The 53,694-nt window shown below is 50.8% G+C and carries 50 protein-coding genes, 3 tRNA genes and 1 other RNA gene; 27 read left to right on the forward strand and 27 right to left on the reverse strand.

The genetic code is table 11. From position 1 onward, the window contains the following. Positions 1–95 precede the first annotated feature (95 nt). The 3 genes from QXH45_06875 to QXH45_06885 form a co-directional block, all read right to left on the reverse strand. Positions 96–170, reverse strand: a tRNA-Arg gene (locus QXH45_06875). Between the two features lie 67 nt (positions 171–237). Continuing rightward, on the reverse strand, positions 238–846 hold the full coding sequence (psmB, locus tag QXH45_06880; protein MEM2078965.1) for an archaeal proteasome endopeptidase complex subunit beta: 609 nt from the start codon (positions 844–846) through the stop codon (positions 238–240). Between the two features lie 82 nt (positions 847–928). Further along, the gene (locus tag QXH45_06885; GenBank protein MEM2078966.1) at positions 929–1,297 is read right to left on the reverse strand and encodes a hypothetical protein; all 369 of its coding nucleotides are present in this window, start codon (positions 1,295–1,297) and stop codon (positions 929–931) included. 115 nt (positions 1,298–1,412) lie between these two features. On the opposite strand from QXH45_06885, the gene QXH45_06890 reads away from it, so the two are divergent. Further along, on the forward strand, positions 1,413–2,393 hold the full coding sequence (locus QXH45_06890) for a polysaccharide biosynthesis protein (GenBank protein ID MEM2078967.1): 981 nt from the start codon (positions 1,413–1,415) through the stop codon (positions 2,391–2,393). A gap of 110 nt (positions 2,394–2,503) precedes the next feature. Further along, complete coding sequence (locus QXH45_06895) at positions 2,504–2,689, forward strand: hypothetical protein (protein MEM2078968.1); 186 nt, start codon at positions 2,504–2,506, stop codon at positions 2,687–2,689. A gap of 175 nt (positions 2,690–2,864) precedes the next feature. Here the strand turns inward: QXH45_06895 and QXH45_06900 are convergent. Continuing rightward, positions 2,865–2,939, reverse strand: a tRNA-Arg gene (locus QXH45_06900). Positions 2,940–2,980: 41 nt separating this feature from the next. After that, positions 2,981–4,033 (reverse strand): pyridoxal-phosphate dependent enzyme, encoded by a 1,053-nt coding sequence (locus QXH45_06905; protein MEM2078969.1) that lies wholly within the window; start codon positions 4,031–4,033, stop codon positions 2,981–2,983. 182 nt (positions 4,034–4,215) lie between these two features. On the opposite strand from QXH45_06905, the gene QXH45_06910 reads away from it, so the two are divergent. Beyond that, positions 4,216–7,350 carry a hypothetical protein gene (locus tag QXH45_06910; GenBank protein ID MEM2078970.1) on the forward strand — a complete coding sequence of 1,045 codons (3,135 nt, stop codon included), beginning with the start codon at positions 4,216–4,218 and terminating at the stop codon, positions 7,348–7,350. A gap of 45 nt (positions 7,351–7,395) precedes the next feature. Here QXH45_06910 and QXH45_06915 read toward each other — a convergent pair whose 3' ends face one another. Next, a complete protein-coding gene (locus tag QXH45_06915; protein MEM2078971.1) occupies positions 7,396–8,373 on the reverse strand; it encodes a hypothetical protein in 978 nt (325 codons plus the stop codon). An 88-nt stretch (positions 8,374–8,461) separates the two neighbouring features. Here QXH45_06915 and QXH45_06920 point away from each other — a divergent pair, with 88 nt between their 5' ends. Continuing rightward, positions 8,462–9,658, forward strand: a complete 1,197-nt coding sequence (locus QXH45_06920; protein MEM2078972.1) for a hypothetical protein — start codon at positions 8,462–8,464, stop codon at positions 9,656–9,658. A 5-nt stretch (positions 9,659–9,663) separates the two neighbouring features. On the opposite strand, the gene QXH45_06925 is transcribed toward QXH45_06920, so the two are convergent. Genes QXH45_06925 through QXH45_06935 form a run of 3 tightly spaced genes read right to left on the reverse strand, consistent with a single transcriptional unit; the run spans position 9,664 to position 11,777 of the window. Further along, complete coding sequence (locus QXH45_06925) at positions 9,664–10,197, reverse strand: tRNA (cytidine(56)-2'-O)-methyltransferase (GenBank protein ID MEM2078973.1); 534 nt, start codon at positions 10,195–10,197, stop codon at positions 9,664–9,666. After that, the gene (gene hflX, locus QXH45_06930) at positions 10,194–11,261 is read right to left on the reverse strand and encodes a GTPase HflX (GenBank protein MEM2078974.1); all 1,068 of its coding nucleotides are present in this window, start codon (positions 11,259–11,261) and stop codon (positions 10,194–10,196) included. Before hflX ends, QXH45_06925 begins: the two co-directional genes overlap by 4 nt. Positions 11,262–11,264: 3 nt before the next feature. Then, a complete protein-coding gene (locus QXH45_06935) occupies positions 11,265–11,777 on the reverse strand; it encodes a multiprotein bridging factor aMBF1 (GenBank protein ID MEM2078975.1) in 513 nt (170 codons plus the stop codon). An 80-nt stretch (positions 11,778–11,857) separates the two neighbouring features. Between QXH45_06935 and QXH45_06940 the strand changes: the two genes are divergently transcribed. The 3 genes from QXH45_06940 to QXH45_06950 are packed head-to-tail and all read left to right on the forward strand — an operon-like array spanning position 11,858 to position 14,333. After that, complete coding sequence (locus QXH45_06940) at positions 11,858–13,069, forward strand: proteasome-activating nucleotidase (protein MEM2078976.1); 1,212 nt, start codon at positions 11,858–11,860, stop codon at positions 13,067–13,069. 20 nt (positions 13,070–13,089) lie between these two features. Then, complete coding sequence (locus QXH45_06945; protein MEM2078977.1) at positions 13,090–13,563, forward strand: PUA domain-containing protein; 474 nt, start codon at positions 13,090–13,092, stop codon at positions 13,561–13,563. 26 nt (positions 13,564–13,589) lie between these two features. After that, positions 13,590–14,333, forward strand: a complete 744-nt coding sequence (locus QXH45_06950) for a PAC2 family protein (protein MEM2078978.1) — start codon at positions 13,590–13,592, stop codon at positions 14,331–14,333. On the opposite strand, the gene tgtA is transcribed toward QXH45_06950, so the two are convergent. Continuing rightward, positions 14,284–15,855, reverse strand: a complete 1,572-nt coding sequence (tgtA, locus tag QXH45_06955) for a tRNA guanosine(15) transglycosylase TgtA (protein ID MEM2078979.1) — start codon at positions 15,853–15,855, stop codon at positions 14,284–14,286. The genes QXH45_06950 and tgtA overlap by 50 nt on opposite strands. Positions 15,856–15,860: 5 nt before the next feature. Further along, positions 15,861–16,310 (reverse strand): Lsm family RNA-binding protein, encoded by a 450-nt coding sequence (locus QXH45_06960; protein MEM2078980.1) that lies wholly within the window; start codon positions 16,308–16,310, stop codon positions 15,861–15,863. Positions 16,311–16,397: 87 nt separating this feature from the next. On the opposite strand from QXH45_06960, the gene QXH45_06965 reads away from it, so the two are divergent. The 3 genes from QXH45_06965 to QXH45_06975 are packed head-to-tail and all read left to right on the forward strand — an operon-like array spanning position 16,398 to position 18,201. After that, the gene (locus QXH45_06965) at positions 16,398–16,751 is read left to right on the forward strand and encodes a DNA-directed RNA polymerase subunit G (GenBank protein MEM2078981.1); all 354 of its coding nucleotides are present in this window, start codon (positions 16,398–16,400) and stop codon (positions 16,749–16,751) included. A 50-nt stretch (positions 16,752–16,801) separates the two neighbouring features. Next, positions 16,802–17,152 (forward strand): hypothetical protein, encoded by a 351-nt coding sequence (locus QXH45_06970; protein ID MEM2078982.1) that lies wholly within the window; start codon positions 16,802–16,804, stop codon positions 17,150–17,152. After that, positions 17,149–18,201, forward strand: coding sequence for an ATP-binding protein (locus tag QXH45_06975; protein ID MEM2078983.1), 1,053 nt, complete (start codon positions 17,149–17,151; stop codon positions 18,199–18,201). The genes QXH45_06970 and QXH45_06975 overlap by 4 nt, the downstream gene beginning before the upstream one ends. A 15-nt stretch (positions 18,202–18,216) precedes the next feature. Here QXH45_06975 and thsB read toward each other — a convergent pair whose 3' ends face one another. Further along, positions 18,217–19,863 (reverse strand): thermosome subunit beta, encoded by a 1,647-nt coding sequence (thsB, locus tag QXH45_06980; GenBank protein MEM2078984.1) that lies wholly within the window; start codon positions 19,861–19,863, stop codon positions 18,217–18,219. 66 nt (positions 19,864–19,929) lie between these two features. After that, a complete protein-coding gene (locus QXH45_06985; protein ID MEM2078985.1) occupies positions 19,930–20,193 on the reverse strand; it encodes a hypothetical protein in 264 nt (87 codons plus the stop codon). A 57-nt stretch (positions 20,194–20,250) separates the two neighbouring features. On the opposite strand from QXH45_06985, the gene QXH45_06990 reads away from it, so the two are divergent. Genes QXH45_06990 through QXH45_07000 form a run of 3 tightly spaced genes read left to right on the forward strand, consistent with a single transcriptional unit; the run spans position 20,251 to position 22,245 of the window. Continuing rightward, positions 20,251–20,823, forward strand: a complete 573-nt coding sequence (locus tag QXH45_06990) for a transcription factor TFIIE (GenBank protein ID MEM2078986.1) — start codon at positions 20,251–20,253, stop codon at positions 20,821–20,823. Beyond that, positions 20,813–21,799, forward strand: coding sequence for a DNA cytosine methyltransferase (locus QXH45_06995; protein ID MEM2078987.1), 987 nt, complete (start codon positions 20,813–20,815; stop codon positions 21,797–21,799). Before QXH45_06990 ends, QXH45_06995 begins: the two co-directional genes overlap by 11 nt. After that, positions 21,799–22,245 (forward strand): RecB-family nuclease, encoded by a 447-nt coding sequence (locus QXH45_07000; protein MEM2078988.1) that lies wholly within the window; start codon positions 21,799–21,801, stop codon positions 22,243–22,245. Before QXH45_06995 ends, QXH45_07000 begins: the two co-directional genes overlap by 1 nt. On the opposite strand, the gene QXH45_07005 is transcribed toward QXH45_07000, so the two are convergent. Further along, positions 22,235–23,185: an aldo/keto reductase gene (locus QXH45_07005; GenBank protein MEM2078989.1), complete on the reverse strand. Its 951-nt coding sequence runs from the start codon at positions 23,183–23,185 to the stop codon at positions 22,235–22,237. The two genes, QXH45_07000 and QXH45_07005, sit on opposite strands and share 11 nt — an antisense overlap. Before the next feature lie 73 nt (positions 23,186–23,258). Between QXH45_07005 and QXH45_07010 the strand changes: the two genes are divergently transcribed. Together QXH45_07010 and QXH45_07015 are read left to right on the forward strand one after the other, a co-directional pair. Further along, positions 23,259–24,269, forward strand: coding sequence for an FAD-dependent oxidoreductase (locus QXH45_07010; protein ID MEM2078990.1), 1,011 nt, complete (start codon positions 23,259–23,261; stop codon positions 24,267–24,269). A gap of 47 nt (positions 24,270–24,316) precedes the next feature. After that, positions 24,317–24,390: transfer RNA gene (locus QXH45_07015), tRNA-Ile, on the forward strand. A gap of 33 nt (positions 24,391–24,423) precedes the next feature. On the opposite strand, the gene ahcY is transcribed toward QXH45_07015, so the two are convergent. The 3 genes from ahcY to QXH45_07030 form a co-directional block, all read right to left on the reverse strand. Next, a complete protein-coding gene (gene ahcY / locus QXH45_07020) occupies positions 24,424–25,680 on the reverse strand; it encodes an adenosylhomocysteinase (protein MEM2078991.1) in 1,257 nt (418 codons plus the stop codon). Positions 25,681–25,758: 78 nt separating this feature from the next. Then, positions 25,759–26,445, reverse strand: a complete 687-nt coding sequence (locus QXH45_07025; protein MEM2078992.1) for a dolichol kinase — start codon at positions 26,443–26,445, stop codon at positions 25,759–25,761. Between the two features lie 88 nt (positions 26,446–26,533). Continuing rightward, positions 26,534–28,924, reverse strand: a complete 2,391-nt coding sequence (locus tag QXH45_07030; protein MEM2078993.1) for a DNA polymerase II — start codon at positions 28,922–28,924, stop codon at positions 26,534–26,536. Positions 28,925–28,988: 64 nt separating this feature from the next. On the opposite strand from QXH45_07030, the gene QXH45_07035 reads away from it, so the two are divergent. Next, positions 28,989–30,059 carry an mRNA surveillance protein pelota gene (locus QXH45_07035; protein MEM2078994.1) on the forward strand — a complete coding sequence of 357 codons (1,071 nt, stop codon included), beginning with the start codon at positions 28,989–28,991 and terminating at the stop codon, positions 30,057–30,059. Here QXH45_07035 and QXH45_07040 read toward each other — a convergent pair. After that, positions 30,056–30,769 carry a nucleotidyltransferase domain-containing protein gene (locus QXH45_07040; GenBank protein MEM2078995.1) on the reverse strand — a complete coding sequence of 238 codons (714 nt, stop codon included), beginning with the start codon at positions 30,767–30,769 and terminating at the stop codon, positions 30,056–30,058. The genes QXH45_07035 and QXH45_07040 overlap by 4 nt on opposite strands. Positions 30,770–30,850: 81 nt before the next feature. Here QXH45_07040 and QXH45_07045 point away from each other — a divergent pair, with 81 nt between their 5' ends. The 4 genes from QXH45_07045 to QXH45_07060 all read left to right on the forward strand — a co-directional run bounded on the left by QXH45_07045 (position 30,851) and on the right by QXH45_07060 (position 36,997). Then, entirely contained in the window at positions 30,851–31,921 is a 1,071-nt protein-coding gene (locus QXH45_07045) for a M50 family metallopeptidase (GenBank protein ID MEM2078996.1), read from the forward strand. A gap of 47 nt (positions 31,922–31,968) precedes the next feature. Next, positions 31,969–32,250, forward strand: an RNA gene (gene ffs, locus QXH45_07050) — signal recognition particle sRNA. 88 nt (positions 32,251–32,338) lie between these two features. Continuing rightward, positions 32,339–35,761, forward strand: coding sequence for a glucodextranase DOMON-like domain-containing protein (locus QXH45_07055; protein ID MEM2078997.1), 3,423 nt, complete (start codon positions 32,339–32,341; stop codon positions 35,759–35,761). Between the two features lie 63 nt (positions 35,762–35,824). Further along, the gene (locus tag QXH45_07060; protein MEM2078998.1) at positions 35,825–36,997 is read left to right on the forward strand and encodes an ABC transporter ATP-binding protein; all 1,173 of its coding nucleotides are present in this window, start codon (positions 35,825–35,827) and stop codon (positions 36,995–36,997) included. 8 nt (positions 36,998–37,005) lie between these two features. Here the strand turns inward: QXH45_07060 and QXH45_07065 are convergent, their stop codons facing one another. The 3 genes from QXH45_07065 to QXH45_07075 form a co-directional block, all read right to left on the reverse strand. Then, positions 37,006–37,863, reverse strand: coding sequence for an ABC transporter permease subunit (locus QXH45_07065; protein ID MEM2078999.1), 858 nt, complete (start codon positions 37,861–37,863; stop codon positions 37,006–37,008). Position 37,864: 1 nt separating this feature from the next. After that, complete coding sequence (locus tag QXH45_07070) at positions 37,865–39,307, reverse strand: sugar ABC transporter permease (protein ID MEM2079000.1); 1,443 nt, start codon at positions 39,305–39,307, stop codon at positions 37,865–37,867. A gap of 63 nt (positions 39,308–39,370) precedes the next feature. Then, positions 39,371–40,924 carry an extracellular solute-binding protein gene (locus QXH45_07075; protein ID MEM2079001.1) on the reverse strand — a complete coding sequence of 518 codons (1,554 nt, stop codon included), beginning with the start codon at positions 40,922–40,924 and terminating at the stop codon, positions 39,371–39,373. A gap of 132 nt (positions 40,925–41,056) precedes the next feature. Here QXH45_07075 and sufC point away from each other — a divergent pair, with 132 nt between their 5' ends. Genes sufC through QXH45_07090 form a run of 3 tightly spaced genes read left to right on the forward strand, consistent with a single transcriptional unit; the run spans position 41,057 to position 44,242 of the window. Then, a complete protein-coding gene (sufC, locus tag QXH45_07080) occupies positions 41,057–41,797 on the forward strand; it encodes a Fe-S cluster assembly ATPase SufC (GenBank protein MEM2079002.1) in 741 nt (246 codons plus the stop codon). A 1-nt stretch (position 41,798) separates the two neighbouring features. After that, the gene (gene sufB / locus QXH45_07085) at positions 41,799–43,199 is read left to right on the forward strand and encodes a Fe-S cluster assembly protein SufB (GenBank protein MEM2079003.1); all 1,401 of its coding nucleotides are present in this window, start codon (positions 41,799–41,801) and stop codon (positions 43,197–43,199) included. 2 nt (positions 43,200–43,201) lie between these two features. Next, on the forward strand, positions 43,202–44,242 hold the full coding sequence (locus tag QXH45_07090; GenBank protein ID MEM2079004.1) for a SufD family Fe-S cluster assembly protein: 1,041 nt from the start codon (positions 43,202–43,204) through the stop codon (positions 44,240–44,242). Between the two features lie 25 nt (positions 44,243–44,267). Here the strand turns inward: QXH45_07090 and QXH45_07095 are convergent, their stop codons facing one another. Both QXH45_07095 and QXH45_07100 read right to left on the reverse strand, forming a co-directional pair. Beyond that, complete coding sequence (locus QXH45_07095) at positions 44,268–46,904, reverse strand: cation-transporting P-type ATPase (GenBank protein MEM2079005.1); 2,637 nt, start codon at positions 46,902–46,904, stop codon at positions 44,268–44,270. Between the two features lie 113 nt (positions 46,905–47,017). After that, entirely contained in the window at positions 47,018–48,181 is a 1,164-nt protein-coding gene (locus tag QXH45_07100; protein ID MEM2079006.1) for a DUF401 family protein, read from the reverse strand. A 210-nt stretch (positions 48,182–48,391) separates the two neighbouring features. Between QXH45_07100 and QXH45_07105 the strand changes: the two genes are divergently transcribed. Both QXH45_07105 and QXH45_07110 read left to right on the forward strand, forming a co-directional pair. Beyond that, positions 48,392–49,018, forward strand: coding sequence for an HAD-IC family P-type ATPase (locus QXH45_07105; GenBank protein MEM2079007.1), 627 nt, complete (start codon positions 48,392–48,394; stop codon positions 49,016–49,018). 360 nt (positions 49,019–49,378) lie between these two features. Further along, a complete protein-coding gene (locus tag QXH45_07110; protein ID MEM2079008.1) occupies positions 49,379–49,537 on the forward strand; it encodes a hypothetical protein in 159 nt (52 codons plus the stop codon). A gap of 39 nt (positions 49,538–49,576) precedes the next feature. Here QXH45_07110 and pdxT read toward each other — a convergent pair whose 3' ends face one another. The 4 genes from pdxT to QXH45_07130 form a co-directional block, all read right to left on the reverse strand. Next, positions 49,577–50,164 (reverse strand): pyridoxal 5'-phosphate synthase glutaminase subunit PdxT, encoded by a 588-nt coding sequence (gene pdxT, locus QXH45_07115; GenBank protein MEM2079009.1) that lies wholly within the window; start codon positions 50,162–50,164, stop codon positions 49,577–49,579. A gap of 11 nt (positions 50,165–50,175) precedes the next feature. After that, positions 50,176–51,183 carry a pyridoxal 5'-phosphate synthase lyase subunit PdxS gene (gene pdxS, locus QXH45_07120; protein ID MEM2079010.1) on the reverse strand — a complete coding sequence of 336 codons (1,008 nt, stop codon included), beginning with the start codon at positions 51,181–51,183 and terminating at the stop codon, positions 50,176–50,178. Between the two features lie 65 nt (positions 51,184–51,248). Then, complete coding sequence (locus tag QXH45_07125) at positions 51,249–52,376, reverse strand: pyridoxal-5'-phosphate-dependent protein subunit beta (GenBank protein MEM2079011.1); 1,128 nt, start codon at positions 52,374–52,376, stop codon at positions 51,249–51,251. A gap of 232 nt (positions 52,377–52,608) precedes the next feature. After that, positions 52,609–52,818 carry a hypothetical protein gene (locus QXH45_07130; GenBank protein MEM2079012.1) on the reverse strand — a complete coding sequence of 70 codons (210 nt, stop codon included), beginning with the start codon at positions 52,816–52,818 and terminating at the stop codon, positions 52,609–52,611. A gap of 1 nt (position 52,819) precedes the next feature. On the opposite strand from QXH45_07130, the gene QXH45_07135 reads away from it, so the two are divergent. Further along, positions 52,820–52,975, forward strand: coding sequence for a hypothetical protein (locus tag QXH45_07135; GenBank protein MEM2079013.1), 156 nt, complete (start codon positions 52,820–52,822; stop codon positions 52,973–52,975). Between the two features lie 510 nt (positions 52,976–53,485). Beyond that, the coding region (locus QXH45_07140) for a hypothetical protein (GenBank protein MEM2079014.1) at positions 53,486–53,694 on the forward strand (209 nt) is incomplete at its 3' end.

Below are 53,694 nucleotides of genomic sequence, written 5' to 3' on the forward strand. Positions count from 1 at the left end.
GCTATCCCTCAACAAACACGCACGATATGGTGTTAACGTAGGAAGAGGTTTCATTGAAAACAGTCCGCTATCTACGGATAGCTACTTAGCAGTAACGGGCCCGCCGGGATTTGAACCCGGGTCCTCCGGCTCCGCAGGCCGGCGCCCTATCCTGGCTAGGCTACGGGCCCTTTTTCACTATTTATTTAAGGATTAGGCTTTAATAGTGGTTTAAAAACCTGCTTCAGGGCTTCGGGTTCACTGGGTTAGAGCGTTCTTGAACAGGATTGTCTTCTCCTCGGCCCCCTTCCCGGTTATTTTAAGAATGTCTACGCCGTCCCCTGAGAGGACGTCTCTCTCGACCACTGTCTTCACGGCTTCGACGACTAGTTTCTCGGCGTCGTCCAGCGTGAGGTCTGGGGTGTACTTAGGCTCTATATACCCTAGGGCGAGCTGGGCTCCTGAGCCTAGTGCTGCATACTTCTCCTCTATTAGGCTTCCAACGGGGTCGAGAATGTATAGTTGTGGACCGTTTTCATCGTATCCTCCCACGACGATCTCGGTTAGCATGGGGGCTAGCTTGTAGCTGTAGAGCACTACTGAGAGGAGCTTGGCAAGCCCTCTAACCCTTATCTCCCTTCCATGCTGGAGCTCGTAGTACTTCGCCTCCATCTCGAGCATTCTCCTCAAGATGTTTACATCTCCCATCAAGCCGGCAAACCCCACGCCCACGCGCGGGGTTATGGCGAAAACTTTCTTAACGTTGCGGCTTAGGACGAATCCGTCGTAAGTCAGCCTTTTCTCACTGGCTAAGACGACTCCATCGCGCGTCTTAACGCCTATGGCGGTGCCGGGCAACATGCTCATGAACTCCACCCTCGCTAACACAACTTAATGTTTAACGAGCAATTTATACGTACCGCTCCATCCGAGGGAGGTCTCCGACCCCTCAAACCTCCCTCCTCATCCTCGGCGTGAGGTATGAGAGGGCGAGCCCGAGCAGAATTAAGAAGATCAAGAGCGCGGACAGGATCATTAGGAGCGGTGAGCCAGTTAAGACATAACCCGCCACAACCACGGCGATCACGGAGACCGTCAGGCCAGCCTCAAGCATCCTCCAATAACCATTCCTCGAAGACTTCTCAGCGATGACGTGGACAAGGTAGGAGAGAGAGCCCAGGATAAAAGCCAACCCTATCACGCCGGCTGAGACATCATGATCGAGGAGGAATCGGGCAGTCCATGCCGCGGCTAGAATAATTAATGCAAGAGGACTTGCGAAATCCCTCCAACTAGTCATGAAGCAGTCAACCCCCAACAAGTTTTAATTTGATCAGTACTGATTAAAAGTATTCCAGCAGAAACCCTTCCCAGCAAGGTTTAGAAGAAGCTTAACTCATTAGCAACACTGGCTTAGCTTAAAGGGTGGTGTGATGAAGGGGCTGGTTATCGCTGGCTACGGGGGGCACGCGGGTTATGCATACGCCGTATCCGTGGAGCTCGTTAAACGGGGAGTAGAACTCGACATCCTTCTTCCCCGCGGATACCGCTTCTTGGAGAGAAGGTTCGAGAAACTGGGAGAGATAATATACGCTACTCTCCCCCGCAAACCCCTCGAGCCCTTCCACAGGGGCCTCCACAGATGGTTCAAGGCCTTCGCGGAATCCCTTAGCCTAGCGCGGAGAAGCTACGACTTCGCCTTCGCCACAGGATCAAACTTCTCGATACCGGCATCCCTAACGCTGAAGATCCTGAGGAGAACCAAGGTTTACACTCTGGAGGCGGTTGACCGGGTTCTCAAGAGAACCAAGGCAGTAGGCATCCTCTATAAAACAGGTGCAACAGTCTTCCTCGCCTGGGAGGAGCAGTTAGAGATGTACCCCCGTGGAGTAGTCGTCGGACCCATATACGAGCCACTCGTATACGAGCCTCGCAACGATGGATATGTTTTGATAACCACCGGTACTCTCGGTGCCGAGGAATTATTCGAGGCGGCAGTCGAGTTGGACGTGGAGAAAATGGTTGTTCAAACAGGAGATGTGGATCCCGCTCCATACGCGGCTAGGAAGCCAGGCTGGGTATTCTTCCAGTATACAGAAGACCTCTACAAGTGGATAGCCGGCGCTAGAATAGTAGTGACTCATCCAGGAATAACTGCTGCTACTGCAAGGTTTGCATACGGGAAACCAGTTGTCATCGCCTACACTAGGAGGCACTCTAAGATCTTCACTAGAAGAGAGGTTGAAGCCTTCGCGGAAAAATTAAACGCTGCCTTCCTCGACGAAGCCACACCGAGTAAACTCGCAGAAGCCCTGAGAGAAGCAGAGAACAGGAGAGTCCCCGCATACCCTAACGGTGCTGTCAAAATAGCTGAATACATTACAACCCCGCTAGGTCTAGCCCGGAGTGAGTAGTTGGCAAGCTCGTGCCGGAAACTAGTTGCAATCCTCGTGATGAAACAGCCTTCATCGAGGCATGTGGGCCCAACATATTCATGTTTAGGCACGTATTTATTAAATGGTAGTTGCGTTTAACCCGGGAGAGCGAGAGTGTGAAATCCAAGAAGAATATTCTCCACGGAGTCTTAGGCGGAACATTCCTGATAGGGTTGGCGATGCTATTCTATTTCGACGAGTTTCGGCCTTGGATACTTGCAGTAATCGGTATCTTAGCCATAGGAGAAGCAGTAATAACCTATTACTCACAGTGAACTCCTCAAAGAGGCGAGCTTATCTGATCCATCTCCAAGCGACTCGCCGAGCCAGGTTGTTTCAAACAATAGTCAGAGGTTTAAGAGTTTCGTGATCATCTCTGAAGAATGCTCACTACTCAGAGAGCTCTTAAGCATTCATGATAACGTGAGATATTAATTATGTACGCGCCAACGGGCCCGCCGGGATTTGAACCCGGGATCTCCGGCTCCGGAGGCCGGCGCCCTATCCTGGCTAGGCTACGGGCCCCTTCTATGAATAATCTTGGGTTGGGCCTTTATAGAGTGTTCTCACATCACTTTCAAGCCTGACCCAGTGAGGATTAGTGCCGTCCTCTTCCCTCTCAGCGCATCAGCCATCTTTCGAAGCGCTGCTAGGACTATTGCTGATGTGGGTTCCACGGTGAAGCCCATCTCCCAGAGCTCCCTGGTTGCTTCCGCTATCTCGGTGTTGCCCACTAGGATTACGTCTCCTTTTGCCTCCCTTATCTTCGAGGCTATTTCACTCAGCCTCGGCGGGTTCGGGACCATAACCCCGTCGGCAAGGGTCGATTCCTCCCCTTTCTCCTCATATCCCTTGACGGCCTTGAACACGGGCTGGACGCTGTAGCCTTGAACCCCGTAGATGACTGGTATTCTTTGAACCACTCCAAGCTTCACCAGGCTTCTAAACCCCTGGTAAACGCCTAGAAGCAGGGATCCCGAGCCAACGGGCAATATTATAGCGTCGGGGACGCCCGCCTCCTCGTATATTTCATACGCTATTGTCGTGAATCCTGTGGTGAAAAGGGGGCTCCAAGTATGAGCAACGTAGAAGTGATCCCGTGCGTACTCCAGAGCTTTAGAGGCTGCCTCACTCCTGTCAGAAGCCTCTACTACTATCCCGCCGAGTTTTCTCACAAGCTTCTTCTTACCTTCAGGCGCGGTCTTCGGCATTATGATGCGTGCTTCAAGGCCATATAATCTGGCAAAGAGCGCTACCGATATTCCGGTGTTACCGCTAGTGTCCTCTACGACTTTATCGAACCCCATTCTGTAAGCGTAGTAAGCAGCCAGCGCTGAGCCTCTGTCCTTGAAGCTACCGCTCGGGTTCAAGTACTCGAGCTTGAAGAATACTTCGACGCTGTTTAAAACCTCCCTTACTAGGGGAGTGCTCCCCTCCCCTCTTGTCTTATCAGGGGTGAAGGGGAGCATGGAGGAATACCTGAAGAGCCCGCGTCCGCGGGGCTCGAAACGGATTTCATACTCCAGCTCCAACGGGTGTTCGCAACGTGGGCATTTAAACAAGTATTGAGACCACAAGCTTGTCCTGAAGCCGCACCTTGGGCAACGCCACTCGGGCACACGGGTCCCTCCCCACTAACTAATACAGCTAAGGCTTGAAAAACCTCTAGTCGACGGGCAACCCCTATTATATGATCTTTTCTCTATATATGGGAATGACCTCGCGCCCTCTCTCATGGGATTAGCAATTAACTTATAACCTTGGGTTAATTAATATATAACGTGAACCGGGGTGAACATGTTTGAAGAAGGTTATATCAGTATTATTAGTTATAGCCTTAATTGCTCCTTACCTGATGTTGATTCAACCGATTCAAGCGCAAGGCGTATCACTAGTATCAGTGACTCCCGACAGACCATACCTATATCCCGGGGAAGAAGTTAACGTTACCATTCAAACATCAATCACCAACCTGAGAGTGACCGTGTTGCTCAGGCACACTTACAATGCAGAGATCGTCTACTACGCTAACACGACCGTTTTCCCTGAGCCAGGAGTATACAGCATTATACTGAAAGTCCCGCACGACCTGTTCGGCATCGGTGACACGACCTACCAGGTGTTGTGGATTCAGATAATAGCGGGAGCAGAGTCCCTGAGCCTTTACAGAGACCTATACCCCTTGATCACCGTCTATCCGGGTGTAACCACGATCCTGGACGAGAACGAATTGCCTACCAAGATAACTGTAGCGGGCTACGGGTTTGAAGAGGGTGCAACCATATACGGGTTCTACATTGGAGAATACTACTACGAGCTCTTGGAGCCTGTTCAAACCAATTCGAGCGGTATGTTCGTGTCTGAATTCTACTTGATAGACGTCACTGGTTGGAGCATTCCAATGGGAGATTACGAAGTATATGCAGACAGCGACGCAGAGTTCAACGACTACCAGCACCCGGGCGTTTTGTCGATACATCCAATTGCGTTCATTCATCCCAGCGAGGGCTCCGGTTCTCCCGAAGAGCTCGCTGACATAGAGGTGTACGGTTTCGGCTTCCCAGCCAGCACTCAGGTGGCAAGTATTCAGCTATGTAGCGTTAATGATCCTTCAACATGCTACATATTCCCAATCGACGACTATTCGACTGACCCAGACGGATTCCTGTACATATCGGATCTAAGCCAATACAACTATGCTTCGATACCGGGAGGAGTATACTGCTTGGTCGTGGAAACGGTGGACGGGGTATTCAAGTTCCCCAACGCTCTCTACTCGGTCTACCCGTACATTAGATTGATAGGTCCGGACGTTGTGCAACCCAATGAATACATATGGTTCGAGGCCTCGGGGTTCCAGCCGGGAGCAACGATTTCAGTATATCTCGACGGAGTCTTAATCACTCAAGTCGTGACCGATGAGAACGGCTTCGCTGAATTCTACCTGCCTGTCCCGGAGTTGATTGAGGAGGGGCCTCACACCATATATGTCACGGACGGAGTATTCGAAGCATACTTCCAGCTGTCCTCGCCGTTCGCTATTATCCAGCCGAGTCAAGTGTTCGGGAAGGATAGTGAAGTATACCACTTAACAATCTACGGGTATGGTTTCCTCGAGGGAACAGGAGTCTCTGAAGTATGGTTGTGCTCTACGACCTGCTACGTCTTCCCTATAGGAGACGTGTATGCAGATGACACGGGATTCATTCACATAGCTGAGCTCGGAAGCTACTTGAACACTAACATGTCCCTGGGACAGTACAGATTGTTGCTAAAGCTTGACAACAACGGCGTGCTTGCTTCCTCATCGCACGTAAACGTTGAACCATTAATGGAGGTGTTGAGCGGTCCCAGCGTTAAGATAGGCGGGGAGATAACGATAGCTCTATACGGCTTCGCGCCAGGAGAGATGGTCGACGTATATTTAGCCGGTAGGCTGATATACTCTGACGCTGTGGACGTAGATGGTAATGCAACCTTCCATGTAACAGTACCCCTCGACATTCCCGGTGGACCTCAAGAACTCAAGGTCGTGGGAAGAACATCAGGTCCATTCTATGCTCAGAACACCACCATCTACATAGAGCCCAGCGCCTACTGGATTGTGCTCGACTACGAGCAAGAGCCGAAAGATTATCCGAGAGCATACGCCTCCTATAACGGCACTCAAATAGTTATCAACTACCCCACCGGCGAGACAGTGTACCTGGGAGACTACATTAGGGTGGAAGGATATGGTTTTGCCGCAAACGAGACAGTCGGGATCTACATCGGCAACTACCTAGTTGCCACCGTAAAAGCCGATGCATCAGGTAGGATATCTGTCGTGAAGTTAATCCCATCGATCCCTGGAGGAATCCACGTCGTGAGGGTTGAAGGCGAAGTGTCGGGCCCGATAACGGCCTCCTGGATGCTCGATGATGCTGTGACATCGCTAGAAGTAGAGGGCAGAATAATAGCTGCAGCATTAAACAAGAACGAGCCCACGCTAGAGGGCTCGGGGATAATAAGGCTCTACGGCTCTGGATTAAAACCCGGCACAGTCTTCAAGGTTGTCCTAGTCAACGGCACTGATGCATTAATGTTCTACGCTCCATACATTCAGACCTCGTGGCACGTCGATAGTGATGGCTTGCTCAAGAGTCTATACGGCTTCACCTCCCTCACAATACCTTTCTCCCAGCCCGGATTCTACGTAGTAACTCTATTCTACAAGGATCCAGAAGGTAATGAGTATTCAACTGATCTACCAGTACTAGTGATAATCCCGCTGGAGATAACTCAGAGGCTTGATGACATCGAGGCCAGGCTATCGGATATAGAAGCGCAGATAGCAACTCTTCAAGCACAGATAGATGCCTTGCTTGGGCAGTTGGAAGCACTCAATCAGACAATTACTCAAAGGTTGATCGACCTGCAGGGAATGATCGACGACTTGCAGGCACAGTTGTCCTTGATTAACTCGACTCTCGCGGGCGATATCGCGTTGCTGGGGCAGAGAATATCGAGTCTCGAGTCAATGCTGGCTCAGCTCAGCCAGGAGCTCGATGCTCTCTCCTCACAGATAAGCGACGTTAACTCCACACTACTCGCTAGAATAGAAGACCTGCAGGAGAGGCTGAACAATGCTTTCTCAACGATTCAAGAATTATCCTCAAGGATTAACGAACTGGAGCAAGAGCTCGCCTCGCTGAGCAACGCCTTGAACAGCGTCTCCAGCAGTCTGAATGGACTTCAAACAACAGTAGGAGACTTGAACAGTCAGCTGAACGCATTAGAGAATAAGGTTGACGATCTGTCAAGGAAGTTGGACGAGGCATCATCGACCGCCTCCACTGGTTACTCGTTGTCGATAATTGCCCTGATATTTGGGCTAATAGGGGCGGCCATAGGAGTACTAGCATACACGTCTATAAGGGGCCTCAAAAAGCCCTAGGTTTTCAAGATAAATGTTTTTTCCCTGAGAATCACCTATCCGCTACTACCTTACTTTTCCCCACAGCCTTTCGTGCACGACGCCATAGATTACTAGTATTGAAGTGAAGACAAGGGGCAGGGCTAATCCGAGCAGGTTTGGCTGAGTCTTCCCGTCGTAAAAGCTTAAAACATAGTAACCAATCCTGGAAGAATTCAATTGTTTCTCGGAGAAAACGAGTATCTTCAAGTAGCTATTCTCGGTATCTTCACTCTCGATGTAGAAGGCCGTGTAAACCTCGTTGTTATTCGACACGAGGAGCCTTGAAGAATTAGCTCCTCCTGCTCCAGCTTCAACGTAGACGAGGGTTGGAAGCAAGACTGAATCGTTACCGGGAGTGAACCATATGCGTACAAGGCTTTTCTCCGGGATATTGGTGACAGTTATATTGTAGACGTACTTGTATAATTCCAGGCTCGAAGCGTTTCCTAGGGGTAGTTGAACGTATAGGAGATCTTGGAAAGCATACTCTTTAATAGGGTACTCATATGCTCGATAGCCTAGAGTCGACCCCTCGGCAATATATGGTACCAGCGAGAGGATTGGGACAAGCGTTATGACTAGGAGAACCAGGGTCTTCAGGACAATGTTTTCTTGACGCGACGACTTTTTCGCTCTGATCTCCAATAGGATGGCGTTGATTAAAACCAGAGCAGTTACTAGTAGCACGTACGAGTTGAACCCCCTGGTGGCAACGATGGCATATCCTGATTCAACCTTGTCCAAGTAGATGTGAGAGACCAGCCCGTTAACCACTAGGGTGTTGGAGTAGTTTGCGTACTCGCTTCCTAGGTCATATATTCCAATACCGATCGACGTCTTCCAATAACCCGTTATTGATTTTGGAGCATCTAGTGGAAGGATCCAAGTATATGATGATTGATAATCGGTTATCAAAACCCATGCGGCCGCGATCAAAACAACTATTAAGTAAATCGCGAGGAACAATCTTCCAACGTTAATAGACACGGTAATGGTGCCCATATACATCCCAATTATCTATGTCGGCGAAGGGCTAAATAGTTTCGCATAACACACTCATTCATCAACAGGGGACTCATTCAGGAGCCGTATGAAGTCCCTCAGCACTATCGTTGGAGGATACTTAGTGCTTGTGATCATGGTTTTAATGCTCTCCCAGCTCATATATGCCTACAATACTGGAGTAGAGTCTTGGAGGAGGATTCATGAGACGTGGATCGAGGAAGTATCCGCTACGGTTAATCCGCCGCTGCTAAGCCTCAGGTTGATGGGAGAGGAACTCTACCTCATTGTTAAGACTCCCCAGCCGGTGGTTGTCGAAGCGGTTTTTAAGGAGGTAAGCGGGGTTAGGACGATCACTAAAGTATCCATGCTCGTGAGAGATGAGGCGAGCTTCCCATTGAACTACACGGGAGCCTCGTTTAGAACAGGAGTCATCGTATCAGGAGGAGTACTGGTGTATTACGTGCCCTGGAGAGATCCCTGGTTGCGCGACGCTCCGGCAGAGATAATTGGTAGAACCACTATAGATGACGACTTGGTAAATTATTTGAGAAAGCAAGCAGGGGGAAACACTGCTCTAACCCTGGGTTGGCTGGGCTATAAGATCGGCCTGGGGATAGTGAACTATACTAACGTAGGGTCAAGCTTTGAAACCCTGGTCGAGAAGGGGCCCATCCAGTGCTACCAGACTATTCCAACCCCGTATACCTGCACAGTCAGCTTGTTGCAGAATTATGGATGGATGAGCTATGGAGAACTGCCGAGCAAGCCCTACTACTCGTTCGTAACATACGATGGGGTTCTGGCGGATGCGAGATCCATTGTTTTAAGCAACGATGTCTTGTGGTTAAATATGACTTTTCTCAGCCAACATCTCAGTCTGCAGGGTGGGCAGTTCTATGCTCAAGTTTTCAGGGTTGCCAGAGTAGTCCGGGATCTACAAGCCTCCTTCCAAGTCAACGTCTCCATAGCGAACACTACTGTTAAGTCTAGAATAATGGTCACGGCATACATTTATGAGCCGAGAGTCAACCTTATGCAACCCGTCCTCTTAGACCTTTCAAGCATAGGGTCCACGGGCCCCGAGCCATGGGTAGCGAGGATCGTGGTCGACGCGCTGCCCCAGGGCGTCGTGAGGCTTGACTCTGCCTTCAGCCTCACGATCGATTTAACCCGGTACGGGCTTGAAGAGGCGATAGTGGTTTACGGGGTGGAATTGGTTTGCACTCTCCTCTCCAGCACCACTGCCCTGGTCTACGTATCGGGGCTAGCTGAGACGGGATAAAGGAGTTATTTGGGAACTACTTTTTTACCCTTACGTTGCGGGATTATCCTGAGCCTTCCTCCCTCGTGCTCAAAACTGAGCTCTCTCCCCTGGTAGTACCTGTCTAGGAAGATTGCCAGCGCAGCTATCTCGGAGTGGGGCTGGTTTCCGATCGCGACATTATAGTCTGCAACCTCGTAGAAGAACCTCGGCACCTTGGAAGCACCTATCACGATCAGCAGGTCTCCCGCCGCGCGCTTAATCTCGTCCAGCGCTTCATCCACGGGTAGCCCGTACATCGTCAAGTGAACCACTATTCCATGCTTCTTCCAATCTAGTGCGTATTTGAAGGAGTTGACCCCCATCTCGAAGTGGAGCCTGCCGCCCCATATGCTCAGAGTCTTCTCCAACGCCTCCCTAATCTTCTCATCAACCACGTCCCCTAGAATGAACCCGTTCGCCCCGAACGCCCTGGCCACCAAGAGGGCGTGAGTGGTAACCCTCTTATCCCTCTGCGGCCTATGCCCGTATCTCAGTACGTATATCTTCTTCTCGCTCACTTCTTCAACACCTTCCTCAAGCTCGCCTCCACCGTTAGAATTAGCTCATTCATGTTAATGTTTTTCTCGGCGGAGACGGGTATTATACTGTCCCCCGGGTCGTTTAAAGCCTTGGATAGCTTCTCAACGACTTCTCCAACCTTCTCTCCGCTTACAAGATCGATCTTGTTCAACACGTATATGATCGGTTTTCCCTGGGAGCCTATTTTGGCGAGAATGCTTGAAGCGGTTTCTACCTCGCCGATGATCCTTTCCAGGGGCTTCGAGGTGTCTATAACATTCAATATCAAGTCCGACTCGGCAACCTCCTCCAGGGTCGCATAGAAAGCCTCTATTACCTCGGGGGGTAGATCCCTGATGAAGCCCACAGTATCGGTTACTACGGCTTCTATAGTGTTGAACCTTATCTTGTAGGACTTCGGGGTCAGGGTAGTGAAGGGCTCGGGACCCACGGGCTTACTCATTCCTGTGAGCTTGTTGAACAGGGTTGTCTTACCCGCGCACGTGTAGCCGATGATCGCTACATGAGGATATCCCAGCTCCTCCCTCCTCATCCTCCTCAACGCCCGTGTCCTCCTTATCCTCTCGATCTCCTTTCTAACCCTGTTCTCCCTCCTCTTCATCATGAAGTAGTATTTTTCAAACCCGTATTCACCGGAGCCTAGGAATCCGTGCATCTCCCCAATCTTCGCGTACCTAATTGCCTCCTTGATCAGGGGGATAGTATGCCTCAGCCTGGCGAGCTCGATCTGGAGCTTAGCCTCTAGGCTTCCGGCATGGTTTGCGAAAATCTCGAGTATCAGCATTAAGCGGTCTTCAACATCCCGCTTCAACTCTCTGGCAAGGTTTATTATTTGAGAGGGTTTCAGAGTATCCATCACTATGAGTTTGTCGAAGCCCGCACTCTTCAAATCATTTAAACTCGTCATTGGAACGTATGTCTTCCTGTAGGGCTTCTTAACTACTACTACATCCCCGACGTGTGGGTAAACCGTTTTCACAAGGCTTATTTCTTCATCCAAGTACTCCATGTACTTCCTCGGGACTGCGACTACTACTCTCAAATCCTAGGTTTCACCTTGATCATTCTTATTCAACTTAACCAAGTCTCCTATCGTGAGGAAGTCCTCGCTCTTACCGAGCGATGGAGTTGATTCATCAACAACCGGTTCAAGCAGCTTGATCCCCAGAGCCCTCTCTAGCCTACGGGCGAGATCTATACCCGGCTTCAAGCGTCCCGCTTCAATTCTTTTAATAATGTTCTCGCTCTCCCGGACCTTCTGGGCTAGAACCTGTTGGGTCCAGCCCAACCTCTCCCTGGCTTCCTTAACTCTTTTAGCGTAATCTTCTACGACCTCATACTCTTCTCTAATAGGCTTCGGCCTCGGCTGGGAAATAGGGGCCTTCTGGGGTTGAGGCTTGGCTTTCCTCTCCTCTATAAACGGTCTCGCCTTCCCCTGATTTACAAGCCTATTGAAGCATTGGGGACAGGCTATTAAAACGCTTCCCTCTAAAACTATTTTCCTACAATCCCTGTTGTTTTCCACTTCCCTACCGCATATCTCGCAATAGCAGGGCATTTTCCACACTCACCTCACTTCAATACTTACCTATGGTTTAAATGGGTTTTATAATGGGATAATAACTCCGGGTTTTAAGTATGAGTAGTGAGATTGATAATAGGGATCAGCTTGACGTAGTGATTAATGAGGAAGACTATATACGGTATCTTGAAAACAAGATCAAGACCTTGGAAAACGAGAGGAAAAACCTCTTGTTGAAGCTGAACTACTACAGGAGCGAGCTGGATAAACTGCTCGCCTCACCCCTTATCGAAGCTGTAGTGGAGAACGTCCTTGAGGACGGCAAGGTTGTCGTTAAGAGCAGTACTGGCCCCACGCTTGTTGTAACGGTTTCAGAATCGATCGATAAGTCTAGAATAATCCCCGGGGTTAGAGTGGCTTTGAACCAGAGGGGTTCAACGATCGTGGAGGTTCTACCCGAGTATGTGGACGCGCTGGTTCAGTCTATGGAGGTCATCGATAAACCTAACGTTAGATACGAGGACATCGGCGGTTTAAGCGAGCAAATAAGGGAATTGCGCGAGGTTGTTGAACTCCCCTTGAAGAATCCAGAGCTCTTCCAGGAGATCGGTATAGAGCCCCCTAAGGGGGTTCTCCTCTACGGCCCCCCTGGCTGCGGTAAGACAATGCTTGCCAAGGCAGTAGCCTCTGAAGCGGGGGCAACCTTCATCAGCATCGTCGGCAGCGAGCTTGTTCAAAAATTCATAGGAGAGGGTGCAAGGATTGTTAGAGAACTGTTTGCCTACGCGCGTAGAAAAGCCCCTGCTATAATCTTCATTGATGAAATAGACGCGATAGCTGCTAAGAGAATAGATGTTGGAACTAGCGGGGAGAGGGAGGTCCAAAGAACCCTGATGCAACTGCTTGCGGAGCTAGATGGTTTCAGACCCTTAGACAAGATAAAAGTCATAGCCGCTACTAATCGGATCGATATCTTGGATCCAGCCATTCTCAGGCCGGGCAGGCTTGACAGGTTAATAGAAGTACCCCTCCCGGACTTCAACGGTAGACTCGAGATCCTCAGGATCCACACGCGCAGGATGAAGCTTGAGAGGGATGTAGACCTTAAATCAATAGCCAAGGCGACACACGGTTTCTCGGGGGCGGAGCTTAAGGCGGTGGTGACGGAGGCGGGCTACAACGCGATTAGGGATAATAGGAGAGTAGTGGTGATGAGCGATTTCCTGAAGGCGGTTGATAAAGTTAAGAGTAAGAAACAGTTTAGGAGGGTTGACGAGTTCTCCGAGGAAAAGGATAAAGGGGAATACGTAAAGTATGTTTATCAATAACCTATCATCGAGGATCAGGATTGATCAAGAGAAAACCCTTTAGAGAAGAGCTCGAGGAAGCCAGGAGGATAGCAGAATACCAGTTTAACGTGAGAGGGGAAGACTTCATCCCCGATGACTCCGTCTTCGTTTTCAGCCCCAAGACGATGAAGCTACGGATGATATTGGTGGGTGGGGAGAAATATTTATCCCTGAGAGCCCAGGACTACAGGTTCATACTTCATCTGCGGGCTGGGCGGAGGCTGAACCAGCTTCTCCCGCACCCTTTTTTAAGAGTGTATGTTAAACCGGAGTACAGCGTATTCATACGCAAGGGTGGTAATTTGTTCAGTAAGCACGTCTTAATGGCAGACCCTGGGATCAGGCCCGAGGACGAGGTCCTGGTCTTGGATGGCGCAGAGGTTATTGCCGTTGGGAGAGCAATACTCCCTGGAGGAGAGATGGCATATTATAAACGGGGTGAAGCAATAAGAATAAGGGAATACGCAGGATGAACGTCATGAGACGTGGGAGGAACGTTATGAGAACCATCAGGATAATACCGTTGAAACCAATCGATAGAAAGCTCTTCGAGAACGCCCTATTCATCACAGGGTATCAAGGATTCGGCATGGTCGGCTACTTAACGACGCGCCACTTGGTGAGGGAGCTGAAGCTCGAGAAGATAGGCTTCATAAAGACTAGGCATATGCCCGAGGTAACTCTGTACGGTGAAGGCGGTTTACTGTACCCGTTTGAGCTCTATGCTGGAGAAGCATCCGGGCGTAAAATCCTGGTCTTGCTCAACAACGCCGTGCCGCACATTCACGAGAGAACGGATTACGCGGAGTTCACAGCTTTATTAATGAAGGCATTCAAAGTCGAAGAGGCAATACTTGTGGGCGGATTAGACCCTAGTCTTAAAGAAGACGAGAATGAAAGGTACAGGTGGATCCCCATCGGGGCCACCAAGATAAGTCTGAACGCCCCGGTTCTCAAGAACAGGCATGTAATAGGCCCCCTGGCCTTGACTATGATGTTTGTTGAAGCCTACGGTTTGAAGGGGGTGGTAATCCTCTCATACACAGATCTCTACAAGCCCGATCCGCGCGCAAGCGCGGTTGCCGTTGAGATCATTGGGGAGTTGATTAACGCTAAGATAGATACTTCCTCCCTCTTGGAGGAGGCCAAGATAATTGACGCTATAGAGATGGAGAGGGAGAAGATCGAGAAAGCTATGGAGGGCGAGCTATCCGAGAAGAAATCTCGCCTAAGCTACATATAGAGATTCTATCTCCATGCCTTGCTGTTTTCTTTATCTTTTCAAATAAATCTCTAGTCATCCACGAGGATTCCAGCACTACGACTTCACTCGCTTCCTTCTCGCCTATGAGCTTGTCGATCAAGGATGCAATAAGCTTAGGGTTTATGACATGCTTGGTGATCCTTCCTTCATGCTGGTAGAATGGGTAGGTTGAAGAGATTGAAGGATGGAATACGCCTAGGACCGGGTGGATGAAGAGCACTTCGTATTCTTTACCCTCTGCGAAACTGGGATTATAGGCGATCTTAACGTACTCTTGCTGATGAGAGAACGGTTTCGAATGCGCGGGCACTAGTATAATCCTTCTCTCCTTAACGTATCCTCCAAGCATCTCCAAGCTCTTCCTTCTTGCATACGCTATTCTAGGGTTTTCAACGGAGTCTCTATCGATTATGAATAATGCTTTCCCATCAGGTTTCGACCGGGGATTGTACTTATCGATTAGGTCTCGGTACTTTTTCACAACGTCAAACGCCAGCCTCAAGCTGGGATGCGACTTGCTCCTGTACTCGAGGAGCTCCCATAGGCGTCCCTCGCGGATGTATTGTTTAACAGTCTTCAACTCCTTCATTAAGACGTGCAGGTTGTGAGTAGCTAGTGCTTCCACCCTCTCGCGATCGCTCAGTTCGTTCAACTCCTTAGCTGTATACCTGCTGCACACGGGGCAGTTGCACGGAAGATAAGAGAGCTCCTTAACGTTTTTCGTCCCCGTCTCGGTCATGTATCTACCGTCTCTAGCGTAGAGGATGTAGCTTGCTGAGTCGAAGAAATCTGCTCCAACCGCCACTAGGAACGGAATGATCATGGGGTGCCCTACCCCGAAAACGTGGAGAGGTCTATCCGGGGGTAGGTGTAGCTTAGCTATCGCCGTCAGCTCAACAATATATTTGTACTCATACTTCTCCAAGAGCACTGTGGGAGAGCCTACGGCATACATTTGGTAGGGAAGCCTCCAAGCTAGGATCGATGACCTTACGACTAGGTCTTTGTAGGGGGATCCTTGGATGGGGAGGACCCATATCTGATCAGAATCCATAATCAACGGCAGAGCCTCAACCGCCCTCCTATGGGTTTCGCGAACCGCTTTTAACGCCTCATCCCACGTCATCTTGCTGCCAGTTGGAACGTCAAGTATTACGCCAATATCCACGCCTATTTTCTTCTCATACTCTACGATCGTTTTATTATCTACCTCTACATCCCCGTATACGAGGACTTGATATCCCCCTGAATCAGTCATTATAGGCTTATCCCAGCCGAGGGATTGATGTATGTTTTTCACTTTTCCATTATTCCTCTTGTAGAATAAGTACGCGTTTGTTATGAATCCCTCGAACCCTATCTCGCGTACTACGTTTAAACCAGGCGCCTGCCTCAACGGGTCTATAACGGGGAATAAAAAAGGAGTTTCAACAACTCCGTGCTTAGTTTTGAGCCTGCCTATCTTCCCGGCAAGATCGTATTCTCTTGGTTCAAAATGCAAATCCCTTATCCCTTGACAGCCTTCTCCTTGCCCGCAATGTACTTCTTGAATAAGCTATAGAGTGTTTCAGCCATCGGTCCAACGCCTTCAACGCCCTTCTCGCTAATCCTGTACCTTCCCTGGACTTCCACTATCCTGGCCTCGGGAATCACTCTCACCAAGTGATCCGCGATCTTCATTTCACGAAGTATAAACTCCTTGAACTCCTCGGGGTCGAATAATGGGACTTCCGAAATCAGAATCTCTGATATTCTCTCCCCTTTCACCACTACTTTCGGATACCTCGCACCGCTATTGTCAACAGCGTTTTGGAGCAACAGGTTAAGGGAGGGGTGGTCGAAACCAAGCAGAACTCCCTCGTAGTGTCTTCCATCGCTTAAAACCACTTTAACCTTCTTATCGATCATGCCTGAGAGCTCACTTATAAGCTTCCTTGAAGCATCCATCACGGACATCGTGATCACCTAAAGCTTTAATTTAGCTTAACGTTATTTATTCTTAGTTAAAAAACAGATTAAATAGGTTTTGAGAGTGCATGAGCCATGAGTATGGAGCTGAAATGCGTCGTCGAGGGCGTTGAAGACCTTAGAATGCCCAAGGTCTTCAGAGTTCACGCATCGTGCGGTGATGCTAAACTTGATGTAGAGTTTCACAACGAGGTCGTTCCGAAAGCAGTGGTCGCGAAGGATATGCTGGTTGAGATAACGCGGGAGAAGGAGAAGTGCCTACAACATTATTTCTGCGGGCAGGGCTACGTGGTCTCTACTGGGAAGATTGGAGAGCACGTGAGGACGATAATATCTCTCCACGGTTTTCTCATCGTATTGAAGACCCCGAGCCCGCCGGGGCTCAACACGATGGATCAAGTCTTCGTTGGAGTAGACTTCAAGCAATAAATGTTTTTGAACAATAAATTTTTTAAAGGAGACTAATACCAAGGGTGTTCATGAAGGGGTCTCTTAAACTCCTCCGAGTCTACACGTTCGTGAACGCTGATGAAAAGCAGGTGGAAGAGGATCTCTCGAGGATCGAGGAGCTAGTTAAGCAAAGAGCTGTGGAGAACCCGGGGATCACTTACCACGTCTTAACAAGCATATCTCACAGGGATGTTGAAACACTGTTGATCATCGAGGCTGATAGCGAGGGAGAAGGAGTTAGGGAGCGTGAACTCGTATACAGCTTGCTCAAATCCTCGTGTAAAGCCCTGGATTTCGAATTCGTCGACGAGGAGTCGCTTACGCGTAGGGTCGCGGAAGGCTTGAGAAATTTTTTCTACGCAGGAGAAAACCAGGCGTGATACCCTTTATAACTGCTAAGCCCAGGGTAAAGTACCCGCTCCAGCGGCTGGTTGAAGGCGACGAGTTCAAGGGGGATTATATAACGCTGGGGAAGGTGATCAACACAGTACCGGCAGTCGAGGCTAGACTCCCCTTGGACTCGCTGAACAGGCATATACTGATCATAGGGGCAACAGGGACGGGCAAGTCTTACACTGCATCCAGGATAGCATTGCGGACGAGTTTGAAGGGGATCCCCGTACTAGTCTTCGATTGGCACGGCGAGTACGGGGAGGTTCTCGAGGAGAGTGTTTCAATAAACCCCTTCGAGAAACCAGTGGAGCTACTTGGGTCCCGCGACATCCGGGTCGATGCGGAGGTTTTAACCGATGTGCTCGGGCTCACGCCTCCCCAGGAGTACTTACTGTGGAAAATCCTAAGCGAGAAGGGTAAGCGTGTGGACAGCGTTGAATCATTGATTAGAGCAATAGAATCCCATTACGATGAGGCAGGCTGGGTTAGAGAAGCCAGGCTCTCTCTTTACAGGAAGATCAAAATCCTGGCGGTGAACCCGTATTTGAAACTGTTCGAAGGGGGGAACGAGGGTTTCCTGGAGGAGCTAACCCCCGGCAAGCCGGTTTTGATTGACCTATCGCTAATCCGGAACACCACGGTTAGGAGAACCTATGGAACCCTTCTACTGGCGAGGCTGATCAACAGGAATTATGGCCTGAGGAGGAAGTACCTTGTTCTCCTCGAAGAAGCCCACAACTACTTGGGAAGGGAAAACCCTATCTGGTTCCTAGCGAGGATGATGGGAGAGATTAGGAAGAACAATATAGGATTCTGCGTGATCACGCAATCCCCCTCCTTAATAACGGATCACGTGCTCGTCAACACTAACACTAAGATCGTTCACTCGGTGAAGGCAAGCATTGACTTGGAACTAGTTTCTCGGAGCTTATTCGTAGAGCAGGAGATCGCTAGGATTCTCCCGTATCTGAGCGTTGGAGAAGCCCTTCTATACAACCCGGTTCTTAAAAAACCGTTGTTGATAAGAATTGAGTAGGGGATTGGGAAAAGATTAGTCTTCTTCCTTCTTTTCTTCTTCTCCAGGCTTCTTACCGGCTTCAGCGCCCTTCTCCAGCTTGCTGGCCGCTATCAAGTCGTCGATTCTCAAGATTATCGTAGAGGCTTCTGTGCCAGCCTTTATGGCGTTCGCTACCACGCTCACTGGCTCGATAACGCCCATCTTCTTCATATCGGCTATGTCTCCTCCGAAGACGTTGACTCCTATCGACTTGCCATCGTCCTTCTCGTGAGCGGCTCTAAGCTTCATTATCATGTCGACGGGGTCTAGCCCAGCGTTCTCGATGAGGGTTACTACGAGACCCTCCAACGACTTCGCGAAAGCCTCAATCGCCAACTGCTCCTTGCCGCCAACCTTCATTGCGAGCCTTCTTATGTGTTTAGCGAGCTCGATCTCTACTGCTCCACCGCCCGGGACGACGCGCCCATCCTTTATCGCATCAGCTACGGCTGACAACGCGTCTCTCATGCTTCTCTCGGCTTCATCGACCAGCCTCTCCAGCCCTCCCCTTATCACTATGCTGACGGCTCTCGGGTTCTTGCACCCCTCTACGAAAACCATCTTGTCTTCTCCAATCTTCCTCTCCTCCACGAGCTTCGCGTAGCCCAGGTCCTCGGGCTTCAAGTCGTCGATATTGCTCACGATCCTGCCGCCGGTGGCCCTCTCAAGCTTCTCGAGATCGCTCCTCTTGACTCTTCTCACCGCTAGAATGCCCTTCTTAGCGAGGAAGTGCTGGGCTACTTCGTCAATACCCTTCTGAGTTATCACTACGTTTGCTCCGACTTCAACGATCTTGTCGACGAGCTTCATCAATATCTCTTCTTCTTGTTGCAGGAAGGCTTTCAGCTGGCTTGGATCATTGATCCTTATCTCAGCATCGATCTCGGGCTTCTCAATCTCCAAAGGAGCGTCCAGCAACGCGATCTTTGCCTCGCTCACTCTCCTGGGCATGCCGGGGTGGACTACTTCCTTGTCCAAGACTACTCCGTAGACCAGCATCGAGTCTAAGAGCGCACCACCATACTTCTTGATTATCTGAACGTTGTCTAAGTCAACATAGTATTTGTCTCCTCTGAGCTCAACCACCTGCCTGACGGCTTTAACAGCCATCTCGGCGAAGTACTCTCTAGCATCGTGAACTGCTTTACTGGTTAACGAAGTCTTCGCAATCTTCTTCAAAGCCTCCTCGTCGTCAACGCTTATCGGCTCGGCAATCTGGTACAGAATGTTGAGGGCTTCCTCCATAGCCCTTCTGTAGCCGGCTATTATCAGGGTCGGGTGGATGTTCTTGGCGAGAAGCTCTTCGGCGTTCTTCAACAGCTCGCCGGAGAACACGACAGCCCTCTTCGTTCCATCTCCAACCTCGCTGTCCTGGCTTTTCGCGACTTGCACGAGCATCTTGGCAGCGGGGTGCTGTATCTCGGCCTTATCCAGTATTGTGGCTCCATCATTCGTTATTGTAACGTCTCCGAGGGCGTCAACGAGCATTTTATCCATGCCCTTGGGGCCGAAGGTGGTTTTTATCATCTCGGCGACTGCCCTAGCAGCCATTATGTTTGTTCTCAAAGCATCTCTTCCAGCTGTTCTCTGAGTTCCCTCCTTAAGTATTAATACAGGTATTCCAGTTGGTTCAACAGCCATATTATTCACCCTTGTAATCTAAGAATCCAATGATCTACGAATCTAATGGCTTCTATATAAATTTTTCTATCCTCTGGAGCTCAACCTGAACGTGGAAGAAGATTCGTCGCCTTGTTCCAACCTCCATTCAACCACTCTATAGTAGAGGTTGAGTTCTTCATCATTGAGCACGGATTGCGGATCAGCGTTTTCATCCAACACGACGATCAAGTAATCCGGTCTAGACCTAACCCCCTTGACTCCGGGGATCCTGAGGATGTGGCGTACAGCGGTTAGCGTGCAGCTTGCACACCCCTTACTCTTCACTTTGAGCATCAAGAGCTTGCTCACTTGGCACCCCTCTCGCTCAATAGTTGGATTTATGAGAGTGTATTAATAAATTAAATAATGACCGAGCGGTCTTTGTTGTGCCTGGTGATAAAACTGTCGAGAAAGAGAAGCGGCAAGGACGACACACTGATAAGTTTGACGAGGGAGATGATTGCTAAAACATACGGAGACATAGCTCTACAGTTATTCGATTACATGATGAATAACGATGGCTACGTCGCAGAGGAAACCCTCACTAAGGACACCGGTGTCAAGTCGAACGAGGGAAGGAGGATCCTTCAGAAAATGTCTGAGGAAGCCATAGTGGTGCCCGGCAAACTGAAGACGAAGGATTCCACCCTTCACATCTGGGTTTTAAACAGAGTAGCATTCAAGAGTTTTATCCTCAACAGGCTGAAGAAAGCCAGGGAGAGGCTTGAGGCAAGGCTGATTTTCGAGAGGGAAAACATCATCTATGAGTGCCCTGTCTGCGGGAGGAGATACTCGTTCGATGAAGCGTACTTAAACGACTTCAAATGCATGAACGACGGAGCCGACCTTCTCGAGTCTAATAACGAGGAGATCTTGTCCCTGCTTGAGGCCAAGATAAAACAGCTTGACGAGAAAATAGCGGAGCTGAGTGAGGAGTAGGTTGAGAAAGTATACCGTCGTAGACTTATTCTCCGGAGCTGGAGGATTCTCGCTGGGCTTCCATCTCACGAATAGGTTTGAAACCCTCTTAGCAGTCGACAACTACAACCCGGCGGGATTGACATACAAGCTCAACTTTCCTAGGGTAAGGGTACTATTAGAGGATGTTAAAGACTTGAATGCTTCATTGCTGAGGAAAATTCTCGGGGACACGAGGATCGACGTCCTGATAGGTAGTCCCCCCTGCGAGCCCTACACGGGGGCAAACCCTAGGCGGGAGCGCATCCCTTTAGACAGGCTTTACAAGGATCCAGCAGGTCAGCTGACTCTACACTACATCAGGATCCTCGGAATACTCCAGCCCCGGGTCTTCGTAATGGAGAACGTTCCAGCTATCGTGGAGGATGGTTTGAAAGACGCGTTGAGGAGGGAGTTCGAGAGAGTTGGCTACGGGGAGGTGTATTTTAACATTCTTGAAGCCGAGAAGTATGGGACGCCGAGCCATAGGAGGAGGATGTTCGTATCCAATATTAAGATCGAGCCGGAGCCGTCGCCGGCTAAGATAACGGTGGAAGAAGCCCTGAGGGACCTGCCGCCCCCCGGTAATTACCCTCCGAACCACGAAATGCCGAAGGAGCCTTCTGCGAGGAAGATCAAGAAGATGAGTCGCCTCGACTGGGGTGAGGCAATGATCCGCTATCAGGGCGCGGAGAAGGAGTTGCCGAACCTGATACGCCTCCACCCGAAGAAAATAGCTCCCACGGTCCTAGGCTCCTCCCGTTTCATACACCCCTATGAGAACAGGTTTTTAACGGTTAGAGAGCAGGCAAGGCTGATGGGGTTTCCCGACTCTTTTATCTTCACTGGAGGAAGGGATGATCAGTACAATATGATAGGTGAGGCTGTGCCAGTACCGCTCGCCAAGGCGATAGGTTTATACGTTGCGAGAAAACTGGATGAAGAAGGGGGATATTAGTGTACGTAGTGCTCTACTCGCCGACGGGCATTCACAAGGTCGTAGAGTTCTTGAAGACAATGTACCTCTACGAATCCTTTACCCCAGTGATAGTTAAACCCATCGGCGCTGCAGCCCAGATAGGTATTCCCGAGGCCCATAAAATAGCGTTCAAAACCGGGAAGCCGTTGATAGTGCTCCCCGAGCTCTCAGATGTCTCCAAGGTCCTCGGCGCTAACCCTGTTTACTACTTGAGCGAGGATGGAGAGGAGAAGGATTTCGAGGAAGTCTTCGCGGCAAACACCAGCGCGGCGGCTGTCCTGAACGCAGGGGATGTCGAGCCGAGTAGGAGAGAGCTTGAGGGTGTTAAGATGGTGTGGATTAAAAAGTTTCCCAGGGGACTTCCCTCCTCAGCCCTCTCCGGTATTATAGTTTACAATGCACTATTATCGAAAACTACCAGGTAACATAGGATATTTTAACGGCCCTGCTCTCCCTGTCTATTAGCCTCCAGTCGTCGTAGGACATCTCCCAGCCGACAGCCCCGGCTAATTCCTCAACCTGCTCGGGCGTTTTAGCACCGGGTATTGGAAGCATCACTGGACTATACTTGAGCATCCAGTTCAACACGACTTGGGAGGGCTTTTTACCGTACTTGCCTGCGACCTCCTTTATAGTGTTGATTAGCTTCTCTAGTTTAGCCATGTTGTCCGGGTGGAAAACTGCTTCAGTGCTCCTAACATCCTTAAACTCCGGCAACGTCTCCAGCGTGTATTTCCCAGTGAGAGCCCCCTTCGCCAGCGGGCTCCAAGGTATGAAAGTCAAATCGTTTGCCTCAGCATAAGGTATGAGCTCCTCCTCAGCCCAACGCTCGGCTAGGTTGAACCTGTACTGCATGCTCACGATGTCCGTGAAGGAGAAACTGGACCTTAATTCCTCGATCAACACCACGGGATAGTTGCTGACTCCAACGTACTTCACCTTACCCAGGAGGACCAGCCTCTCGAGCGTTTTAGCATACGCCGTTGTTGGGAAATTGTGCCAGCACGGAGGCCAGTGTAGCTGGAGAAGATCGATGGAGTCAACCCCCAGCCTCTTCAAGGATTTATCAACTGCCTTGAAAATATCATCGGGGTTTAGGAAGTCGCCGGGTATTTTCGTGGCTATTATGACTTCGTCTCTCTTAACTCCAACCTCCTTGAGAGCCTTGCCGAGGAATTCTTCGCTCAGCCCTCTCCCATATACCATTGCAGTGTCGAAGAAGTTTATTCCTAGTTCGACGGCCTTGGCGACAACCTGCTTTGCCTTCTCGTAGTCGGTTAACCCCCATGCTTCACTGTACTGCCACGTCCCCAGCCCTAGTCTCGAGACTTTTAGATCGGTCCAACCGAGAGTCGTGTACTCCACGTTTCACACCAATTATATAATTATTCTACATGTTTAAAATGCTTGTAACGTTACTAATGATTAGGTGAGCCTAATGAGTGCTAAGTTCAGGGTCACAGGATTGTCCGCGGTTCGAACCAGCCCTATGTTGGAGGATAAGTATGAAACCATAGTGGTTGGAGGAGGTCCGGCGGGTTTAACGGCAGCCTTGTACAGTGCGAGATACGGTCATAAAACCCTCCTCGTCACAAAGCTCCTAGGGGGGAACATTACTGAGGCCCCACTGGTGGATGATTACATAGGAATACCTGATATAACTGGGAACGACCTCGCAGATAAGTTTGTCAAGCACGTGAAAAAGTATAATGTCCCAATAGTAATCGACGAGATCACGGACGTGTCCCGTAAGCCGGAGGAGAACTTGTGGTGCGTCCGTTTAAGGGATGCCAGGAGGGAGGTTTGCGCGCATGCAATCATCCTCGCAGTAGGTTCGGAGAAGAAGAAGCTGAACGTCCCGGGAGAGAAGGAGCTTGTCGGCAAAGGCGTATCCTACTGTGCAACATGCGATGGCCCGTTGTTCAAGGGTAAGGTTGTCGCAGTAGTTGGAGGCGGTAACGCTGCTTTAACATCAGCAATATACCTGTCCAAGATCGCTTCGAAAGTATACTTGATTCACAGGAGGAGCGAGTTCAGAGCTTTCAACGTCTACGTTGAAGCAGCCCGCAACACCCCAAACATTTCAATGCTCCTCGATACAGTGGTTACAGAGGTCATTGGAAAGGAGAAAGTTGAAGCAGTAAGAGTGTTAAACAAGGTTGAGGGCAGAGAGGAGGTTATCCCCGTAGACGGGTTATTCGTCGAGATAGGGCTACAACCACCTGTTGAATTCTTCAAGAAGATTGGTCTAGAGCTGGATGAAACGGGCAGAGCGAAAGTCAACGTGGACAGGAGCACTAACCTGCCGGGCATATTCGTGGCTGGTGATGCAGCGGGAGGGCCCTTTAAGTACAGGTTTGAACAGATAATAACAGCGGCTGCTGACGGCGCAATAGCTGCTGACGCGGCGTGTAAATACATCTGCGCGCTTAAGCAAGGGAAACGGTAAAGATTAAAAAACCAATAGTCCACTTAAGAATCATGAGGACACTCAATGGGCCCGTAGCTCAGCCTGGTAGAGCGCCCGGCTCATAACCGGGTGGACCGGGGTTCGAATCCCCGCGGGCCCATGCTCCTCGCTGACCTCAAGCATCCTGGTTGAATCACGTACCCGCTTTCCAGGATTTCAAATACTCCTCCTGCTCAGGCGTCAAAACATCGATCGATATCCCCATCGCCTCCAGCTTGAGGCGAGCCACCATTCTATCGGTTTCTATCGGAGGATTCATCACTCTCGAGGGCAGTTTACCCCTGTTCTCGACGAGGTATTTAACGGCTAGGAACTGGTTTGCGAAGCTCATATCCATTACCTCGCTGGGATGTCCCTCCGCGGCTGCGAGGTTGACCAAGCGCCCTTCGGCGAGCAGGTAGAGCCTTCTCCCATCCCTCAGCCTGTACTCCTCCACGTTGCTTCTAATCGCTCTCTTCCCGACGGACATTTTCTCCAGGTCGGGTATCCATATCTCAACGTTGAAGTGGCCCGCGTTTGCAAGTATGGCTCCATCCTTCATCAGCTCGAAGTGCTCCCCCCTGATCACAGCTTTGTTCCCAGTAGCGGTTACAAATATGTCTCCCAGCGGCGCAGCCTCGATCATTTTCATGACTTCGAAACCGTCGTGAACTGCTTCGAGAGCCCGTATAGGGTCGACTTCAACCACTATTACTCTCCTAGCGCCCAGCCCCCGCGCCCTCTCGGCAATTCCTTTCCCAACCCATCCATACCCGGCGACAACCACAATCTTGCCTGCCACCAGGATGTTCGTAGCCCTCAATATGCCGTCGAACGTGCTCTGCCCCGTGCCGTACCTGTTATCGAACATGTGCTTCGTGTAAGCATTATTTACGGCTATGACCGGGTACTTGAGAACCCCCTCCTTCTCCATTGCTACGAGCCTGTTGACGCCGGTCGTAGTCTCCTCCGTGCCGCCGATGACTTCTCCGGCAACACCAGGGTATTCAGCGTGAAGTAGGGCGTGCAGGTCAGCGCCATCGTCAAGTACTATATCGGGGCGTTCTTCAGCTATCTTGCGGAGACACCAGTAGTACTCCTCCGGGGTTTGCCCCCTCCAAGCATAAACCCTTACACCGTACTCGACGAGGGAGGCGGCCACGTCATCCTGCGTCGACAGTGGATTGCTCCCTGCAAGCAGGACTTCGGCGCCAGCATCCTTGAAAGCCTTAACGAGTACTGCTGTCTCCTTGGTGACGTGGAGAACTGCTCCTATCTTGAGGTTTCTAAACGGCTTATGCTCGCGGTGCCTCCTCCTGAGGAGCATTAAAACTGGCATGTGGTTCTCAGCCCATTCGATCTTAAGGCTTCCCTCTCGAGCCAATTCCAAATCCTTTACCCGATAGTTCAAGCAACACACCCTAGTCTGAAGGATCTTCTTCATTGATTAAATATGTGAAACAGTTCGGCAGGGATTTGCAATATAAGGTTAGACTCCGAAAAACCTGAACCCTAGGATTATCAGGAAGCTCACCAAGGGAACGGTTATGTTGTCATCGATTTTGCTGTGTATTTCAAAATGCTCTACAATGCTCGCGATGAGTCCCGCAAGAGCTCCAGGCAATCCTAGTACGATTTGTCCAACCGGCACGGTGACGACCGCCATTGCTAGATTGCCGAACCACGATTTGTTCCTCCTATTATATAATGCATTCCTCACTATCCCCGTCACGCCATCGCCGAAAGACATGAAGGCTACTGGTACAACACCGTACGCCCAGTCTCGGAAAACAACCCATGATGCAATCATGACAAGTCCCCACATTATCACGAAGTTGACCTCGTTAATGTTGTCAGGGTCCTGGAACCAGTAGAAGAGCCTACCGGTTTTATGCGGTATGTACGTGGCGAGAAACAGTAGCACCAGCATCGGTATTATCGTTACAGGTGTTGAGTACCCGAGGAGGGGTATGAGTATGGATACTACGCCTCCCGCAAGTATGTGTATTATCTTCCTGTTATAATATACTGCTTTAATATGGGTTACGCCTCTCTTGATCATTGCATCGTATGTGATTTTCGTTAGAGGTATTACAACGATCAATACCCATATGAATAGGATTGTCGTGTAAATCGTCTCCCTTATTAACACATCTGTTGACAATCCCCCTGTCATAAGATAACCTCTTTAAACACGTAATTAACTAACGGTGGAAACATAATAAAATATTTATCTTATATATCCGCATGTAACGTCTTCGCGATCACTGTTTGCCCAAGTAGTCGAATAAACTCCTCTTACCGGCGGTTGACGCGACTCTTTTCAAATCGTTCTCCGTAACTCCAAAGTACTCGAGGACTCTCAGGGCTGCAGGAATCACTTGATGCTCAATATAGTAGTTGACGTCTAAAAGCCTTGGGTCTTTGACAAAGTTGAATGGCTCAGCCCTCTCCGATATCTTGCCGGGGCCCTTGACTACGACGAAACCGATCTTGTCTCCAACATCTACTCTTAAGCCCTTCCTCTCTAGTTTTCGAGCGGCAGCTACATGGGGGGATTCTACATCGTATTCTTCAATCCTCTTCGTCAAAGTCTTCCATATCACTAGCTTCTCGATGGGGATCTTACTTTGCATTAGGCTAGATATAACGGTTTTCACGTATTCGACGGCCTTGTCAACATTCTTCTCCCTCAACAGTATGCTGGTAATGTTTTCCTGGACTTCTTTAGCAAGCTCCGTCCAATCGCCTCTAACTGCTTCAAACCCTACGATGTCTACTCGGCCATCCTTTAAGAGGCCCGCGTACCTTTTCTTGGCCTCTGTGAAGAACACCCTCTCGTAGATCTTGTCGATCTTTATATCGAAGCCTAGTTCTTTCTCAACATACTCCATAAGCTCCTTGACCCTGGATGGGTTGTTTTCAACGAACAAGGAGTCAGTGTCCCCGTATACCACTTTCAAACCAATCTCCCTGGCCTTGGTTATCACTCTTGTAATCATAGACCTGCCCCAAGCAGTTACGGCTTCAGCGCACTCGCGGCAATACCATCTGGCTCCAAGCCAGCCCATATAGCCGTATGCAGCGTTCGCCAGTATTTTCACTGCTCGCTGCCTCTCGTCGAGAACCCTGTACTCCAAGCTTTCAGGGGGATATTTCTTCAACTCCTCCCTCAACCGCCTCCTAACGTCGAGGAGCATTGACAATACGTTCTTGAAGAAGCCGGGAGGCTCCCTCCTGAAGCAGTGTCCAACCTCCGGGGCAATGTTGTGGTTGTTAGGAGAGCAACTGGTGGTTTTTTCAATAGTGTCTGGACCAACGTTGTACTTGATCATGATGTTGGGATACATGCTTGTGAAATCGAGGACTACGATGTCCTCGTGTATTCCTTTCAAAGGCGATAAAACTACGGCCCCCTTATACGTTTCAGCCTCCTTCTCCTCCCTGTTCGGGGTCAACTCGTTGCTCTGAAGCGCTTCATGCATTAGGAACCATTCAAGCCTGTTTCCAACGCTGGCGGCTCCAACCTGGTCTAGGGGAAGCCTCGTAATATTCGATAACTGCATCGCGAAGGGCAGGAACTTCTCCGATAACCCCATTGTCGAGCGGACATCGTCTTCATTATACTTTAGCAGAATGCTTCTCTTCGAGGGATCGTTCCAGTACTTCGGGAACTCCATGTAGTCTATTAAAACCCTCGACTCCCTCTTCATAACCCCTAAGTAGTCGGCGACAATATCCAGGCTTTTTATCTTAATCTCAGGTATCTCCTCCGCGTAATCGTAAAGGTCGACATTCAGCCTCCCGGTGATTGATACGTGACCATACGTGCTCGTCGATGGAGGTGAGTCCTTCTTCCTCCCCACGTCAAGCCTAACTCCTAGGACGCGAGCCCTCTCAAGTAGGTATTGCCAATCAAACCTGTTGCTATTGTAGCCTACAATGATATCGGGGTCGTACGATTGTATGAATTTAGCGAACTCCATTATCGCGTGCTTGTCGCTCATTCCCTCGGCAAGGAACTGTTTGAACAAGCCCTCGCTTGTTAAAACCCCTATGATGATCACGGGGTCTCTCTCGGGTTTAGGGCTCCCCGTCTCGTTGTAGACTTCAATGTCGAATGCAAGTATCCTGAGCCTAGGGGTCGACCAGTCGTCGAGGGGCGTTATCTCCCCGACCACTTCATACTCTTCTTCGACTCTATACTGAGGATTCTTAACCCTCGCCTCTACTTCAGCCCTATGCCACCCGCAAGGCCTTAAATGATGGTCGAGTACGTATCTCAGGCTGAACCTGATGTCTGCTTCAACGACTTCCAACACCTCGGGCACCTGCTTAACCTTCTCCCTATACCTCCTCACATACTCGGGAATTACAGTAACGATCTTCAACGCGGTGACAGGTTTTCCAAAGTACTTCTTCTCAACCGGCTCCACTCTGATCAGCGGTGAAGCCGCTTCAGATAATGCAGTGATCCTCCTCGCGACGGCATCGGGCTGGGACGCCTGGCGCAGGATAGCGTAGAAGTATGGTCTAAAGCGCCTGTCCCTTAAAAGTATCCTCTTCCCATCTCTACTGATCCCCCAAATTATGATGTGGGGTTCCTGAGAAACTATTTCATAACTCACATCCAACAGGTAGAAATCGAGCAGCATGGGTTTCCCGTTAAAAATAATGTTTAAACAATCTCATAAACATGCTACGTGGGTGTGGTTGGAGTTGAAAATAGTTGAGGAGGACTTGAAGAAGGGATGGGTCAAGATACTCGTGGAGGATGAAGACGACCTGTGGATACTGTACAACCTGCTCGACACAGGGGATATCGTTTACGGTAGAACCACCCGCGAGGTGAAACCAGGTGAGGGAGGCTCCAGCAGGAGGGTGGCGATGAACCTGGGTTTAAGGGTTGAGAAGCTCGAGTTCCAGGAATTCTCCGACAGGCTGAGGATACGAGGAGTCGTGGTCGACGGGCCGGAGGAGTTTGGGGTTAAGGGGCATTACCACACAATCAATGTATCCCCCGGGGACGTATTATCGATTTTCAAAGAAAAATGGTCTGAAAACCGGCTTGAGACGATTAGGAGGAGCTCCGTGAAGAGGAAGAGAATCATGCTAGTCAACATCGACTACGATGAAGCATGTATAGCGGTGCTCACCGAGCAAGGGGTTCTTCAGCTGGGAGAGTCTTACGGGAGGTTGCCCGGGAAGATTTATGCTGGAAACTATGAGGCCATGTTGAACAACTATATTGACGATGTTTTAAGGCAAGTCCTCGACTACCTGTCTAGGGAGAAGATGGATGCCGTTATCGTCAGCGGCCCCGGCGATGTTAAAAACGTCCTCGCCAGCGCGATCAGATCCAGGAGAACCGATGTACCCGTTCACGTTGACTCCACGTCAATAGGAGGGTGTAGCGGGCTGAGCGAGCTCCTCCGCAGGGATGTTGTCAAGAAGGTTGTTTCAGAACTCTCTATAGTAAGGGCTAGGGAGGTTTTCGAGGTTTTCAAGAGGCTCGTCGTTGAACAACCGGATAGGGTTGCATACGGGGTTGACGAAGTTTACTGTGCTTCACTGATGAACGCCGTGGAGAAACTGGTCGTAGTCTCCGACTTAATTAAAAGCAGTGATGAATCGGTTAGGACTAGGGTCTTCGAAATACTGGAGAGATGTTATGCGTCTAGGAGCGATGTTTGGATGATATCTGGGAGGAGCGATATTGGGGTTGAAGTAGCCGGCTTCGGAGGCGTTATCGCCCTCTTAAGATATGCTCTACAGGACAAGACATGCTAGGGTTGGAGAACCCTCCTCACAATGCTGTTCCTCCTCGATAGTTCTTGAATGGCTTGCTCGAACGTTTCATCAGGCCGGAGAACGTGTTTCAGGAAGACGCCGGTTCTGCCAACGCTGTCCCTCCTGCTCAGGACTCTCACCCTTTCGAGCACGGTTTCAACGCTGATTCCGAGCTTCTGGGCGACGATGTTCTCGTAGCCGATTACGGGGGATTCCAAGTGGCCGGTCTCAACGGGCTCGATGAAAACTAGCTTCTTGTTAACCCCGGGGACCCGCTTATTCTCAAGCAAGCCGTCGATGTCAAGCAAACCCCCGAACTTGTAGAACTCGTATTCACGGGTCTTCAAGTTGGACAATGGGAAGCTCACCGTCCTGCGCTCCTCGTCGTCAAGGATGATGTAGGCCTTGGGCGTGTTAACCGGCGTAGCCATCACTATGTACTTCTTTCTAGCCTGTAGCCCCGAGGCCTCCAAGATGTATTCAAGCCTGTAGGAGGGTATGGTGTACGGGATGAAGACGTCTACATCGCTTCCCTCCCAGACATCCCCCCTGGCCAAGCTACCGTGGACAACGGGTTTGAACCCGCTTGCCGCGAAAACCTGCATTATCTTTAAAGCCTCCCTCCTCAACTCGTTCAGCAGGGCCCAGTGTCTCGAGTCGTAAGTTACTTCTTTAAACTCGGGCGTCCTTTCAATCTTCTCCCTAACCACGTTGAAAACCTCACATCCCCAGGGCATTCTCATTATTTAAATTACGTTTTACCATATTTTTACCGTGGTGTGCAGAGATACATGGATACGTTAACAATAGGTCTCATAATCATTCTAATCGCCTGGCTCGTAATTAACGCGGTATTCAGGGTTGTTAAAAACCATCGTGCCGTGAAGGGGCTTGAGCTCAAATACGGCGTCCTACTTATCTTGAAGGGGAGGTTAGCCCCGAGGCCTGGTAAATGGTTTAGAAAACTAAACTACGTCTTCACCGGCTTGTTCATTGCTTCGCTAGGGCTCTTCCTATACTTCTCAATCACCACGGTGGCTTCGAGAATTTGGAGCAATGCCCCCGGGGCCGTGCTGCTCATCCCAGGGGTCAACGTGAGGGGTTTGGACGTGGTATACTTCGTAATAGCGGTGAGCATTGCAGCGATCACTCATGAATACTTCCACGGTAAGACGGCGGTGAGCAACGATGTCGAGGTCAAATCGTTCGGATTCATGATTGCTTTAATCCTACCCCTGGCTTTCGTAGAGGTCTCGGAGGAGAAGTTCAAGTCATCCGCCCTGAAGGCCAAGTCCAGTATTCTAGCGGCGGGAGTCGCAGTCAACCTTTTAATAGGTTTAGCGTTCTTCTCGCTCATCCTACTACTCTCGACCCCAGCACTCTACGTAGTTAACGTGGAGGCTAACAGCATCGCGGACTCGGTTGGAATTTCCAGCGGGGATGTATTATTATCCGTGAACGGGACGAAGCTAGCGGGCTTCAATGACTTGAGGAGCGTTCTCTCCGCAAGCGTGGAAGGAGTGCTCGAGTTCAAGGTTCTGAAACCGAGCGGTGAGGTAGTGTTGAAGCATGTTTACAAGAACGCATCCCCCATCAAGCTCGGCGTCGAAATAGCGGAGACCAGAGTAGCGGCTGAAGGTTTGACCGGGTTCCTCGGGTATCAAGCAGGCATGATGTTGCTGAAGCTGCTTTCATGGATATACTTAGTAAACTTTAACCTTGCCCTGATTAACGCGGCGCCGCTTTTCATAACAGACGGAGGCAGGATAATCTACGAGGTGCTGGGGGACAAGCTCGGACTAATATTGAACTCGATGGGCACACTACTTCTCGTTTTAATGATAGCTCCCCTCCCCTTCTAGCGTTGAAATAGTTAATAATCTCTAACGATAAAATAATAAACGCCCGCGAGCCATGGGGAGGGTCCAGCTCTGCTGGACCAGAAAACCATGCACGGCGCGGCGGACCCCGTCAACCCCCACGCGGGTTGGTGATCCCCGCCCCATGGGGCTTGCGGAGGCGGAGCCCGCTTCGGAGGAAGCGGGTGAACCGCCTTAGCCAGGGGAACCCGGCCAGGCCCGGAAGGGAGCAACCTAACCCTGGACGCAAGCGTTCATGGGTCACCGGGGCTGAAGCCTGCGTGGAAGGGCTCTGGCGGGGGTCTTCCGTGTCGTGCATGGAGCTGTGGCTCGCGGGCTGTTTAAACGATTATTTAAAGCCATAATGTTATGCAGGTTAATAAGACTGGGACTCCTATATTAAATCTTAACGGTGGTTGTATGTATAGGCAACTATTCACTATCATATTACTCTCCTTGGTAATAGTCGGTTTCGCAGTAATTCCGCCCAGGGTTGAATCAGCTGAATCAAAAATATATGTAGCATTCGTCTGGCACTACCACCAGCCGTGGTACTATAGCGTTGATGAATCGTATTTCACGCTACCATGGGTTAGAATGCACAGCGTTGGAAACTATTATAAAATGGCATACATCCTCAGCAAATACCCTGATGTGAAAGGAACCTTCACGTTCTCAGGCTCCCTCCTCGAGATGCTTGTGGATTATGTCGAGAACGGTAAGATGGATGTTAGACAGATAATTTCATGGAAGATCGTGAACGGGACCGTTAACAAGACCGAGGTATTCTCTGCTCTAAGGACTCCCGGAGGCTTCTTCGATATTAATTGGAACAGGATTGTCAACGTTATCCCGAGGTTTAGCGAGCTGCGGACCATGGCTCAGACGGCTTTCTCGACATGCTCGGCTACAGCGACGACGGATCAGGAGTTGATTGATTGCGTTGTAAACCAGTTTACTGGTGGAGACCTCACTGGACAGAACGTCGTAGACCTAGCCACACTGTTCAACTTGTTCTGGATTGACCCGGTTGTAGCCGAAGAAGAGTACCCCGACGTATTTCAATTAATGAACAGGGCTTACCAGAACGCGAGACCGAACTTCACGGTGAGCGAGTTAAGAAGGGTTCTCGAGGTACACCAGGATATAATGTCCAAGGTTGTTCCCAAGTACAAGTCCCTAGCCTCAACGGGGCAGGTTGAGTTAATCCCCGTCCCCTATAGTCATCCATTAGCCCCGATAATCGTTGACTTCGGGTGGTCTGAGGATATTGAGGTGCATGTAAACGTTAGCGTTCAATTATTCAGGGACTACTTCAATTATACTCCAAGGGGGGCTTGGCCTGCCGAGCAAGCAGTAAACTCCTATGTTGTCGAGGCCTTCAGGAACGCGGGAATAAACTGGACGATCACGGATGAATCAATACTCGCCAAGACCGGTGTATCCACCAGCGACATAAACAACCTGGGGGTTCCATGGTACATAGACTATCCATCAGGAAGGATATACGTCTTCTTCAGAAACACTGAGCTGAGCAACCTCCTAAGCTTCCAGTACAGTAACTGGGACTATTCCCAAGCCGTGGAGGACTTGATAAACAGGATCCTGGCTTTCAGAAGCCAAGCAACTGGTCCACGGCTCGTAGTGATAGCTCTCGACGGTGAAAACCCCTGGGAGAATTATGAAAGGTTTGGAACCCTCTTCTTAAACCAGCTTTACCTGAGGATAAGCCAGCTCCAGAGCCAGGGGTTAGTAGAGACCGTGACCCCGTGGGAGTTCGTTCAGAGATTCCCTGATACGGCTAAGCCCCTGCCGCTCGGCAGCTACCAGTATCTCGACCTTGCGGGCAAGGATATTTCCAACATTCCCCCAGTAGGCTTCGGCGACGCCTATGGTGATCTCCCGAGGAGGACCGTTTCGGCGAGGTTGCCGGAGGGTTCTTGGTCCGGCGGGGAGTTAACCACGTGGATCGGTGATAGACAGGAGAATGTTGCATGGATGTGGATGGCTAAGGCTAGGAAGGAGATTCTCGAGAAACTAGGCTTCACGAGCTTCAAACAGCTATATGATGCAAGACCCGATATAGCAAGGTATTTGTTGAAAGCGGAGGCGAGCGACTGGTGGTGGTGGTACGGCGGCGACGGGGGAGGCTCCCCGGAGACGTTCGACCCCATCTTTAAAGCTTATTTAAAAGCGGCATACGAGCTCGCGGACCTGCAGCCTCCATCATACCTCAACGTTAAATCGTACCCCGATGGGAGACCCATTGGCTCGTTAAACGTTGACATGCCTATGCCGATTGAAACGCCAATCGCGATTGACGGGGTTCTCGAGGGCTCATGGTTCACGAGCCTATCCCGCGGAGCAGGCTTGAACATTACAGTCGGTTCAACTTACGTTAGGAACTTGTATCTACTGTTAGACGCCGAGAAGCTTTATCTTGCATTTAATGTTTCACAAGGAGTTGATCCCAGCAAGTTATCGCTTGCAGTCTACTTCACATCTTCCAATACTTCGCTGTCGCCTTACAACCCAGGGTACAACATCTACCCAAGGTACACGCAGGTTGACCTCGGCATGTACTTGATGAGGGAGGTGTTGATCAACTTATCCAGTTCAACAATAAGCGTTAACAAAGCCGGCGGAAGCGGATCGTGGATACCCGCTGGTAACGGAGCACTAGCCTTGGGCTCGTCTGGCGGTTTGACAACGGTTGAATCATCCGTGGACTGGAACACTTTGAACATCCCCAGGGGAGAGTACACGTACCTCGTCGTAGTTGTATACTATAACGGTGAGGCCGCGGAATGGTCTTCCAGGCTGGGGCTAACCCACCAGCTTCAAGTCCCGGTGAAGGCGGTAACGGGCAACGTAGTGTTCGAGATGGATGACCCCGTGGGCGACGACGACGGACCCGGAGGGTACACGTACCCGTCGAATCCCGTGTTCGCTCCAGGAGTGTTCGACTTGACCAAATTCCAGGTCGTCGACGCAGGGGATAAAGTGGTTTTCACGATAACGTTCAGAAACCTGGGAGGAAACCCGTGGGGTGGTCCCAACGGATGGAGCATGCAACAGGTACACGTTTACATCCACACAACTCTCTCGGGAGGCAGGACAGACACTTACGGTCTCAACGTCAATATTGCCGGCAAACACGCATGGCACATGGCCCTACTGGTGGCCCCTGGATGGGGGTCCGACGCGGTTCCATTAGGGGAGAAGACGGGGATCTACTACTATGATAAGGAGCTCCCCACTGCGCAGGGAGGGGAGTTCAAAGCCTATGCTGATACAGGCAACAACAGGATTATCGTCGAAGTCCCGAAGACCATGCTATACGATGTTGAGAACATCGATAAGTGGATCTATGTAGTAGCAGTAACAAGCCACGATGGCTACGCTCCCTCGAAGATAAGATCCTTCACGGTTGGAGGAGGTGAGTGGGCTGTAGGAGTTCCCTCGGACTACGCTCTCGCAGTCCTCAATGGAGTCCTCCCATACGTCCTAGACCTCTTGGCATCAACGAAGGAGCAACAATACGGCATGTTGAAGAGCTACGACATCGAGTCCAAGACTCTCGCGGTCTTAGAGGGAGTGGGAGCCTACACTACCCCGCCCGAGACCACGACTCCGACTACAACTACGACTACGCCGGTGACAACTACTACGACTGAGACGACCACGCCGGCAACTACGACGCCACCCCCGGAGACTACTACCACGCCCACGACGCCTGTTGCTCAGCAGGCAGAATTCCCCTGGATGATCGGCGTTGTCGTAGTGGCAGTAGTGTTGGTTGGAGCGATGCTCTTATTGTTCATGAGGAAGAGGAGGGCTTGATATTATTTAAATAAAAATATTTTTTCTCCATAAACACTTAATTTATATCAAGGGGATTACTCATTGGCTAGGGTTAAGCTTGAGAAAGTCGTCAAGAGATATGGGAGAGTAGTGGCGGTAGACCACGTTGATCTAAACATCGTGGATGGGGAGTTCTTCTCGCTCCTCGGCCCCTCCGGTTGCGGGAAGACCACGACTCTAAGGTTGATCGCAGGCCTCGAGTTCCCCGATGAAGGGTTCATATACATAGATGATAAAGTGGTTAACAATGTACACCCGAAGGATAGAGATGTTGCGATGGTGTTCCAGAACTACGCGTTATATCCTCACATGACTGTTTTCGAGAACATAGCTTTCCCGCTGGAATCGCGCAGGAAAGCCCTCGGGCTGTCCAAGGAGGAGATAAGAAAGAGGGTTTTAGAAACAGCTAGGTTTCTCGGGATTGAAGAACTGCTGGAGAGATATCCCTCGCAGCTCAGCGGTGGGCAACAGCAGAGGGTTGCCCTTGCAAGGGCCCTTGTCAGGAAGCCAAAGGTGTGGTTGCTCGACGAGCCGCTGAGTAATCTTGACGCGAAGCTAAGGGTTCTGATGAGGGGAGAGCTGAAGAGGCTTCAAAAACAACTGGGGATAACGACCATCTACGTTACCCACGATCAAGTTGAAGCCATGAGCATGGCTGATAGAATAGCAGTAATGAACAAGGGTAGGGTTGCCCAAGTCGGCTCTCCAGACGAGCTCTACGCTCGCCCCGCGGATACTTTCGTGGCCACGTTCATCGGCTCTCCCCCTATGAATTTAATTCAATGCTCAATCGTCGAGAAAACACCTGTCGAATACGTTGTTCCGCCGGCCTATGAAGGCGGGATCCTTGGAAGCGGCAGGGTTGAAACCAGGGTCGTCTTGGAGTGCCGCGAGGGCCTATCCATCCCTCTGGATCCCTCAATAGGTTCGAAGCTAGTGGGAGAGGGAGAGTTGGAAGTATATCTTGGAGTTAGGCCGGAGGATACTATTGTTTCAAAGGATGCGAGGGAAGGGCTGGGCGTGTTGAAGAGCAGGATTGAAGTAGTTGAACCCCTGGGCTCGGAGACCATCCTGGACATTAAAGTCGGCGATGATTTATTAAAGATCAAACAACCCGCGGGCATCTCCTTCCAGCCTGGGGAAGAAGTATTCTTGGAGTTTAATCTCAGAAAAGCCTTGCTATTCAGTAGGAAAACCGGGAGGCTCTTATCCTAAACACCACATTATCCTTTAACGGCCCCCATCCTGTACGCTTCCCCAATGTATCTCTGGGCAAATATGTACACGGTTATAACCGGTATCGCGTAAATCAGGGCTAGTGCGGCGAATAGCGAGGGAGCCTGCTCGCCCCTAGGTCCTATTGCGGTTTGAAATATGTATGCTCCGAGCGTTTGTATCCTCAAGAGGTTTGCTATGAAGAACTCTCCCCAAGCACTCATGAACGAGAACAGTGTTATTATGATCATGGCGCTTCTAGATGCCGGTAGAACTATCTTGAAGACTATTTGACTCCAGCTTGCTCCATCTATGAAGGCAGCCTCGTCCAGCTCCTTCGGGAGGCTGTCGAAGTATGTTTTTATCAGCCAGGTCTGGAATGGAACTGCTCCCGAGGCGTATATGAAGGGTAGGACCCACATGTTGAATATTGGTATACCCCATGAGTTCAGCATAACTAGGAACATGAACAAGGCTATTACAGCTATGATCCCGAAACCGCCTCCCACCTGGCTCAGTATCAGGTAAACATACAGTAGAGTGTCTTTTCCGAAGAATTTGAAGCGGGAGAAGCTGTAGGCCGCGGGCGTTATCACTAGCACCGATATTACAATGGTGAGGAAAGATATCACGGCGCTGTTCACGAATGCGGTGTAGAAGTTGGGGTCTTGGAAAGCCTTGAGATAGTTTTCAAGAGATATTCCGTACTCGAAGACCTGGGCTAGGCTTGTCAGAATGACTCCTCTCTCGGGCGTGATGGACTGGAGAATAATGAATAGTATTGGATACAGCATTGCGAAGAGAACGGTGAACCCCATCACCGTCCCGAATATCTTCAAAACTGTCCTACCGAGGCTGAAGGGCATTTCACCTACCACCTCGTAGCTTCCTCGACGACACGAACCATATGGTGACGTATACGAGCAGGATCAACACTATGACGAGGTAGGTGGCCGCGGCATACCCGTAGTCCTTATCGATGGATACTCTGTTGTAGCCGAAGAGTATGAGGAACTCGTTGACGTTTCCAGACCTTGTCCCCAAGCCTGGAACAGTGATGGGCCTTGTTGGGCCGCCTCCATTCAGGAGTAGTGGGACCATGAATGCTTGAAGCGAAGCGCCCGTCGTCAAAATGGTGGCGAACATTAAGGGCCTCGAGATGAGAGGCAGGACCACCCGCCTCAGCCTGGTGAACACTGAAGCCCCATCTATGTATGATGCTTCGACGAGGTCTTTTGAAACCCCTGATAAAGCCCCCATTGTAACCGTCATTATGAACGGGTAGGCGAGCCATGCTTCGAACAAGTTGTACACGAGGAAGGCATCCCATTCGAAACTATATATTTGCAAGCCGAGCAACCTCCCGAGTTGCCCGTTGGGGTTGAACAGAAACCTCCACGTTAAGCCCGAGAGGAGGATTGGTATAGCCCACGGCGCAAGTATCAACCCCCTTACTATCTTACGGCCCATTACATAGGGTGATGAGTAAAGGAATGCCAAGGCTATTCCAACGAGTAGCTTGAGGGGGACGCTGGTGGCTACAAACACCCCCGTCTTGAACAACGAGTAGATGAACCTGGGGTCTGCGAAGAGTTTCTCGAAATTCTGCAAGCCAATAAACTTCATCGTCAACCTCTCCCTGTCTCCTACAAGGCTCTCGGACAGCTTTGCAAAGTATCCTTGGAAGTCGCTACTCATCTCCTCGAAATACACCTCGGTGACCTGTATGGAGTTCAACACGCTGTCTATCCGGCTCAGTAGTTCATTCTTGCTCATGATCAAGTACTGGGAGGATAGGAGCGATACGGAGTCGTAAATTATGCTGAGGTCTCTCAGCGCTTCCGACGAGATGAGCGGTCTCGTCGGCTGAAAGCCCAGCTCCGTGCAGTTGAAAACTCTCTGCACAGAGTCGGGAATAAGCCTCAGCCTCTGCACTGTAACGTACACTGCGCTTGCATTAAGCATCACGTTGGGATCTATAGTGTGATCTTCTGACTCTTCGACAGCGGTTTTAAAAGAAACCATTTCATCTCTCAGCCTACTCAGTGTTCCAGCGACTTCGTCGACCACTCTCTCCGCCCTTCCAGCGACATCTTCTTGAGAAGTGATCACGTTGATGCATGCCAGCGTGTTATCTATTTCCCTCATAACGTCTGGGTTTGGCAGCAGGTTCTCCTCGGAAGCGTTGGTGAAGGCAATGCCTATTGAGAAAAAGAGAGGCCAAATGCTGAAGAACACGTAGAGAATTATGCTTGCTAAAGCAAGAGCTAGCCCCACCCTTGACGGGTATAAAATCTTCTTCACGCTCATAAAGACCACTCAGGCAAAGACTAGAGGGCGAGGTAAAAAAACGCATGTGAGTTTAAAGATTCATCACCCGCCGAGGCTCTCCATTATCGTGGCGTATGCCTCGTCGAGCTGCTGGTCCACAACACCTAGAGCGGCTTCCACGGCCTCGGAGACGGTCTTGCCCTGCGATATGGCGTTGGTGAACTCGCCGACTATGGCGTTCAAATTAGTTCCTACGCCCCACACCTTTTCCATATTCGGGTCCTTCGGCATCGGAGTGCTTCTCAATAATACTTGTTGCATGAAACCATATACTACGGGATACTGGGACCTGTTGTTCGTTACATACTGTATCACGCTGTTCTTTACGGGAACATACACGTTGTTTTCAACCAGGATCTTCAAAGCATTGTCGTTGAGGGACAGGTAGAGCACGAAGAGGACGCTGGCGTAAGTTCTCTGAATGCCTCCCGAGGCAGCCAGTATCGAGATGTACATGTTTCTGAAGCCGCTGAAGGGTCTCGGGATCCTGTTGTCGATGTTGGGAATGGGTACTACTTCGATGTTGTTCAACCCGATGCTATTCTTAATCGACGGCAGGGACCAGGGACCAGTGATGATCATTGGTGTTTTTCCAGTTAAGAAGTTGTTGAGCTGGTTGGTCGACCCGAGATCTGAGTAGTCCAGGTACGGCAGGATGTTCTGAATGTAGAATTTAACGCCATCCTTGGTGCCCGTTGAGTTCACGCCGATAGACCCAGTGGCTTCATCGAGATAGTATCCGTTGAAGGCAGTGATGAACGGGTATAAGTGGTAGGGGTCGAACTGGTATGACAAGCCATACTTGCCTGCGGAGGGATTGTGGAATTGCTGCATTATAGCGAGCATTTCGCTGAAGCTTGTGGGCGGGGTTGTGACGAGCTGTTTGTTCACGATCAGAGCTATGGCCTCGCCGGCGTAGGGGAGGCCGTAGGTCTTCAGCTTGTACGTAACAGCTGACATGGCTATGGGTTGAATAGCTGGGGCGATGTAGTTGGTGATGGTCTCGGCTCCAATGTATGTCTCGAGGTCGAGAATCCAGCCCTTATCGGCGAACGAGCCGATCCAGTCGTGAGCCCATGTGAACACGTCGGGGGCGTTGCCTATGAAGCCTGCCCTCTGTTCGGGCGGGAGAGCAGCTATGGCTGAGATCTGGGTTTTCAAAGCATCCATGCTGGAGTACGGTATTGGAATCACTTCAATACCGGGGTATTCCTGCATGAACATGTTTATGACTTGCTGGAATGCCGCGAACTCGTCCTGGGTTAGGGCATGCCCGAAGTAGATTTTAACAGATACCTCCCCGCTCCTAGCGGCCTCCACAAACTGCTTGAACTCGGGGGGAACAACTAACGCTAAATCCCCTATCAATATCTGATTATCCGCCGGAGTAGTTGTGGTTGGAGTGGTCACCGGAGTCGTAGTTGTTCCCGGGGTAGTCGTAGTCTCCGGGGTCGTCGTTGGAGTCGTGGTCGTGGTTTCAGTGGGTTGCATCGTAGTCTGAGTGATGAGATACGCGCCTCCAACGGCCGCTACTGCTATGACTAAAACTATTATTAAGGCTTGGACCTTAGTTAGTGCCTTGGACAACGAACCCACCTTTAAAATCTTAGATATAAATCTATTCTAAAAAACTTTTCAGTATATATTAGTAAGTATACTCTCTAAGAGGTCGGAGCCGCTACTAGTTTTTAAGAACCAATAACAATGTTAAAATACGAGGGAGTAGCATTGCTTCAGGTAGATGGACTCGTAGTGGAGGTTTCAAATAAGAGAGTGGTTGATGGGGTCAGCTTCACGATTGACTCCGGGGAACTCGTCGTCATTATGGGGCCCAACGGTAGCGGAAAGAGTAGCCTCGCCTACGCGATAATGGGTCACCCAAACTACCGGGTAGTCTCGGGCAGGATAATCATAGATGGAGTCGACTTCACCGGGAAGCCTACTCACGAGAGGGCTTTAGCCGGGTTATTCCTCGGTTTTCAAAACCCTGTCGAGATACCGGGCGTGAACATCTTCATGCTCCTGCGCAGTGTCCTCAACAAGAAGATGGGCAGACACGATATCTCAGAGTATATTGAGGGATTGGAGAAGAGGATTAAAGACGAGGCTGTTTTAATAGGGTTGAAGCAGGAGCTGCTTGATAGGGATTTAAACCTGGGCTTCAGCGGTGGGGAGAGGAAGCGCTCCGAGATCCTCCAGGCACGCGTGATGCGTCCAAAATACGTGATCCTGGACGAGCCGGACAGCGGTCTCGACGTGGACGGCGTGAGAAGCGTTGCAGACTATATTAAGGAGGCGCTCTCAGCTGGGGCTTCAGTGATCTTAATCACACACTACCCCAGGGTGGTCGAATACGTTTCCCCCAGCAGAGTGTACGTGATGCATAACGGCAGGTTCGTGGCGGAGGGAGGATTAGAGCTTATCGACAAGATAAACAAGGAGGGCTACAGGTGGCTGGAGGGCAAGTAGTTTGAAGGCAATAGAGCTAGATGAGCACTTCTTCACCGAGGGGGTATCGTACGCTAAGGAGGTTGAAATAAGAGGGAGGATCTCCAGGAGCCTGGTAGAGGAGATATCGAGGGTAAAGAAAGAACCCGAGTGGATGACTAGGCACAGGCTGAGAGCGCTCGAGTTTTTCGAGAAAGCGCCCATGCCTAAGTGGATGATAGGTATCGAATCAATAGATCTAGACGAGATATCATCCTACTATGTGAAGCCTGCTCACGGCAAGATCGAGAAGTGGGAGGATCTTCCCCCGGAAATTAGGAGAATATATGATAACCTCAAGCTGCCTGAAACCTACGCTAAGTACCTTGCAGGCTTAACGACGGTTCTCGACAGCGAGAGCGTTTACACGACTATGAAGGATCTGCTTAAGGACCTCGGGGTTTTAATGATCCCGATGGAGGAAGCCGTGCAGAAGTACCCCGACTTGGTGAAGCAGTATTTCGGAAGGGTGTTCCCCTACACGGACCACAAGTTCGCTGCACTGCACCACGCTCTGTGGAGCGGCGGCGTATTCGTGTATGTTCCAAAAGGTGTTAAAATACCCTACCCGGTTGAAGCATTCTTCTTTATTGGAAGCGAGCTTGAAGGACAATTCGAGCACACAATCGTCGTCACGGATAGGGGGAGCGAGATAACTTTTATTGAAGGATGCAGTGCTCCAAGGCTTAAAACCATCAGTTTCCACGACGGAATGGTCGAGCTCTACGCTCACGAGGATTCAAGGTTGAACTTCGTGACCGTTCAAAACTGGAGCAGGAATATAGTGAACTTCAACAATAAGAGGGGTATCGCCGAGAAGAACTCCCTGATAGAGTGGATTGAAGGCAGTATTGGAAGCAAGATAACCATTACGTACCCTTCAACGATTCTCAGAGGAGAATACGCTAGGACTGTCAGCACTGTGGTTGGAATAAGCAATGGGCCGTTCATAAAGGACACTGGCACCAAAGTGGTGCACGCCGCCCCGTATACTTCGAGCAGAATAGTATCGAAGAGCATAAGCGCTAGGCAAGGTCTCAACGTGTATAGGGGTTTGATCCAAGTGAACAAGGGGGCTAGGGGCGCGAAGAGCTTTGTCCAGTGCGAGAGCCTGATACTCGACGAGGATAGCAAAAGCTACACGTACCCCATAATACATTCGTCCGAGAGCGATGCGGACATCGCGCACGAAGCCACTACGGCTAGGATCAGCGAGGAGCAGTTATTCTACTTGAAGTCTAGAGGGCTCGCGGAGAGGGAGGCTTTGTCGTTGATGATACTCGGATTCATAAGGGATATATTCCCCAGGCTTCCCTTCGAGTACGTCTCAATGCTGACCAAGGTAATTCAACTAGAGTTCAGCGAGCTCGGGGGTGTCGGCTAGCCGTGGCCCAGGAACCATTCATGAAGGAATTCCAGAGGCACGGGGACTCCCCGACTGTGAAGTCATACACCGACTGGAGCCTCTACATGAGCGTCTACGACAAGCTCCTCAAGAAGGAGTTGAGGGTTGTCGAAGGCTTTGACCTGGAGGCATCGGGTAGCGTTCTCCTGAAAGGGGCGGGCAGGATCAGGCTGTACGAGAATTACTCGCTGCTCCCGAGGCTCCACAAGTCCTTGAACGATGAGGCGAGGACCCTGGTTTTCCAGGGCGGGGAAGCCGTCGTCAGGCTGAAGGGAGGCGAGGGGGAGGGGGTTGCCGTGGGCAACCTAATCATAGATGTCGCCGCTGATGGAACTCTAATCGTTGAATCGAGGAGCAGGATCAGGGGAGAATTATCCCTCTTGGGGTTGAACGTAATTGTTAGAAGCGGAGTTAAGGCTAACGTGATGATCGATTTCGAGGAGGATTTGGAGTCTGCTTCGAGCGTGAACTTCACGCTCGAGGCTGGAGACGGCTCGGAGGCTAATCTAGCCATCCTGGTTCATCCTGGGAGAATGACGAGGATTGAGGGAGCGTTGAAGCCGGGGAGCAACTCGCTTGTAAACGCCAGGCTCTCGGGCGTCCTGAGAGAGGGGAGCAGATTGGACGCTCTCGTTGACGGTTTAATCAGCAGGAAGAGCTCCTCCCTCAGCTTCGCTTCAACCCTCTACTTGAAGAACAACTCAACGGGCAGCGTGCGGGGCAGGGGCGTGGTCCACCCGAGCGCTGATAACGCCAGAATAGTCTACGGTTTAGAGTCTATTCTCGAGGAGAATGCTACGGGCTTCATGCAACCGTTTCTCGAAGTCAACAGTAACAAGGTTTTGGAGGCGAGGCATTACGCGAAGAGCCACTTGGTGACGCATGATAAGCTGTTCTATCTCGCCTCCCGGGGCTTGAGCCTTGAGGAGGCTCGCAGGCTGGTTTTAACAGGGCTGTTGACCAGCTTGATGCCCCCTGGGCTTAAGAAATACTCCTATGAGAAGATAAACAAGCGGCTTTGAAAAACTTGAGTGTGAAGCAGTCGTTTTATATCTTTACCCCAATGGCTTTTCTAGCCTCGTCTACCAGCCAGATCAGCAGGGAGGCTCCTACTCCGTACAACCATATACTAAGAGGCGGCGGGGCGGTGTAGAATACCTTGTTCAGCGGAGTGTATATTGTTGCAAGATGTAGAATTAGTGAAACGGCTAGGGCTGGTATGAGCCATTTGTTGAAGCTAATCCTCCACACGGGCTTGTTCTCGCTCCTCGAAGCCAGAGACCTGCCGAACTCCGATAGCACGATGACCGTGAAAGCAGCTGTCTGAGCCATTATGAGCGAGTGCTGATTCATGAGGAATGCCGCGATGGTGAAGGCTGATATCAGGGCTCCGAAGAAGACGTAGTACAGGATTTTCCTCTTAGTTATCAACCCGCCTCTATATGCCGCCGGGGGCTTCTCCATTACGCCCGGCTCCGGAGGCTCTACTCCGAGGGCCACTGCTGGGAGAGCATCGGTGACCACGTTTATCCATAAGAGGTGTATGGGCCGCAGAGGCGGGGGCAGGTAGAGGAGTTCTGCCCCGAACACGGTTCCCACCTCGCCCATGTTGGCTGCCAGCAGGTAGTTTATGGGCTTCTTCAAGTTGTCGAAGATGACTCTACCCTCCCTCACTGCTTCGACAATAGTGCTGTAGTTGTCGTCGAGGAGGATCAGCTGGGATGCTTCCTTAGCTACGTCCGTCCCGCGTATACCCATAGCCACTCCCACGTCAGCAAGCTTCAGAGCGGGGGCATCGTTTACTCCGTCGCCGGTCATCGCGACCTTGTAGCCCTTTGACTTCAACGCCTTAACGATCCTTGCCTTGTGCTCTGGGGTGACTCTTGCGTACACGTTAATCTTATCAACTATCTTCACCAGCTCTTCATCGCTCATGCTGTCGAGTACCTTGCCCTCCAGCACGGTCTCCTCGCTGGCGTTTATACCTATCATTCTTGCGACCGCCATTGCCGTTAGCTTATGGTCTCCCGTGACCATGATGGTCTTTATACCAGCCTTGCTGGCTGTTTTCAACGCTTCAACGACTTCCTCGCGGGGCGGGTCTATTATCCCTAGGACTGCGTAGAAGACGAGGCTGTTTTCAACCTCCGCTACATCGAGGTTTTCGCTGAACTCTTCAACCCACTTGTAGGCTATTCCAAAGGTTCTGTACCCCTGTGAAGCCAGGTCTTCTATCTCCTTAGCAAGGGCTTCCCTCCGCTCGGGCGATAACTCCTCCTCGCCGCTGGCTTTGATCCTAGTAGAGATCTCGAGGAGCATCTCGGGGGCCCCCGAGGAAACCACCAGGTACTTGTCTCCCACCCTGTGGACGGTGGTTTTCCTCTTTCTAAACCTGTCGAACGGGTATGTCTTCACTAACGGGTATTTACTCTCCGCTCTTCTCACTCCTTCCTCGCCCAACGCCTTGTACGAGAGGACTAGTGCAGCCCCCTCCGTGGGAGAGCCTTTAATCCTCCACGACCCGTTGTCGAGGCGTAGCTCCACGTCAACGCTGGTGTGAGCGGCTATTATCTCGTATAGGAAGGCGTCGTCTTCAAGCGCGCTCGGGTTGCAGGCTATTCTCCCCGTCGGCTGGTAGCCGACTCCCTCTACTCTGCACTCCCTGCCCGGGAGTTTCACTATTTTAACGGTCATTTCCCCCTTAGTGATGGTTCCTGTTTTATCACTGCATACGACGTCGACTGCTCCGAGGGTTTCAACGGCGCCGAGCCTTCTCACAACTGCCTTCTTCTTAGCCATTCTGTAGGCTCCTATCGCTAGGATCGCGGTCGCTATCGCGGGGAGTCCCTCGGGTATTGCTGCCACGGCCAGCGCGACCGAGACCATGAAGGCGTCGACCACTCCGAGGTATCCCTCGATGAGAGATGTGAAGAACACTATCGCTGCTATCGCGAGTATGATGACTCCTATCTTCTTCCCGAAGGCGTCGAGCTCCTGCTCCAACAGTGTTTTCTCCTCCTTCGCCTCCGCGATAGCTTCTGCTATCTTGCCGATCTCGGTTGAGGTACCCGTCGCCACTACCACGGCCTTCCCCTTGCCCCCGACTACGTATGTGCCCATGAACAACATGTTCTTCCTATCGCTCACGGGAGTCTGGGGGTGCAGGATCAGGTCGGAGTCCTTCTCGACAGGGGTCGACTCGCCGGTTAAGGGGGACTCATCAACCAGCAGGTCTATCGACTCCAGGATCCTAGCGTCTGCTGGGATCTTATCCCCCTCCTTAACGAGCAGGATATCTCCCGGCACTAGCTGCGACGTGGGTATCTCCACCGCGGTTGCATTCCTCACGACCGTGCAGTATGGCACCGCCATTGACTTCAACGCTTCAACGGCTTTCTCAGCCTTATACTCCTGGACGAACCCCATCACGCCCATTAAAACAACTATGATCACTATGGCGAGCGCGTCCACCAGCTCGCCGAGGACAGCGGATATGACGGTTGCAATCAACAGTATGATTATCAGGAAGTTGGTGAACTGGCGGATGAACAAGTGTATGGGGTGCTTCTTCTTAACCATTATCTCGTTGGGACCGTATTCCTTCAGCCTTCTCTCGGCCTCCTCGCTCGTCAACCCTTTTTCAACATCCGTGTTCAACGCCTTCAAGACTTCCTCAGGGCTCATTGAATGCCATGACGAGCTCATCTTGGATTCCGAAGAGCTTTGATTACATTGGTTGCTAAAAAGCATATTTCAAAACATAATCACCCCCTTTACACCTTGGAGCGTGGGGGCAGTCATGTAAGCAATATAATGATTGCAGAGGTGATGAGAGCTATAGAGGCGGCGGGGAGAACATACCTGTACACCCTTGGTAGTTCCGTGTTGAAGTATTTACTGGACATGACTAGGCAGGCGTGGGCTGGAGAGAGCATGGCTCCCAGAAAGCCTCCCAGGAAGGCTATCGTCAAGTAGTTGCTTGAAGAGGAGAGGAGTCCCTGAAGCGCCGGGAACCCTAGCGCTACGAAGGTGAACTCGAAGCCGGTTGCGACTACTATTATGAAGGGTATTGCGAAGACGGCCAGCGTCCCGTGGCTTGCAAGCGAGTCCGCTAGGATGCTGGCCAGCCCGGTGGCCTTGATGGTGTTTCCGAATATGAGGGATGCTATGATTAACCCGATCAGGGTTGGGTCGGCGGCCTTCCTAAGGGATTGGAGCACGGTGTTCTTCCCGAGCCTGTAGGCTACTATGAATAGTGAGACAGTCGCGAGCAGGGAGAGGTAGAGCTGGACCCCCATCGCGAGGGTGAGGAGCGCTATGAGCATGAATGGCCACGTGTGAATCAACCCTTTAAAGCTTCTCCCCGGGCTTCCCGAGCCACCCCTGCCCCTGTATATTATCGAGAACATGATGACTCCCGACGCCAGCGCCGACGCCGTTATTATCCACGTCTTGCTGAATATCTGAGCGTACGTTAACCCCAGTAGCGCGGCGGCGAGGATTATGTTCTGGTAAAGAGGCCACGTAGCCACCCATAGGTGCCTGAACCAGTAGTTGAGGAAGGCTTTCTCCTCGCTGGATAAGCCCATCCTCGAGTACACGGGGTCGATCATGGTTGCTGAAACATATGCTCCAGCCGGCATCGGGAGGAGGCCTATTACCGCTGGGACAGCGATGGATGCAACCCTCTTCCCGAAGGATTCGAAGGATTTCACCAGCTCAACGGATGCCCTCGAGTTCTTGTAAAGGTTCGCGAGCACCATTGCGAGCACTAGGGAGAGGACGGTGTTCAGCATCGTAGCGTTGAAGGAGGCAGCGACCACGTCGATGAATCCCCGGCCGAGAAGCGGGGCGGAGTAGACGAGCAGGGCAAGCATCATCGCAAGGGCTATGTTGAATCCCCTGAGGACAAGCCCTATGATGATTGACACGGCGGCGGCGAATAGAGCGATTTGAACCACTCTACATCACCAAGCCTGGTTGGCCAACGCGTCTGTTCCGCGGAGCATCCTCCACATTCAAGAGGAGGAGACAAGGTGTTTAAAAACATGCACCCCGAGCACAAGGGTCTGCACGTGCCGGGTCGGTCCCCGGGGCTCGCACACGAAGCTTAAGTAGGTGACTCGGAATATGGTTAAGCGGGCTCGGGGCGACCCGCCACGGCAAGCGGTTTGAGAGGACTAAGTAGCGGGGAGGTTGCCGAGAGGCTTAAAAGGTTCGGCTTCAACAAGGTACCCGAGAGGAAGGAGAACCTGCTCGTAGAGTTTGCAAAGAAGTTCACCGGCCTCACCGCCTTCGTGATAGAAGCAGCAGCCATTATCTCCTTCACCCTGGGGAGGTATGTGGATTTCGCGATAATGGTGCTTCTCCTCCTCGTAAACGCTGTGATCGGAGTTGTACACGGGTATAGGGCTGGTAGGGCCGTCGAGCTGTTGAAGTCAAAGCTGAAGATCGTGGTCAAGGTTTTGAGGGATGGGGAGTGGCGCGATGTCGAAGCCGAGTACCTAGTCCCCGACGACGTAGTGAAGCTCTCCATGGGGGATACCGTTCCAGCGGATGGAGTAATCGTCGAGGGCTCCGTGCTCGTGGATGAATCAGTCCTCACGGGCGAGTCGATACCTGTTGAGAAGAGCGTTAACGATGAATTATATGCTGGGACGATGGTGGCAAGGGGTGAGGCGGTGGCTAGAATCGTTGCCACGGGGGTTAGGACGCGATTCGGGAGGGTCTTCGTGCTTATTGAAACAGCGAAGCCTAGGCTCATGACCGAGGAGATAACTAACAGCATCACTAAATAGTTGCTCGTCGTGGACTCCACATTCTAAGGTTGTAAGGGTTTTGAAGCCTGAGCTGTTTACCGTTTTCCCCTCGTGTTCACTCTTATCAATTTACTCTTGCTCGTGATCGAAAAGGAGACCTCCCCCTCGGCCGTGCAGAACAGGGTGTTCAACCGGGTTTAAGAGTAGAGTTAAAGTTTCACGTTAGTTGACGTTTTTGACATCCGTCTCTTACCTTACGACACGGGCGAGGCGGTTTTTAAGACTTTAGAAACGTACCTAACGGGGATTTACGGTATGTATAGTGTATACCTTATGGCTACAGGCCTCGAGATAACGTCATAGTATGAACTACAGTATTGAGGTTGTTTCAACGGATTTATGGGTAGGGTGGGGCGCTCCGAGACGCGGATTGAAGCCCACGCTCTAAATCCTTGGGCTAGATGCAAAGGAGTAAGGATAGGTGGGCATCAGCATGAAATGCTTAACGCATGGAAAAAAGACTTTTTCGAAGAGCTCTCCCCGGAGCCGGATCGGTAAATAGTAAGCCCTCAGGTAGGGTTGCTAATAAGTTATAATTCATCTCTTAATCTTCGATATGAAGTACTGATAAATCCTCTTATCTCCTGTTATCTCAGGGTGGAACGCTAGAGCTAATATATTGTTTTGCTCGGCTACAGCGCCAATTCTTCCAACCACTGGATGGTCTACGTAGCCCGTTATTCTTGCAGGCGCCCACGCCTCAACTATACCGGGTGCCCTGATGAAAGCAGCTCTCACTACTCCCACGTTCTCTACCTCTACATTGGCTATAAAGGAGTTCTTCTGTCTGCCGAAAACGTTCCTAACGATGCTCACGTTCATGACTTTTAACGTGTGTTGACCAGTTTCACCAACAACCCTGTCGACAACCCTTCGCGCCAGTAGTATCGCACCAGCGCAGGTGCCCATGACGGGCAGCCCGTTCTCTATGTGTTTAACCAAGTGATCGTTGAGACCCTTTATCGCAAGTAGTGATCCAATGGTTGTTGATTCACCGCCAGGTATTATCAAACCATCTACTACGGAGAGGTCTTCGGGCTTCTTAACCGTCCTTGCCTCCGCTCCTAGTTCTCTCAGGATCTCCGAGTGCTCTAGGAAATCTCCCTGTAAAGCGAGAACTCCCACTACGACCAACCTTACTCACCTCTAACCTGCATAAGCTGCTCGGGCCTCAGCGTTCTGATGTCAATGCCGAGCATGGAGTGCTTCTCCGATACTATTTTCTGGGCTTCAACGACTGTCTCGGGGTCGTCGTAGAAGGATGTAGCTAGCACTATGGCTCTCGCTCTGTTCTCCGGGTCCTGGCTCTTGAATATGCCGGAGCCCACGAACACTCCATCAGAGCCGAGCCACATCATAAGTGCTGCATCGGCAGGTGTTGCGATGCCACCAGCGGCGAAGTTGACAACGGGTAGTCTCCCCAGCCTAGCTGTTAGTAGCGCGAGCTCGTAGGATATTTTATTCTCCTTTGAGTAGAACCATATAGCTTCGTAGTCGCCAGATAGGAAGTGCCCTCTCAGGGCTGCAATGTCTCTGTTAACGAGCTTAATATGTCTTACAGCTTCGGCAACGTTGCCTGTGCCCGGCTCACCCTTGGTTCTAATCATTGAAGCACCCTCGTGGATTCTCCTGAGAGCCTCCGGCAGGCTCTTGGCACCGTTGACGAAAGGTGTTTTGAAATCCCACTTGTTAATGTGGTTTTTCTCGTCAACAGGGGTTAGAACCTCGCTCTCGTCTATCAGATCTATGCCTAACTCCTCGAGCAGCTTTGCTTCCTCGGCGTGCCCAATCCTACATTTAGCTGAGACCGGTATTGTTATGGCGTTCATCACGCTTGCTATCACGTTGAGGTCGGCAGTTCTGGCGACTCCGCCGGCCATTCTCACATCGTAAGGCAGTTTGTCCAGAACCATTACGCCGACTGCGCCCGCGTCTTCAGCAATCTCAGCCTGCTTCTCGTTAGTAACATCCATTATGGCACCGCCCTTGAACATGGATATAAAGCCGTAGCGCACCAGTGGTGTTGCTTCGCGTATGGGCACGATCTCTGATCCGTCTTCCTTGATCTTGTCTCTATACTCCAGCAACGAGTATACTAGGTCCCTAAGCTTTTCAAGGTAGGCGTAGGAGTCTACGAGCTTCACCCGCAACCCCGTGCTGTGTTCATGCGGGTCTGCGCATATATTGTTTATTGAACGTTCAATAGGAATTAGCAGGGCTTGTAGAGTTTGACCTTGCGCACACCCTTTGTTTTAACCTCAAAACATATCTCTCCACTGAGCTCCATGCTCTTAACGGCTTTGTACACTGCTCTGAGAGTGTAGACGGGTTTCTCTCTCCACACCTCGTACGCAGTTATCAGTGGTTTCCTAGAAATAACGTCTAGCACGAGCTTTTTTACATCGCTCCCCCTATCTGTGGCTCGTGTTTTATAACCCATGGTGACAACGGCTATCGAGCCCCCAGTGATCTCTGCGACGTAGTAGCTTAAAGCAGCGAGAGGTTTTATTTTAAATCCTTTCCTCAACAGTTTCATGTAGGCTTCGTAGAGCTCGGACTCCGAAACCTCGATGATCCTAACTCCTTTCAAGTCTCTGAGTGCTTGTGGATTGAAACCCTTCAGCGTAGCAGCTGTGACTTGGAAGCTTGCTTCAATCCCCGCCTCGAGTAAATCAACGATCCCCTTGTAGAGTGACAAGGCTAGAACACCGCTCTTAGCGGGAACGACCACGTCCTCAGCTCTAACTCCTTGCTCGTAGAGCTCGAAGACAATGGTCTTCAACCCTTCAATCGTTAACGGGTTTTCATAGTACGCGATGGTGGACCCATCAGGGTAATCGTGGACAATGTTTAACCCTCTGCTGGCAAAGAACATTACATCTTCCGGATCCATCTCGAAGATGCTGCTCGCCACCACGAGCAGATTTACGCCTGCTAGGTAGTGAACAAGTGATCTCGTGAACTCTTCTGAGTATTCAACGTAGACTCTCCCGGCTCCGGCATCCCTCAGGTGGGACGAGATAATCGCCGAGGCCCTATCGCTGTAAAGCCCTGTAGGGTTAAACTTCTCGTTTTTAACAAGTACTCCTTCAACCCGGCTCACAGGTGTTAAGCCCTCGCCAAGCGTTACTCTGTTGTTGAAGCGTGGTAATGGGGAGTACCTCCATATGCCCCGCTCGTTCTTGTTTACCTTGAAAACGGGTTCACGGTACTTGATGAACATGAGACCTCTACACCTTGGACACCTACCAGCTATAAGCATGTCCTCACGGTTTTCGAGGGGAATCTCGCAACCACAGCGGGAGCATTTCAGGTAGATCCCACTGGTTGAGTTCACCCGGCTGAATCACCTCTTAGCGTGCGGATTCGCCATGTTTACGTAGCCTTCACCGAAAACTATATGCTCCATGCTTGTTTGATCAACAAGCACCTTCAAAACCTATTCTCCGAGCATTTCTCTCGCCGAGTTCTCTGGACCCTGTTATCCCATGGGTTGGAGGGCACTCAGTGGTGTAGCCTGCATCCCGGGATCCAGGAACGCTGATTCTTCACTAGTTCGGCGGGCTTGTTCAGTGCAACAAGGTTGGTGTTGATGTTGGGCCGACTCGGAGGCATGCTTCCCCCATACTGCGTGCATCCGTGTTCAGTAGCTCTCCGACCGTTTCAAGAGGCTTGCAATCGATCTCCTCATCTTTCCCACCAGTTATCTCCATGCAAGTTTCTACTATAGCGCTCCCGGCTTCAGTATGCTCATCTACGCGTTCCGGCAGTGGAGTCATCTTGGTGTTATCATACCGTAGCCTCGCTCCCGGCCTTACAAGCTTCGAAGCAGTGTTAACGGAGACGACAAGCCATCATCTATTGAAGGATGGTTCACCGCCGGCAACAATATCCATCATCCCGTGTTCTCCTTGTCGTGCTACTACGGGAGCGTAGCCTCGCCCAGTGTTGATGGCGCTGTTGTGTAACCTTATGTTGCTTGGCGGTTTAGACACCAGGGGATTCCAGCGCTGTGGCAAGCCCTCCATCTGGCGGCTTCAAAATTGTTCACGAGGTTAACTCCCACCATGGAGTAGCCCTACTACTCACGATATTTCTCCTCGCTACTCACATCATCTCCGACCGGATATCACACTATTGTTCGAGAAAGCGGCTGACTACTCCTGGGTGTTTCCAGCACCATTGACCCTACGGGCTGAGCACTGTTTCCTTGAACCTAGCTCGCTGAACTTGAAAAGTTCTCCAGTACAGTGGTCGCACTATTCGCCCCCTTAGGGAGTGGAAGGTCACTGGAGATAAACATGGAGTGATCATCGGTGAATGCTCCAGCCGGTGGAGGCAGGGATTTACGCGTGAAACAGAAAACCCAATGATTCACACACGCTTCACGGCCTGTAAGGGTTTGTCAACGCCCCCAACCCCTCTAGAAAGTTTAGAGGTGTTTTAATGCCTGTAGTATGTAGATCTGGTGGTTTTACAGTCTTAGTGAAGCCGTATAACATATTTAATGTAGTCTTCGTACCGAAAGATGATGTATTACACTACTTCAGCATCTCCAACCCACGCAAGTGTTGTGAAGACATCTACTCAATTACTCCACCCTACGGCCGCGGGAGACGCGACACGTTTTTCGGAAGCTATAGACTGGAGGTAGA

The organism is Thermosphaera sp. (assembly GCA_038827615.1).
Classification (GTDB): Archaea; Thermoproteota; Thermoprotei_A; order Sulfolobales; family Desulfurococcaceae; genus Thermosphaera.

Coding starts and splice junctions, on each gene's coding strand:
- QXH45_06890 (MEM2078967.1), top strand. CDS start 1,413: ATGAAGGGGCTGGTTATCGCTGGCTACGGGGGGCACGCGGGTTATGCA.
- QXH45_07070 (MEM2079000.1), bottom strand. CDS start 39,307: ATGAGCGTGAAGAAGATTTTATACCCGTCAAGGGTGGGGCTAGCTCTT.
- QXH45_06950 (MEM2078978.1), top strand. CDS start 13,590: ATGAGAACCATCAGGATAATACCGTTGAAACCAATCGATAGAAAGCTC.
- QXH45_06940 (MEM2078976.1), top strand. CDS start 11,858: ATGAGTAGTGAGATTGATAATAGGGATCAGCTTGACGTAGTGATTAAT.
- QXH45_06935 (MEM2078975.1), bottom strand. CDS start 11,777: ATGCCCTGCTATTGCGAGATATGCGGTAGGGAAGTGGAAAACAACAGG.
- QXH45_07030 (MEM2078993.1), bottom strand. CDS start 28,924: ATGCTGCTCGATTTCTACCTGTTGGATGTGAGTTATGAAATAGTTTCT.
- QXH45_07130 (MEM2079012.1), bottom strand. CDS start 52,818: ATGACTCCACTGCCGGAACGCGTAGATGAGCATACTGAAGCCGGGAGC.
- QXH45_07055 (MEM2078997.1), top strand. CDS start 32,339: ATGTATAGGCAACTATTCACTATCATATTACTCTCCTTGGTAATAGTC.
- QXH45_07025 (MEM2078992.1), bottom strand. CDS start 26,445: ATGACAGGGGGATTGTCAACAGATGTGTTAATAAGGGAGACGATTTAC.
- QXH45_07010 (MEM2078990.1), top strand. CDS start 23,259: ATGAGTGCTAAGTTCAGGGTCACAGGATTGTCCGCGGTTCGAACCAGC.
- QXH45_07095 (MEM2079005.1), bottom strand. CDS start 46,904: ATGAGCCCTGAGGAAGTCTTGAAGGCGTTGAACACGGATGTTGAAAAA.
- psmB (MEM2078965.1), bottom strand. CDS start 846: ATGAGCATGTTGCCCGGCACCGCCATAGGCGTTAAGACGCGCGATGGA.
- QXH45_06960 (MEM2078980.1), bottom strand. CDS start 16,310: ATGTCCGTGATGGATGCTTCAAGGAAGCTTATAAGTGAGCTCTCAGGC.
- QXH45_06990 (MEM2078986.1), top strand. CDS start 20,251: ATGACCGAGCGGTCTTTGTTGTGCCTGGTGATAAAACTGTCGAGAAAG.
- QXH45_06970 (MEM2078982.1), top strand. CDS start 16,802: ATGAAGGGGTCTCTTAAACTCCTCCGAGTCTACACGTTCGTGAACGCT.
- QXH45_06915 (MEM2078971.1), bottom strand. CDS start 8,373: ATGGGCACCATTACCGTGTCTATTAACGTTGGAAGATTGTTCCTCGCG.
- QXH45_07045 (MEM2078996.1), top strand. CDS start 30,851: ATGGATACGTTAACAATAGGTCTCATAATCATTCTAATCGCCTGGCTC.
- QXH45_06920 (MEM2078972.1), top strand. CDS start 8,462: ATGAAGTCCCTCAGCACTATCGTTGGAGGATACTTAGTGCTTGTGATC.
- QXH45_07110 (MEM2079008.1), top strand. CDS start 49,379: ATGGGTAGGGTGGGGCGCTCCGAGACGCGGATTGAAGCCCACGCTCTA.
- QXH45_06965 (MEM2078981.1), top strand. CDS start 16,398: ATGAGTATGGAGCTGAAATGCGTCGTCGAGGGCGTTGAAGACCTTAGA.
- thsB (MEM2078984.1), bottom strand. CDS start 19,863: ATGGCTGTTGAACCAACTGGAATACCTGTATTAATACTTAAGGAGGGA.
- QXH45_07065 (MEM2078999.1), bottom strand. CDS start 37,863: ATGCCCTTCAGCCTCGGTAGGACAGTTTTGAAGATATTCGGGACGGTG.